The sequence below is a fragment of the Flavobacterium sp. GCM10023249 genome, assembly GCF_042653365.1.
In the GTDB taxonomy this organism is placed as follows: domain Bacteria; phylum Bacteroidota; class Bacteroidia; order Flavobacteriales; family Flavobacteriaceae; genus Flavobacterium.
On the sequence record NZ_JBHSHZ010000009.1, the window covers coordinates 461,373 to 517,529 of the forward strand.

The following is a 56,157-nucleotide window of genomic DNA, read 5'->3' on the forward strand; positions in this document are numbered from 1 at the left end:
CCATCGGTATTCAAGAATTCATCAAAAAGCTAAAACCCAAATGCATTGCCTTAATTGATCTATTGTTTTTCAAAGGATATACGCAGCAAGAAGCTTCAGAAGCATTGGAGATACCACTAGGTACTGTCAAAACGCAAAACAGAAATTGCATAAATGATTTAAGAATCTTTTTAAAAGTATAAATGGATAGTAAAGAATATATCGAATCAGGAATTTTAGAACTTTATGTTTATGGGCTTTTGGATGAAAACCAGAATAAGGAAATTCATGAATTGTCCCAAAAAAACGAAGAGATCAAAAACGAAATAGAGGCAATAGAAAAATCTATTCTTTCTTTGTCAACTAGTTTTTCGCCATTCCTTTCCGTTCAGCATTTTGAAAAAATAAAAGCGGAACTAGAAATAAAGCATAGTAACGTAATCCCATTAAAACCAAAGGGAATCCCGAATTACATTGGTTGGGCTGCGGCTGCCGTTTTATTGGTATTTGTCGGATACCAATACAATCAACAATCTGAAATTAAGAATGAGGTTGTAATATTGGAAAACACCAACAAACAGCTGAATGAAGCAGTAGTTACTACCGAAAATGAAAACCAAAAGACCAAAGAAGCCTTAACTATTATCAGGGATTCTAAAAACACAGTGGTTTCACTTGCAGGTCAGGCTGTTTCACCTTCTTCATTTGCGAAAGTATACTGGAATAAGCAGTCAAAAACTGTTTATATTGATGCTACGGGATTACCGGAACCTCCAGAAGGAAAAGAGTATCAGATATGGTCGTTAAAACTAAAACCAGCATTAACACCTACAAGTATAGGATTACTATCTGATTTTACAAAAAACAGCGCTCGATTCTTCAAGGTTGATGGCACTTCCGATGCAGAAGCTTTTGGAATTACTTTGGAACCAAAAGGAGGAAGCAAAACACCTACAATGGAACAGTTGTATACGCTAGGTGCGGTATAAACACAAGTATAATAAATAAAAAAATCCAGCAAATGCTGGATTTTTTTTTATTGTCTTTTCTCTTTATTGAATTTTACCCAGGCTAAAATGTATAGCACCAATGCTACCATATAAAAACCAATGGATACATATATGTTTTTTACGGTTTGCGCCAACAACAATGAAGAAGTGGCGAACAAAAACAAATGAAAGGCTTTAAAATCTTGCATATTATTTAAAAAATGAATCTACGAATTCGTATTTATTAAACACTTGAAGATCATTAATACCTTCACCTACTCCAATATATTTTACCGGAATCTGAAACTGATCTGATATACCGATAACTACACCACCTTTAGCAGTACCATCTAATTTTGTAACTGCTAAACAGGTAACATCAGTGGCTGCAGTAAATTCTTTGGCTTGTTCGAAAGCATTTTGCCCTGTTGAACCATCCAAAACCAACATTACATCGTGTGGAGCATCACCAACCACTTTCTGCATTACACGTTTCACTTTCGTTAGTTCGTTCATCAATCCGACTTTATTATGCAAACGTCCAGCAGTATCAATAATTACAACATCGGCATTTTGAGAAACAGCACTTTGCAAAGTATCAAAAGCAACCGAAGCTGGATCACTACCCATTTGCTGTTTCACGATTGGAACACCTACTCTATCTGCCCAAATTTGCAACTGATCTATAGCTGCGGCGCGAAAAGTATCAGCAGCTCCTAAAACCACTTTATACCCCGCACTTTTGAATTGGTTGGCCAATTTACCTATGGTAGTCGTTTTTCCAACACCATTCACACCCACCACCATAATCACGTATGGTTTTTTATCTGAAGGAATTGTAAATTCGGTTTCTTCACCAGAATTGGTTTCAGAAAGTAGACCAGCGATTTCTTCGCGTAATATTTGGTTCAACTCTTCAGTTCCTAAATATTTATCACGAGAAACACGTTCTTCAATGCGTTCGATAATTTTTAATGTGGTATTCACACCTACATCGGAAGTTACCAAGACTTCTTCAAGGCTGTCCAAAACTTCATCGTCTACTTTGGATTTACCGGCTACGGCTTTCGTCAATTTCGACAAGAATGAAGTACTTGACTTTTCAAGACCTTTGTCTAATGTTTCTTTTTTTTCGGAAGAAAATAATCTTTTGAAAAAGCTCATTCTAAATTATAAATTATGATCCGGACCGTAGGTAAACGGAACACGGAGTTAGTTATATGTTTCTTAATGATTCAAAACCTTAACAGTTTCATGCATTCCTGAAAAATCAAGCTTCAAATCACGCACAAATATAAAATAAAAAAGCTACTTCCCAATGAAAGTAGCTTTGTTATATTGAATAGATAAAATTATTTCTTTTTTAGAAATTCATCTACTTCCTCTGGAGACATGATAGCCTCAACGAAAGTATAAGCACCAGTTTTTGGCGATTTTACCATTTTAATAGCTTTCGATAATCTTTTTGAAGCTGTTTGTAAGGTTGCAACGGTTTTCTTTGCCATGACTTATATTGTTTTATGAAATTTTATAAATTGAAAATCTCTAATGTTTCCATTTGAGATTTATTTCAAAATCTCTAATTATTTAATTTCTTTGTGTACAGTCACTCTTTTCAAAACAGGATTGAATTTTTTAATTTCCAATCTATCTGGAGTGTTCTTTTTGTTCTTAGTCGTGATGTAACGAGATGTTCCAGCTACGCCAGAAGCTTTGTGCTCAGTACATTCTAAAATTACTTGGATTCTATTACCTTTCTTTGCCATTTTGCTATAAATTTATTAGGAACAGATTATTTAATAAATCCGTCTGCTTGTGCTTTTTTCAAAACTGCAGAAATTCCGTTCTTGTTAATCGTCTTAATTGTAGAAGCAGCTACTCTTAGAGTAATCCATCTGTCTTCTTCAGGAAGGTAAAAACGTTTTTTAACCAAGTTAACAGAGAATTTTCTCTTAGTCTTGTTCATAGCGTGAGAAACGTTATTTCCTACCATCGCTCTTTTTCCTGTAAGGTCACAAACTCTTGACATTATGCTTATCTTTTATCGTTATTCAAAATCAGGGTGCAAAGTAACAAAAAAGAAATGTTAGTAACAAATAATTTTTAGTAGTTTTTTAAAATTTCTTTATAAATCATCTCCAAGCCTTTATTAACGGCTCTATCAATCACTTTTTCACGAGGTTGTCCAAAGTTAAATTCTTCAGAGAAGACTCCTTTCGGCGTTGCAATTCCGACAAAAACCGTTCCCAAATCTGCATTAACATCTCCTCTTGACGGACCTGCATTTCCTGTAGTCGCAATTGCAAAATCAGTTTGTAACAATTGTTGAACGTTTCTAGCCATTAATTCAGCCACTGCTGCACTAACAACAGAATTCTTTTCTATGAATCCAGAAGGAATTTGAAGCAAATGTTCTTTTACTTCATTAGCATAACTTACCACACTACCTTTAAAATAACTGGATGATCCAGCAATCGAAGTTAATGTAGTCGCAATTTTTCCGCCTGTACAACTTTCAGCTGTAGCAATAGAAAACCCTTTATTCGTGAGTAATCTTCCCAAAACCACCTCAATCGTATCCTCTTCTTCAAAACCTACCAAACAGTCTTCAATTTGCGGTTTCAATCTATCGATTTGTTCTGTTAAGGCTCGCTGTAAAACTTCTTCATCAACTCCACGTGCCGACAATCGCAATCTTACGCGCCCCGGACTTGGCAAATACGCCAACTTAATGAATTCAGGCAAGCTATCTTCCCATTTTTCAATTCTTTCCGCAAGCAGACTTTCACCCAAACCATAGGTCAACAATGTTTTATGAATAATATATGGCCTTTGGTATTTTGTAATCAAACGAGGAATCACCTCATTTTCTATCAGATATTTCATCTCAAAAGGCACACCCGGTAAAGAAATAAAAACCGTATTGTTTTTTTCCATCCACATACCAGGAGCGGTTCCTACTTTATTGAAAAGTACTTCCGCCTTAGAAGGCACCAAAGCCTGATCTTTATTGAGTTGTGTAATAAGCCTATTGAAATACTGCTCTATTAATTGAGTCACATGCTCCAACACACCTTCATCCACGACCAACACATCGTCAAAATACTCGCTTAATGTCTTTTTTGTAATATCATCTTTTGTAGGACCAAGCCCACCTGTAAGAACAACAACATCAACCGTATTCTGAAGTTTTGATAGTGTATTTAGTATATGTTGTTTATCATCCGAAATGGATAGCATTTCCCAAACTCCAATACCGATTTTATCAAAGGCTTTCGCGATAAAACCCGAATTGGTATCGACGATTTGACCAATTAAAATTTCATCACCGATAGTAACAATGGCTGCTTTCATTTTTGAATTAAAATTGAGGGATGTAGTAAGACTTTAAGCCCTAAAGCTTAAATATTAAAATCATTCTTTACTTCTTCCAAAGCCTGATCAACTCTGTTTTTGAGACTTTTGTAAACTTCCTTGATTTCTTTTTTCTTTCCTTTGTCTTTGGTCCATTGCTCGATTTGCAGAATTTCTTCTTTAGCTGCATCCATACCAAGCAAGTCCAATGTAGGCTTAGTTTTATGTGCAAAACTATACGCTCGGGCATAATCTTTATCTTTTATACCCGCTTTCATTTCCTTAATGTCGTTTGGAACTTCATCCACAAACAAATTAACAATTTGCAAGACAAAGTCTTTATCATCATCTGAAATTGCGTAAACTTTTGCTAAATTATAATGTATCGCCATTATTTTACTTGAATCTTAAATAATTGTTCACCTTCTAAAAAACCTTCCAGAACATCTTCCGGATTTACTTTTGCAACTCCTGCAGGAGTTCCAGTAAAAATAACATCACCTGTTTTTAAAGTAAAAAACTGTGAAACATAAGCGACCAACTCATCTATTTTCCACAGCATCAAATTTGTGTTGCCTTGCTGAACAACTTGTGCGTTATTTCTTAACTCAAAGTTAAGATTTTCTAATGAACTAAATTTTTTTTTCGATAAAAAGTCACCTATTACCGCTGAACCGTCAAAAGCTTTCGCTTTTTCCCATGGGAGCCCTTTTTCTTTCAACTGACTTTGGAGATCACGTGCAGTAAAATCGATTCCTAATCCAATTTCATCATAGTATTTGTGTGCAAATTTGGCATCGATATACTTCCCTACCTTGTTTATTTTCACCAAAACCTCCACTTCATGATGCACATCATTACTAAATTCAGGGATCACAAATGGAAATTGTTTCGGCAATATTGCTGTGTCCGGTTTCATAAAGACAACCGGATCACTTGGGCGCTCATTGTTTAATTCCGAAATATGGTCCGCATAATTGCGACCTATACAGATTATTTTCATTTCAATTCTTATTAGTCGCTTGTTCCTTCTATAACTAACCCTCTCTAATTCTTTCTATTTCCCCAAACAACTAGAGAGATGCTCTTTAAACAAAAAAACTATTGTTTAGTATTTAATTTTCTAAGTTTAATTCCGGTCAATACTTTTTTGGTATACAAAGGAAAGTCCGCATTTTGAATCCATCCGAAATATCCTGGCTCTTTCTCCAAGACATCATCTACCAAAGCTCCTTTATGCTTTCCAAAAGTAAAAACTTCCTGTCCGTTTTCATTCACGGCAATAAAACCGGCAAAATCAACTGATTTTTTACGGGTTGTGAATTCCGATAGCATTTTCATATCATTTTCCAATTCCGGATAACGATCCAATTGTGCTTTTAAAATTTCATATGTTGCTTCTGTGTCTGCAGCAGCACTATGTGCATTTTCCAAACTTTGTCCACAGTAAAACTTGTAAGCTGCACTCAATGTTCTTTCTTCCATTTTATGGAAAATGGTCTGAACATCTACAGAAACCCTGTTTTTCATATCAAAATCGACTTCGGCACGCAACAATTCTTCCGCCAATAAAGGAATATCGAATCGATCCGAATTGAAACCCGCCAAATCAGAATCTTTAATCATGTTATGTATTTGCGAGGCCAATGCTGCAAAAGTAGGTTCGTTGGCTACTTTTTCATTAGAAATCCCATGAACCGCAGTAGCATGAGGTGGAATTGGAATGGTTGGATTTACCAGCCATGTTTTACTTTCTTTATTCCCGTTAGGATAAATTTTTACAATTGCAATTTCAACAATTCGGTCACGAGCCACATCAATTCCTGTGGTTTCCAAGTCGAAAAAGCAAATAGGTCTGTTTAATTTTAGTTCCATTTGTTTTATTTGATAGACAAATATAAGTAGTAAATTTTTCTATTTTTGACTAAAGATAAATTCAACATGCTAATTCTACTATTTATACCACTTACTCTTATCCCAATACTAACCTATATATTGGATGGTGTGATAGAAAAGCAAGTAAAAAAATCTATAATCCATATTTTGATATTCGTTTTTCTTCTGCTAATAACACTATTGCTTTTGAAGGTATTTGGAATTTATTTTGCCATTTCCATACCTTTATTGCTATTTGTTTATGTAGCCATAGCAAAACGAAAAAAATAAACCCGACTGTTTTTTTTCAGTCGGGTAGAATATAATTGCTTTACTTTAGATATCTCTGTTGATATCCCAAGCTTCTAAGTAATCTGCAACGCGTTTCACAAAGCTTCCTCCCAACGCACCATCAACTACTCTGTGATCATAAGAGTGTGATAAGAACATTTTTTGACGGATTCCTATAAAATCTCCTTCCGGAGTTTCAATTACCGCCGGCACTTTTCGGATTGCTCCTAATGCTAAAATACCTACTTGTGGTTGATTGATAATTGGCGTTCCAAAAACCGATCCAAAAGTTCCCACATTAGTTACTGTATAGGTACCACCTTGCGTATCGTCTGGTTTTAATTTTCCAGCTTTTGCACGGTTTCCTAAATCGTTAACCGCTTTTGCCATACCAACTAAATTCAATTGATCTGCATTTTTGATTACCGGCACGATTAAGTTACCATTCGGTAAAGCCGCAGCCATACCTAAGTTAATATTTCTCTTTTTAACGATATATTCCCCTTCTACCGAAATATTCATTCCAGGGAAATCTCTCAATGCTTTTGCAACCGCTTCCATAAAGATTGGTGTAAAGGTCAACTTCTCGCCCTCTCTCTTTTCGAAAGCATTTTTCACTTTATCTCTCCATTTTACGATGTTTGTTACATCTACTTCAATAAAAGACTGAACGTGAGCAGAGGTTTGTACCGATTCCACCATGTATTTAGATATCAACTTACGCATTCTATCCATTTCCACGATTTCATCGCCACCATTTACAGAAACCGGAACGGCCTGAGCTGATGGTTGTACGGGAGCCGATGCAGTTTTTTGTGCAACTGCGACTGGAGCTTCCGCTGGTTTATTACCTCTATTTTTGATATAGTTTAATAAATCTTCTTTATTTACACGGCCATCTTTACCTGAACCTTGAATTGACTCTAATTCAGCCAAAGACACACCTTCCTCTTTAGCAATATTTTTCACCAATGGAGAGAAAAATTTATCTGATCCCGAAAAATCAGCAGGAGCAACTGCTTCTTTAGCTGCTTCAACAGTTTTAGCGATTTCTGCAACTGGAGCTGCTACTGCTTCCGCTTTTGGAGCTTCAACAACAGCACCACCTTCTGTTTCAATAATAGCAATTGTTTGTCCAACCTGCACTACATCATCGGTATTGAAAAGAATTTCAACTAATGTACCTGCAACTTCTGAAGGAACTTCACTATCCACTTTATCTGTAGCGATTTCAAGTACCGCTTCATCCATTTCAATTTTATCTCCAACCTTTTTTAACCAGTTGGTTACTGTTGCTTCCGCAACACTTTCTCCCATTTTGGGCAGTTTCAATTCGAACTTTGCCATATTCTTAAACTAAAGTTGTGTTTTCTAATTTGGTTTGCAAAATTACTAATTATTTTGATTTATAATTTTACAAAATGTATTTTTTACTTGATTTGAATGATTTCACCTCGATCATTACTACTATTACTTCCTATACAATAGGAGGTGTTTTCCGGGATGATTTTGAAAGTGAAGCCTCTATTTTTGTTTTTCTCCATAAAAGCAATGATTTCTTTAAATGAAAAACTATGATTGTCCAATAGAATTTCTATTTGCTTATTGGGTGAATTTCGATGCGAAAATAACGCATTTTCATCAATATTAGCATTACGAATCACCTTTTTTTGCAATTGTATTTCTATTTTATTTCTCAGCTCTTCATCAGTTGAAAACAGCAGATATTCGTCAATATCCAACACAATTTGTTCGGCTTGATTTTTCTTTATCAATGCAAAGAAAAAAGAACCTAACTGCATTAGAATATCAAAAACAATGGAACCGCCAAAATGTTTCTTATAAAAAAACTGCATTGCTTCTCTGAAACGTTTCACATAAGTAGTATCGCGAACCGTACTCTCTCCTTTATAATGAATAGCAGAAATTTCGTGAAAATAATAGTTCTGTTTTCCTCTTTTTTTTACCGAATAACTTAAATCAATATCATCCGAATACATAAAACAGTTTTCATCAAAACCTCCCACTTCAAGATACAACTCTTTTTTCAACACCATAAAAGCACCAACAAGTATATCAATTTCTCCCGATTGATTTTCGGATAAATGCTGCGCGTAATACTGATTGAAGAATTTACTATTCGGAAAGATTTTATACAGACTAAAGATTTTAGTCAAAGCCACCCAGGGCGTAGGAACTCCTCTTTTTGATTCCGGCAGAAAATTACCAGTACCATCTATAAGTTTACAACCCACAATTCCCAAATCAGGTTTTGAATCGACAAATTCCAATAGTCGCACAAAAGTATCTTCTGCCACAACAGTATCCGGATTCAAAATACAAATATATTTCCCGTTAGCAGCAGCAACTCCAACATTATTTCCTTTCGGAAAACCTAGATTCGAAGTGTTTTCAATGAGTTTCACCATAGGAAAACACGCTTTCATCATAGCACAACTATCATCTTTAGAATCATTATCCACCACAATAATTTCTCCATCAATAGTAGCAAGTGCTTTTTGAACACTTAAAACGCATTGCTTCAGAAAATAGCTGACATTATAATTAAGGATGATAACAGATAAATGCATAATGCGAAAATAGGTATTAATAAGAAATTTCAGAAATTAACATTCGATTAAATCTTCTTTCTACATATTATTGATAAATTCGGCAAAAAAAACACAACCATGAAATTCATCGCCCAATTTTTACTGCTTTTATTCACATTGAGTAGTTTTTCCCAAAACCAGATTGAAAAAGAATACGATAAAAAAGAAGTCTATATCCCGATGCGTGACGGTATAAAATTATTTACCAGCATTTATATACCTAAGGACATTTCAAAAACGAATAAATATCCATTTTTAATGGAACGTACATGCTACAGTGTCGAACCTTACGGTGAGAAAAAATACAGCGAAGTACTAGCTCTCAACAAGTTTTTAGAACAAGACAAATACATTTTTGTTTTTCAAGACGTCCGAGGAAGATATATGAGCGAAGGAACTTTTACCAACATGACTCCCCAAGTGGATCATAAAACAAAAAAAGATGTAGATGAAAGCACTGACACGTATGACACGGTGGATTGGCTGATTAAAAACATCGCCAACAACAATGGAAAAGTAGGACAATACGGAATTTCTTACCCGGGATTTTATTCTGCCGTAGGCACATTAGCAAATCATCCAGCTTTAGTTGCTTCTTCTCCACAAGCTCCTGTTTCCGATTTCTTTTTTGATGATTTTCATCATAATGGTGCTTTTGTAATGGGCTATTTCAGAACATTCCCTGTTTTTGGTGTTCAAAAAAACGAACTTACAGACAAGCATTGGTATCAAAATCAAATGTTTAAATCCCCATCTAAAGACGGTTCCGTATTGTATAACAATTTAGGCACTTTAAAAGAAGCTGCTGACAAATACTACAAGGACAATTTCTTTATGCAAGAAAATATCAATCATCCCAACTATGATTCATTTTGGCAAAAAAGAAGCCTTTTACCACACTTAAAAAATATCAATCACGCCGTTCTAACCGTTGGAGGATGGTTTGACGCCGAGGATTTATCAGGCCCACTAAACATTTACAAAACCATTGAAAGAAACAACCCAAAAGCTAAAAACACAATTGTCATGGGACCATTTTCTCATGGAGCTTGGGCTGTTGAAAAAGGCAAACACTATCATAATGACATTTATTTCGGAGATAGTATTTCAACATTTTTTCAAAAAAACATTGAACGGAAATTCTTCTACCATTATCTGAAAGGAAATTCGAAAGAAGCTGCTGCATTACCAGAAGCGTATATGTTTGACACTGGAAAAAAACATTGGAATGAATTTTCAAGTTGGCCTCCAAAAAATGCTGTGAAGCTTCAATTTTATTTAGCGCACAATGGAAATCTAACCAATTCAAAACCGGAAACGAGAAACAGTATTGACTATTTTAGTGATCCTAACAAACCGGTACCCAGTAGTATCAATTACGTAGAATACAACGGATTTACTCCAAGAAATTACATGAGCGAAGACCAACGTTTTGCGACTAGCCGACCGGATGTTATCACATTTACTACCGATTATTTAACCGAAGACATTACACTAGGTGGAGAAATCATGGCAAAACTAACTATTTCAACTACCGGAACTGACGCAGATTTTATTGTTAAGTTAATTGACGTGTATCCGTTAGACGAACCACAAAATGCAGACAAACCCAATATTTTATACGCCAATTATCATCAAATGGTGAGAAGTGAAATTATGCCAGCCCGATTCAGAAACAGTTTTGAAAAACCAGAAGCACTAACTCCCAATCAAATAACTGAGGTCACTTTCAGACTGCAAGATGTACTACACACATTTAAAAAAGGACATAAAATTCAGATTCAAATCCAAAGTACTTGGTATCCATTAATGGCTATTAATCCACAAAAATTCTTGGAAAACCCTTACTTAGCTGAAAAAGAAGATTACACCAAAACCTTCATTAAAGTATTTAACGATAGTCATATCGAAGTTGATGTGATTAAATAACTCCAAAGCTGTCTTTCTAGGCAGCTTTTTTATTTCCTTTCGATTAACTCAATACAAAAGATTACTTTTGCAAAAAAAATAACCACTGTGAATTACTTATCCGTCGAAAATATATCGAAGTCATTTGGTGAACGCACCTTGTTTGAAAACATTTCATTTGGAATCAACAAGGACCAAAAAATCGCCTTTATTGCCAAAAACGGTTCTGGAAAAACCTGCATCATGAAAATCCTTAATGGTGAAGACGAGCCTGATACCGGACAAGTTGTAGTCCGCAAGGATATCAAAATGGCTTTTCTTTCTCAAGATCATAATTTACAAGACGAATTAACCATTGAGCAAAGCATTTTCGCATCGGACAATGAGACGTTGAAGGTTATTGAACGCTATGAAAAAGCATTGGAAAATCCGGAAGATGAAGAAGCGTACCAAAAAGCGTTTGATGACATGGACCGCCACAATGCCTGGGATTTTGAAACGCAATTCAAACAGATTTTATTCAAACTGAAATTGGAAGATTTCAAATTGAAAGTCAAAAACCTTTCCGGAGGTCAAAAGAAGCGTTTATCCTTAGCAATTATCTTGATCAATCGTCCCGATTTATTGATTTTGGACGAGCCAACCAACCATTTGGATTTAGAAATGATTGAATGGCTGGAAAGTTACTTCGCAAAAGAAAACATTACCTTATTTATGGTGACACACGACCGTTTCTTTTTGGAACGTGTATGTAATGAAATCATCGAATTAGAAAATGGTAAACTATACCAATACAAAGGCAATTACTCCTATTATTTAGAAAAAAAGGAAGAACGGATTGCTTCAGAAAATGCGAGTATTGACAAAGCTAAAAACCTATTTGTAAAAGAATTGGAATGGATGCGTCGTCAGCCAAAAGCTCGAACTACCAAATCCAAATCGCGTCAGGATGACTTTTACATCATCAAAGAAAAAGCGCAAAGCCGTCGTAAAGAAAATGTAGTCGAATTAGAGATTAACATGGAGCGCATGGGAACCAAAATCATCGAACTTCATAAAATTTCGAAAAAATTTGGCGACAAAATTATTTTACACGATTTCAGCTTCGATTTCCAACGTGGTGAACGCGTAGGAATCATAGGTAAAAACGGAACCGGAAAATCCACATTCTTAAATTTACTAACAGGAACAATTCCTCTAGATGGTGGAAAAGTTATCAAAGGAGATACCATCAAAATAGGATACTATACCCAAAGCGGTATCAATCCAAAACCAGGCCAACGTGTAATTGACATCATTAAAGAATATGGTGAATATATTCCGTTAGCCAAAGGAAGAATTATCTCAGCATCTCAATTATTGGAACGTTTCCTTTTCGATTCCAAAAAACAATACGATTATGTTGAAAAACTAAGTGGTGGTGAGTTAAAACGCTTGTATTTATGTACTGTTCTAATTCAGAATCCGAACTTTTTAATTCTGGATGAGCCTACCAACGATTTGGACATTGTAACATTAAATGTACTGGAAAGTTTCTTATTGGATTATCCAGGATGTTTATTGGTAGTTTCTCACGACCGTTATTTCATGGATAAAATTGTAGACAATTTATTTGTATTCCGAGGCAATGGTGAAGTTGAAAATTTCCCAGGAAACTATTCCGATTTCAGAGCTTATGAAGACAGTATCGAACCGGTAAAAGAAGAAGCTAAAGAAAAAGTCAATTGGAAACAAAACAATGCTACCACTACTGGTTTGTCTTTTAACGAGCAGAAAGAGTTTCAAAAAATAGAAAGAGAAATAAAAGATTTGGAATTCAAGAAAAAAGAAATTGAACAATTGTTTTCCGACGGCAAAATTGCTGATGCCGATATCGAAAAGAAAGCCAACGAATTGCAAAACATCATCAAAAAGATGGAAGATAAAGAAGAACGTTGGTTTGAATTATCTGCAAAAATGGAGGGATAAGTGAACTATAAACAATATTTCAAAAAGTGCTAACGTTATTATTTAAAAATCATGTTTTTAATAAGAATTTTTATCTTGTCCATCCTTTTTTTCAATGTTAATCAATCTTTTGCGACAGCTCAAAGACCTGATTATTTAATAATTGAAAATGATACTTTAAAATTACATTGCAATCCGTTAGAAAGTTATTTTGAAAGTAAACCTTTCCCCAAGGAACTGATGAAATTTAACTCAAGTTTATGGAGAAGTTACATTGCATATTTTAAGTTTGAAAACAATAAACTGATTGTAGAGGGTTTATATCAACCTGAATATTTTGAAGATCAAAACGGTAACACAAAAGAAAAATTAGTATCGATTTATGAAAAAATTTTTGGCAATAAAAACAACTTTGAATGCAATTTTTATAACGGAGTCTTAATCTGTCCATTAGGCGAAATGAAAGAATATGTCCACATGAGCTATAGCTCTATTTATGAAAACTATAAATTATTTGAAATAAAAAACGGCGTATATCAAAAAGAAAAAAAACTTACTGACAAAGAATTTATTGAGCTGAAAATAAAACATTTCCAAAAATTTAAAGAAACAGATGAGTATAAAACTAAATTCGAAGAATTGTTAAATGCTTCAAAAGAATCTGAAGAAGAATTAAACAAAATGCTTGGTGGAATTTCTGACGAAGAGAAAAAGAGAAAAAAACAAAACAAATACTTATATCAAAAGGAAAAAGAATTAGAAAAGATTAAAATGACAGAACATTTTTTATTCTTATTTACTTCTGACAACATTAAAACAATTGACATTATTAACTAGAATTATGAAAACAATAAGAAGCTTATTTTTAATATCACTATTTGCATTTATTACTTCATCATTTATCCTAAAAACTGAAAATGACAAAAAATTAGTAGGGATTTGGAAAGGTTTTGAAAAAAAGAAACAATTAGAAGGTATTGAAAAACATTGGATAGTTCAAAGATTTAGCAATGGTAAATATGTGATTATGTTTACAGCTAAGCAAGGATGTGAAATCGAAACTTTTACAGAAAAAGGAAAATGGTGGACAAAAGGTGATGTTTTTTACGAACAACAAGAAGGAAACGAATCTATTGAATCTTATCAATATTCCATTAAAGAAAATCTGGTTGTGCATTTTAAAAGTTTAACAAATACCTATGAGTTTGAGGATTATAGATTAGAGGATTAAAAATGATTTTAAAATCGTATTTCAAATTTCTTTGGAACTCCAAAAACCAACACGGTGTGCACTCGCCTTTTGTATTTGATTTAGTTACCCGATGTTTTTATAACAGAACAAGTTATCCAGACTACACAACGTTGAAAAACTATCGAAATTCGTTACTTCTAAACAAAAACACGATTGAAGTAACCGATTTCGGTGCAGGTTCACGTGTTTTCAAATCGAATACCCGCCAGATATCCAAAATTGCAAAAACTGCTGGTATTTCTCGTAAAAGAGCCAAATTATTATATCGCATTACTGATTATTTTCAACCCAAAAATATTTTGGAGATTGGAACCTCATTAGGATTAGCCACTGCTGCCCTATCGTTAGGAAATAAAAAATCAAGTGTTACAACTCTCGAAGGCTGCCCACAAACATTGGGAGTTGCCCAGAAACAATTCGAACAATACGGACTTAACAATATCAAATCGGAAGTAACCGAATTTTCTTCTTTTTTAAGAAATTCTCCAATTTCCAATTCCCAATTCCAATGTATTTATTTCGATGGCAATCATTCCAAACAAGCTACACTGGAGTATTTCGAACTTTTATTACCCACAATTACCAATGAAACCGTTTGGATTTTCGACGACATTCATTGGTCGCTCGATATGGAAGAAGCTTGGAAAATAATTCAGCAACATCCCAAAGTAAAAGTAACGATTGACACCTTTCAATGGGGATTGGTATTTTTTCGCTACGAACAGGAAAAGGAGCATTTTGTAATTCGAACATAAAAAAAGACAGTTATTAAAAACTGTCTTTTTTTTATCAAAGCTTGATTTTATTCTTTGGCTTTTTCCATTTCAGCAGATTTTGCGAGTATTCTATTCAATCTGTACATTGGAGCAAACTTTAATTTTAAAGCTGCAATTTTACGATTATCTTCACTCGAAAGACCTTCCTTTTCTACGGTATTTTTACGACTATCCAATGCCTCATACATCATCTTGATTTCATCCCAATCTTCACGCGAATAACTATCCTTATTGCTTTCTACTGTTCGAACAAACTGCTCGTACACACTAAGAATATTATCTTTATTCACCCAATTGAACTTCATATCATCGCCTATTTTTCCCTTACCGAAAAGAGCGTTTCGCATTTTTTGCTTTGGACTTACTGATGTCATTGCCAATTCTTCTTTTATTTCCATCCGATCTTTCATACTCTCGTATTTCGCTTTAGCTCGAATAATTTTAGCTTCAAACTGACTCTTATCTTCTAGCTCATCTAAAACAATTTCGACATCGGAGACTTTTACGAGATATTCTGCTTCAATTTCAACCCAATTCGCTTCAGGATCTTCAACAGATACCTTTTCAACTGAATCTACATAAGTAATATACGATTCTACAACTTTTTTGGCCCTTAATTCCTTTTCATCATTACACGACGAAAAACCGAAAACAATTATCATCGCCAAACCTAAAAACAAATTTCTATTTTTCATGATATACGATTTTAAAGTTAAATGATAAAAATAGTACTTCAATGCTGCAACCATTTTACATGATTGTCATGAATTGTTACACAATTCTTTATTTTGCTGTAACAATATTGGTTATTTTCATACTAATTTTAGAATCATAAAAATTTCAGGAAATGGCTAATCCATTAATCAAAATCACCAATATCAAAAGAGACTTTCAGTTGGGAAGCGAAACCATCAATGTTCTTAAAGGAATCAATCTTGAAATTAATAAAGGTGAATATGTAGCATTAATGGGACCTTCGGGATCAGGAAAATCAACTTTAATGAATCTTTTAGGATGTTTGGACACCCCAACATCTGGAACCTATATACTTAATGGTAAAGATGTAAGTAAAATGATTGATGATGATTTGGCAGAAATCCGCAACAAAGAAATTGGGTTCGTTTTTCAAACCTTCAACTTATTACCTAGGACTACTGCACTAGATAATGTTGCTTTACCTATGATTTATGCCGGTTACTCCAAAGCCGAAAGAAAAATAAGGGCTACGGAGGTTTTGAGCCAAGTTGGTCTCAATGACCGTATGGATCACCAACCGAACCAACTCTCTGGAGGACAACGTCAGCGTGTAGCAGTTGCAAGAGCTTTAGTCAATCATCCATCGATTATTTTAGCGGATGAACCTACTGGAAATTTGGATAGTAAAACTTCGGAAGAAATCATGCGATTATTCGGAGAAATACATGCCAATGGTAATACAGTAATTTTAGTTACGCACGAGGAAGACATTGCTTCTCATGCACACCGAATCATTCGACTTCGAGATGGTTTGATAGAAACTGATTCAAAGAACAAATAATTTCAAAAACGAGTTGTAGGCTTTTATCTTTAATGTTTGCATAGTACTCCAAAAACTTAGTACCTTAGCGACTTAGATACTTAGTAACTCAAAAACAACAATGAAAGTCTACACAAAAACCGGTGACAAAGGAACCACAGCACTTTTTGGAGGTACCCGTGTCCCTAAACACCATATCCGTATCGAAAGTTACGGCACTGTTGATGAACTTAATTCTTATATAGGTTTAATTCGTGACCAACAAATCAATACCCACTATCAAGACGTATTAATTGAAATTCAAGATCGATTATTTACATTAGGTGCTGTTTTGGCAACTCCACCTGAAAAGGAAATTCTGAAAAACGGACAACCCCGCCTTCAGAACTTAGGAATCACAGAATCTGACATTGCTTATTTGGAGAACGAAATCGACACTATGGAAGAAAGTCTTCCACCTATGACACATTTTGTATTACCTGGAGGACACACCACCGTGTCATATTGTCATATAGCGCGCTGTGTATGCCGTCGTGCCGAGCGTTTGGCGACACATCTACATGAATCAGAACCTACAGACGAGCTTGTTTTGAAGTACCTGAACCGACTTTCTGACTATCTTTTTGTCTTGGCACGGAAGTTGTCATTTGACTTGCACGCTAATGAGGTGCCTTGGATACCTCGCAAGTAAAGTTTCAATTTTTAAAATACAAATAACAACATCCGAATTTGTTTTTTTTGCTTTTGGAATTTGAAGAAAAAACGTTCTTAAAAATTAACTGAAAATAAATCAAAAAAAACTTGATTTTTTAAGTAGAAAAATTATTTTTGCATAAATTAAAAATTTTACAAAGATGTATTGGACATTAGAATTAGCATCGTATTTAAGTGATGCTCCTTGGCCTGCTACAAAAGACGAATTGATCGACTATGCCATTAGAACTGGTGCTCCACTAGAAGTAGTAGAAAACCTGCAATCTATTGAAGATGAAGGTGAAATCTATGAGTCTATGGAAGAGATTTGGCCTGATTATCCAACAGACGAAGATTATCTTTGGAATGAGGATGAATATTAATCATAAAACCTACTAAAAAAGTCTCATTTGAGACTTTTTTTTTGGTTATTTTTACACACATTTAAACAAAACCGTTATGAGTTTCGTAAACAGTATATTAAAAGTTTTCCTAGGCGACAAATCGCAAAACGATGTCAAAGCTATTCAGCCTATTATCAATAAAATAAGATCATTTGAGGGTACTCTTCAATCATTATCTAACGACCATTTACGTTTAAAAACTGTAGAGTTCAAAGAAAAAATCAAACAGGCACGTGCCGAAAAAGATTTAAAAATTGCTTCTCTAAAAGCGGAAGTAGAAAACATCAGTGATGTTGATGCTCGTGAAGATATCTATAACGAAATTGATAAGCTGGAAAAAGAAGCTTACGAAATCTCCGAAAAAACATTAAACGAAATCCTTCCTGAAGCATTTGCTGTGGTTAAAGAAACGGCACGTCGTTTCAAAGAAAACGCTCAAGTAATAGTAACTGCTACAGCAAAAGACAGAGAATTGTCTGCAACCAAAGCGTATGTTACTCTTGATGGAGATCAGGCAGTTTGGGCCAACTCATGGGATGCAGCCGGAAAAGCCATCACTTGGGATATGATCCACTACGATGTACAGATGATTGGTGGTGTGGTTTTACATCAAGGTAAAATTGCAGAAATGCAAACAGGTGAAGGTAAAACTTTAGTTGCAACTCTTCCTTTGTATTTGAATGCATTAACTGGAAACGGGGTTCACTTGGTAACCGTGAATGACTACCTTGCAAAACGTGATAGTACATGGAAAGCTCCTTTATTCGAATTCCATGGCTTAACCATTGATTGTATCGACAATCACCAACCGAATACAGATGCGCGTCGTAAAGCGTATGAAGCGGATATTACTTACGGAACAAATAACGAATTTGGTTTTGACTATTTGCGTGATAACATGGCACATTCGCCTAGTGAATTAGTGCAACGCAAACATAACTTTGCAATTGTCGATGAGGTCGATTCAGTATTGATTGATGATGCCCGTACACCGTTGATTATTTCAGGACAAGTTACTGATGGTGACCGCCACGAATTCAACGAATTGAAACCAAAAATTGAAGACTTAGTAGCCATTCAACGTCAATTGGCTAATGGATTCTTAGCAGAAGCAAAACGTTTGATCAAAGAAGGCAACACAAAAGAAGGTGGTTTCCAATTATTGAGAGCACACCGTGCTTTACCTAAAAACAAAGCCTTAATTAAATTCCTTTCTGAAGAAGGTGTAAAACAAATTCTTCAAAAAACAGAAAACGAATACATGTCGGATAACAACCGTAAAATGCCGCAAGTTGATGAGGCATTGTACTTTGTTATCGAAGAGAAAAACAACCAAGTGGAGTTGACTGAAGGTGGTATCAAAGAACTTTCTAAGAACACCGATGATAAATTCTTCGTACTTCCGGATATCGGAACTGAAATCGCTCGTATCGAAAAAATGGAGCTTTCAAAAGAAGAAGAAGCAGAACAAAAAGAAGCTTTATTTGCTGATTTCTCTGTAAAAAGCGAGCGTATCCACACCTTAACCCAATTATTAAAAGCGTATACCTTATTTGAAAAAGATACTGAATACGTTATTATGGAAAATGAGGTTTTAATTGTTGATGAGCAAACAGGACGTATCATGGATGGTCGTCGTTACTCTGACGGATTACACCAAGCAATCGAAGCCAAAGAAAATGTAAAAATCAAAGATGCCACACAAACGTATGCGACTATTACTTTACAGAACTATTTCCGTATGTATAGTAAATTAGGAGGTATGACAGGTACTGCAGTAACTGAAGCGGGTGAGTTCTTTGAAATCTATAAATTAGACGTTGTTGAAATCCCTACCAACAGAGGTATTTCACGTAAAGACAAAGAAGATTTGATCTACCGTTCGGTGCGTGAGAAATTCAACGCAGTAGCGGAAGATGTACAACAATTAGTTGCTGAAGGTCGCCCGGTATTGATTGGAACAACTTCGGTAGAAATTTCGGAAGTATTAAGCCGTATGTTGAAAATGCGTGGTATTCAGCACAATGTATTGAATGCTAAAATGCACAAACAAGAAGCGCAAATTGTTGCCGAAGCAGGAAAACCAGGCGTAGTAACCATTGCTACGAACATGGCAGGTCGTGGTACCGATATTAAATTGACTGACGAAGTAAAAGCGGCAGGTGGTTTAGCGATTATTGGTACAGAACGTCACGATTCACGTCGTGTAGACCGTCAGTTACGTGGTCGTGCAGGTCGTCAAGGAGATCCTGGAAGTTCACAATTTTATGTGTCTTTAGAAGATAACCTAATGCGTTTGTTCGGTTCTGACCGTGTGGCAAAAATCATGGACAGAATGGGCTTGAAAGAAGGTGAAGTAATTCAACATTCGATGATGACAAAATCTATCGAAAGAGCGCAGAAAAAAGTAGAAGAAAACAACTTTGGTGTTCGTAAACGTTTATTGGAATACGATGATGTGATGAACTCACAACGTGAAGTAGTATACAAACGTCGTCGTCATGCTTTGAACGGAGAGCGTTTGAAACTGGATATTGCCAACATGATTTATGATGTTTGTGAAAACATTGCAGAGAAAAACAAGTTGAGCAAGGATTTCAAGAATTTCGAGTTTGAATTGATTCGTTATTTATCGATCACTTCTCCTGTTTCTGAAGTAGAATTCAACAAATTGTCTGAAATCGAAGTAGCAGGAAAAGCGTACAAAGCAGCGATGGAATACTACCAAGCGAAGAATGAAAGAGATGCAAGAGAAGCTTTCCCGATTATCAGAAACGTTTATGAAAATCCAGGAAATCAATTCGAAAGAATCATTGTTCCTTTCACTGACGGTATCAAAACATTGAATGTAGTTACTGATCTTAAGAAAGCATACGAAACACAAGGTGCTCAATTGGTGGCTGATTTCGAAAAGAACATCACTTTGGCTATTGTGGATGAAGCTTGGAAGAAACACTTACGCAAAATGGACGAATTGAAACAATCGGTTCAATTGGCAGTTCACGAGCAAAAAGATCCATTATTGATTTACAAATTTGAAGCGTTTAACTTGTTCAAAAACATGTTGGATGGTATCAATAAAGAAGTAATCTCTTTCTTATTCAAAGGGGATTTACCACAACAAAACTCAATCCAGGAAGCACACGAAGAAGTTCGTCGTGAGCAATACAACGAAATCAAAGACGAAGTATTGAACATGGAAGAGCAAGCAGAACGTGCACGTGAAGCGGGTCAAACCCAACAACAACACCACCACGTTACAGAAACGATAGTTCGCGACCAACCGAAAATCAATCGTAATGATAATGTTACCATCAAACATGTATTGAGTGGTAAAACGGAAACAATGAAATTCAAAAAAGCGGAAAGCTTATTGGCTTCTGGCGAATGGGTTCTAGTTCACGAATAAAAAGAGTCAAATCCTTATAAACAAAATCCCCGATTATCATATAATTGGGGATTTTTTATTGCAATGAATTTCATACAATCGGTTCATTTTCCGATGCTGTTAATTACCAAAAAATTAACTTTGGAAAAGTAAAAACCAAAGTTTATTTTGAAATAAAATTAGTACATTTGGTGCATCAAAAGTTTGATTATGAGTAGTTTTTTCGACATATTCAGAAGAAATAAAAAAGAAGAACATCCTAAAACAGCGGAAGTCAGAAGTGCGTTGGTTCACATTGTAAGCAATCTGGACACTACTGACGGAAAAAGCAGAGTCGTAAAAGTTGGTGAAAAGTATTTTAGAGTTAGAGAACTTGGATAAAATATGAACATCGCATTTACCTCGATACTCCTATTCATATTATTAGCGCCCGGATTTTTATTTAGAATCTCCTATAATTCCTCCAAATTAAGCGTTAGAGATCCCAACCGAAATTTAATCAACGATTTAACCTGGTCGATTATACCGTCGTTATTGTTTCATACGGTTGCTATATTTTGTGTCGAATTGCTTTCTACCTATGCGATCGACTTCAAACAATTAGGCAATTTATTATTAGGTGTAACCTCAGCCAATAAAGCAGAAGACAGCTTTATTCAATTGCGATCGTACTTCTACCCTATCTTTTTTTACAACATTATAGTTTTTTTATTATCAATACTATTGGGGTATTTGGCAAGAAAAGCGGTTCGGTATTTTAAATTCGATCGAAGATTTCGGTTTTTACGTTTTTCCAACAAGTGGCATTATATCTTTTCGGGGGAATGTTTAGACTTTCCCGATGTACCGGATGATTTCAAAGAGATTACCGAAAAATACATCAATGTATTGTGCAAAGTCAATGGCAAGAGTGTGTTGTATTCCGGTGAATTTTTCAATTACTATATTGACAACAAAGGTGATTTGGAAGCGATTCATTTGATTTTCCCAGAGAGACGCTATTTGGAAGACGACAAAGACACCAACAAGAGCTTTTATAAGATCCCTTCAAAATACTTTGTGATACCCAACAGTGACATTATTAATATCAACTTCAAGTACATGTCGAGTGTTGAGATATCGAAATCGGAATTGACACCAGAAGAATTGGAGGAATTGAAAGAACAAGCTGAATCGTAGCTATCAACTCCTTTTCAATGCAACACAGCTATTTTTTTCTTGTCTTACTATTTCTTTTCCAAAGCTGTGAGAAGAAAGAGACTGATTTGCAATTTGAGCAAAACGTTTTAGATCAAGTTTTTGTTGACATTGTCCATCAAACGTACAAAGACAAACGTGTTTACACTTTCAATTGTAAAGAAGGCAAACCTATCTTTGAAAAAGGAAACCCTATCGGCTGGGATCATCCCGAATGCGAGAAACACTTCATTGCTATACAAAAAGACACACTAGGATTGGTAGTAGCCATTAGCGATTCGGTACAACCCATCGATTCGGATGACAAAGAATTCATTCCTTCTTCTTTTAAAATTATAGATACGAAGAAATATCGTATACCATTAGCTGATTATAATAGTCAAAAATTCCAATTCAAGTATCTTTCTGAACTACGCCCAGATGATGAATTTGAAAACTGGAGTAGAAAATATCCGAAGTTCATTGGAAATCTCAAGATATCAAAGATCTATTTTGATCCCAAAAGAGAAAATGGGGTTGTGACAGTGTATTACTTCTGTGGCTCTAACTGTGGTTTGGGCTATGTTGTTTACTTACAAAAAGACCAAGAGCAATGGAAAGTCAAAAAGACTGAAAACACTTGGATCTATTAAAAAATAGATCACTACTACCACTTCATTATCCATTACAATAGGCTATCAAATCGACAAAACCACTCGCATTGAAAAGAAAACCAGTCGCCCAAAAGGAAAACACATGCGAGGTAAAAACAAAACCATTCGCAACGCAAAAAAAACCATGCGAGGTAAGAAAAAAACCAGTCGCCCAAAAGGAAAACCCATGCGAGGTAAAAACAAAACCACTCGTAACGCAAAAAAAGCCATGCCAGGCAAGAAAAAAACCAGTTGCCCAAAAGAAAAACCCATGCGAGGTAAAAATAAAACCACTCCCCAAGCAAATAAAGTACACCGTTTCCAAAAGAAGTCCTCTTTTTGTACATTTGATTTAACAACAAATGATACACAGAAAGCATGACACCTATTATCAGCGCCAGCGAATTATTGCAACTTTATCCATTAGATGAATTGGTTCTTATTGATGTCAGCAACGGAAAAGAGGCCCGATCCAATTATGACGCAAAACATTTGGATGGTGCTTTATTTGTAGATTTGAATAGCCAGTTGGCCGACATTAAAGACAATGTTGCTGAGGGTGGAAGACATCCGTTACCGTCAGTTACTGCATTTGCCAAAACCTTATCAGAGTTGGGTATTACACCAAAGAGTCATGTTGTGGTATACGATGATAAAAACGGTTCCAATGCAGCTGCGCGTTTCTGGTGGATGCTGAAAGCCGTTGGCCATGAGAAAGTACAAGTCTTAGATGGTGGATTTCAAGCCGCAGAAAAAGTCCATTTTCCTATCAATGCTTTACTTCCTGCCGTTACCCCTTCGGCACTTTATCCAATAAGCGATTGGCAATTGCCTCGAGCTACAATGGACGAAGTAGAACGCGCTGCTCATGACACAACACATCTCGTAGTTGATGTTCGGGATGCGGCAAGATACCGTGGTGAAACGGAACCTATAGACACAGTAGCCGGGCATATTCCGGGAGCCATAAATATACCTTTTACTGAAAATTTGGATGCTAATGGATTGTTTTTACCTTCGGAAGTACTGAAAGAGAACTACCAGAAGGCCTTTGGCACTACCCCATCTGAAAACATCATCTTCCATTGTGGATCCGGAGTAACAGCTTGTCATTCCCTTTTAGCGATAGCACAAGCCGGAATGAAAATCCCAAAACTCTATGTGGGTTCTTGGAGTGAATGGAGCAGAAATAACAAAGCCATCGCAACGAAATAAGTACAACCATGCCTTTTACCTTTTCCCATCCCGCTTTAGTGTTACCACTAGCCTATTTTCCGAAGCGTTGGTTTTCGATGACCGGTTTGATTATTGGCAGTATGACTCCCGATTTTGAGTATTTCTTACGCATGAAAATCCAGAGTCTTTACAGCCACAGTCTTGACGGATTATTATGGTTTGATTTGCCTTTGGGCATTGTTATCGCCTTTGTGTTCCATTTACTGGTACGTGACACTTTGTTTGTCCATTTGCCAAAAAGTATTCAATGCCGACTCACTGTATACATAGGTTTTGATTGGGCCAACTATTTCAAGCGGAAATGGCTAATCGTATGTACTTCATTACTCATTGGAGCCGCTTCCCATATACTTTGGGATGGTTTTACCCATGAGCATGGTTATTTCGCAACGACTATCCCACAACTAACTCAATCCATCTCTTTGTTAGGCAAAGACCTATTACTATTTAAAATTTTACAACATGGCAGTACATTGATTGGAGCCATTGTTATCCTGTATGCCTTTTTACAACTTCCCCTACAACCAAATGCAAAGAAAGGCAACAACTCTACTTATTGGGGTATTGTTTCGATTGTAGCGGTATTGATTATTACACTTCGTTTGGCCTTTGGTCTTCCATTCAGGCAGTACGGGCATTTAATTGCTACAGGAATTGCCGGATTGATGATGGGTTTGGTATTGGCGTCTTTCATTACCCGAAAAATCCATAATTCGAACTACTAAAAAAAACACACCTTATTTAGAGTACGTCTATTACCTTTTCCCAGATCGAACAATCAATCCGTTAAAATAACAATCCTTAATTACAGCAATGTCATTGGGGATTTTTTATCTTTGGATATGAAAAACACAGTCCTATTACTCCTTGTCTTTATTTTGAATTTTTCAGGAACTACCCTTTCTCTTCGAGAAAAACCAATCAAAGAGAAAGATATTACATTATTTGACAAAAAAAGAAACAGAGAAATTCCGGTAACGCTATATTTACCAAAACAGATTAAAAACGCCCCTTTGGTAATTATCAGTCACGGTTACAGTCAGAACCAATTGGGAGCAAACAAAGGCTATTCATTTATTGGTAAAGCGTTGGCTTTGAAAGGCTATTTTGTGGTCAGTATTCAACACGAATTACCCACAGACGAATTAATGCCTACAACAGGAGAAATCAAGGTAGTCAGAAAACCATTTTGGGAAAGAGGTTCAGACAATATCCTTTATGTAATCAATGATTTTAAAAAGCGTTACCCGGAAGTTAATTTCAATAAAAACATTCTGATTGGTCATTCCATGGGTGGTGATATTTCGGTGACTTTTGCCGTACAACATCCTGAATTAGTTGATAAATTAATTACCCTTGATCAGAGAAGAGTTGCTTTTCCGAGAGTACAACAACCCAAAATCTATTCTTTACGTTCCAGTGACCAACCGGCTGATGAAGGTGTGCTTCCAACAATTGAAGAACAGAAAACATTCGGAATTAAAATCATACCTTTAGCCAATACCATTCACAATGTGATGTGTGACAATGGTTCAAAGGAACAAAAGAAAGAAATGTTAGATTGGATTTTACAATTTATTGCAGATTAAAATGAGTTTACCCTGTCCACTATGTCATCACGCCAGTACATCGTTTTGTAAATTCAAAACGAGAATGTACTATGAATGCACCAATTGCAAGGCGATTTTCTTAAATCCGAGTCAGTACATGGATTTTGAAAGTGAGGAGAAGCATTATCGTTTTCATAACAATGATGTGGAAGACATTGGCTATCAAAACTTCGTTTCCCCAATTACCCGGAGTATTTTAAATGATTTTACGCCACAGCATTCCGGATTGGATTTTGGAGCTGGAACTGGATCGGCTATTGCCAAGGTTTTAACCGATAATAATTATCAGATTGTCCAATACGATCCTTATTTTCACGATTATCCCGAACTACTAAAAAAACAATACGATTATATCGCATGTTGCGAAGTAGTGGAACATTTCCATCATCCGGCAAAAGAGTTTGAAATGCTTCGAAAGTTATTGCTTTCGGGAGGCAAATTATACATCATGACCCATTTGTACACACCAGTTTTGGATTTTGCTTCCTGGTATTACAAAAACGATCATACGCATGTATTCCTATACCAGAAAGAAACCATGGAATGGATTGCCAAAACCTTTGGATTTTCGGATGTGTTGATTGATAACCGATTGATTGTCTTTACGAATTAGTTTCTGTCCGGAAGGATTTTGCCTGGATTCATGATGTTATTCGGGTCGAAAATGTATTTGATTTGCTCCATGATTTCCAGATGACTTTTTGAGAAGGCGATATCCATAAAGTTTTTCTGAACGTAGCCGATACCGTGTTCACCGGAAAGTGTTCCTTTCAAAGCAACCGTCAAGTCAAAAATTTCACGAATACCTTTAGGCACTTCCGTTTTCCAGTTTTCATCCGACATATTGCCTTTGATGATGTTCACGTGTAAGTTTCCGTCACCGGCATGACCGTAGCAAACCGATTGGAAACCGTATTTATTTCCGATAGTTTTGATCCCTTTCAACAAAGTAGGCAATTCGTAACGAGGAACAACAGTATCTTCTTCTTTATATATTGAGTTTGATTTTACAGCTTCTGCAATACCGCGGCGCATTTTCCATAGCGCATTTTTCTGATCTTCGGTGTCGGCAAACAATACCTCATCGATTTCGAATTGTTCCACTACCGTCATAATCTTTTCCGCTTCCAGCATTAAGATATCTGGGTAATTACCATCGACTTCGATTAAAAGATGTGCTTGGTGCTCCGGTTTAATCTCGACACTCATACCTTCGATGTGTTGTACTGCCCAATCAATAGCATCGCGTTCCATAAACTCTAAAGCACTTGGAACAATTCCCGCTCTGAAAATCGCTGAAACCGCTTCGCAAGCTTGTTCTGCCTTATAAAACGGCACCAACATTAGAACATTATGTGCATTTTTAGGCCATAATTTCAAGACTGCTTTCGTTACGACTCCCAAAGTTCCTTCGCTACCCACCATTAATTGTGTCAAATTGTATCCGGTAGAGTTTTTGAGTGTATTGGCGCCCGTCCAGATGATTTCCCCGTTAGGCAAAACCACTTCCAGATTCAACACATAATCTTTGGTTACACCGTATTTCACGGCACGAGCTCCACCGGCATTTTCGGCGATATTACCACCGATAAAACAACTTCCCATACTACTAGGATCGACAGGATAGAATAATCCTTTTTCGGCCACTGCATCGCGAAGTACTTGAGTGATTACACCCGGTTCAGTGATTACTTGACCGTTTTTCTCGTCGATTTCGATGATTGTATTCAGTCTTTCCGTTGACAAACCGATACCCTTCAAAATACACAAAGCGCCACCACTCAAACCCGTTCTTCCGCCAATGGGAACAACAGCCGTGTAATGTTCGTTGGCCAACTTCATAATAGCAGCCACTTCTTGAGCACTGCCCGGTTTTACCACCACATTCGGAGGAAAAACGTAATCTTCAGTTTCATCATGGCCGTAATGGTTGCGGGTTTCTTCATCGGTGAATACATAAGCTTCACCTACGATATTTTGTAGTTTATGAATTATTTCGGGAGTAATTGTCATTGTAATTTCAGTGATTGATTTCTAAACAAATTTATAAACTTAAGCTCCGGATTGCAAGGCTTTTGGCTAAAATTTACCAGGCCATAGCCCTGATGGAAACGGCATCCTTTTTTTGCTTTAACAAATGGCAAAAAAAGATATAGTGTACAGCAGGAAAAGCTCCACTTAAACCCACTTCAAAATAGAATACCAGAAAAGGAGCGTTAGAAACGATAGCGGGATTCCGAAACCGATCATCATGGAGCTCAGTTTCGGTTTGAGTCCGTAAGTAGTTGCTACAATGGTACCGGTAATCATGGGTGCCATAGCCGCTTCAAAAATAGACACTTGCACTTCCAACCCTTTTCCGTTGAGTAGCAGAACGTATAAAAGATAAAAGAAGGCCGGAGTGAGAAACAATTTAAACAGCAAACCCAGTGAGAGGAACTTCCAATGTTTGCTTTTGCTATCGAATTCCAATTGCATCCCCACCGATACGAGAGCAATAGGTGTTACTGTGCTTCCTAAGCGCTGAAAAACAGATTGCAAGATGGCAGGAAAATCGAGTTGAATTATATTAAGTACTAAAGCCATTGAAAAAGCGATGAAAGGCGGAAAGAAAAGTATCTTTTTGATAATTTCACTAGAATTTGTAGTACCTCTGGAGAACAGTGTAGCCACCAAAATTGCCAATGTAGACACCACAACGAATGATCCCGGTTGATCGACGATAACCGCTGTTTCCAATCCTTCTTTGCCATAGACTGCTTCGACTAAAGGAAATCCGACAAAAGACGTATTTCCTAATCCAGCTGTAATAATGAGGCATCCCGTTAGTTTTTTAGACCAGTTGAATAATTTCGCAAAAGCACTAAAAAAAACAAAGGACAAGGCAAATCCCACCCATGCAATTCCGAGAGGGAAGAGTAATTTAGAGCTAATTTCCAGTTTTGGGATGTAATACAATGCAATCGCCGGAAGCGAGATATAGATTACAAACTGATTGAGCGTTTTGTGACTAGCATCGGGAAAAGCCTTCGTTCGTTTGAGAAGAAAGCCAAGAATCATGCAAACAAAAACCAGAAGAATGTTATCCATAAGAAGGTATTACAAATCAAAATTACTACTATTTTCAATCTATTTGCAATGTATTTACTATTTTTACCGAAAGCTTTTATTTTGAATACTTCACCTAAGAAATCGGCATTGACAGAAAACGACGGAATAGAACCGCCAGAGATCATTAGTGCTAATTCTGTCAAGCAAATTCAACAATTCAGGCGAGCTCAACCTTCGGCTGAAGAGTTGATTTCCGAAATCCTTAAAGGCAATAAAACCGCTTTAAGTCGGGCCATTACTTTAGTAGAAAGCACCAGTTCCACCCATTTAGAAAAGGCAAATGCAGTAATTCAAGGCTGTTTGCCTTATGCCAACCGATCAGTACGAATAGGCATCACAGGTGTTCCCGGCGTTGGAAAAAGTACATTTATCGAGGCTTTTGGAAAGTATTTGACCTCATTGGGTAAAAAAGTCGCTGTTTTGGCAGTAGATCCGAGTAGTTCCATTTCGCATGGGAGTATTTTGGGAGATAAAACGCGAATGGAAGAATTGGTTAAAGACGAAAATGCTTATATCCGACCGAGTGCCTCTGGAGAAAGTTTAGGAGGAGTTGCTCGAAAAACCAGAGAGAGCATTATGTTGTGCGAGGCCTGTGGATTTGATACTATTTTGATCGAAACTGTTGGAGTTGGTCAAAGCGAAACGGCAGTGCACAGTATGGTTGATTTCTTTTTACTGTTGAATTTAGCAGGTGCCGGTGACGAATTACAAGGCATTAAGCGCGGTATAATGGAAATGGCCGATTTGATTGTCATTAACAAAGCGGATGGCGACAATGTTAATCGTGCTAGATTAGCTAAAACCGAATTCAATAGAGCATTGCATTTGTTTCCAATGAAAAGTTCAGGCTGGTCACCGAAAGTAATAACCTGTAGCGCTATTCAAAAAGAAGGCATTGATGATGTATGGAACACCATTACTTCTTATTTCGATTTAACCACGGAGAATCATTATTTTGAGCAAAAGAGAAAAGAGCAAAATCAATACTGGTTATTAGAAACTATCAACGATCAGTTGAAAAATAATTTCTACAACAATCCCGAAATCATTCAGCTATTGGAAGAAAACAAAAAAGCAGTGCAAAATAGCGAAATATCGCCCTTTGCAGCTGCTCAATTGTTGTTGCAAAACTATTTCAAATAGTGTCACAACTCCCCTAATTCTTTTAGTGGATATATAGTAATTCTTTCTTGATTGAAATAAAATTCAATGTACCATCTAACATTCCAGGAACTACCAAATGATCTCTGAATACTGTAAAATCAGCCGGACCACTGATTGGCTCAGGCAATCTTAGTACCGTTACTTTATTGTTATTCAATACTTCAATTGCAACCACAATACCTTTTTTCTCAAAAGCCACCCAGTTTGTAAAGTAAAGAACATCTTCATAAGCATAAACACCATCATAATATCCTTCTAGCGGAGTAATTGTAGTAAATTTATTGTCTTTCAAATTCACATACCCGATACCACTTCCGAAACCATTAACATACAAACGGGATTGCACTTTGTCATAAAACAAACCGTTCATTCCAACAATAACTTTATCAACAGCAAGCTCTGAGAAAGTCTTATCTGTTAAGTTTACTTTAAAGATTTTGTTTTTATCGGTTGCAGAAACATACAAAGTATTCTTATCAAAAACAGTGATATCATTTAAAAAAGAAGTCACACTGCTAAAATCGATTTCATATAATTTTTTAGCTGTTTTCAAATCAAAAGCCAAAAGTTTATCAATGTCATTCACGAAAAGAATTCCACCCTCAAGCGCTAATCCTTTCGGTGCACTTAACGTTTCTTTGATGTAGGCAGCGTCAATAATTTTACCGTCTTTATCTACTTTTAAGATTTTTCCATCGCCATCTTTTTCGCCAGGTTTCATAGCGCTACCAATATCAGCAACATATAAAAAAGTTCCGTCAGAAACTACACTTTCGGGGTGACTAAAACCACCTACCGTTTTAATGTCTTGTGCATTTGCGGTTGTAACACCTAAAACTACACTCAGAATAGCATAAATTTTTCTCATTTTACTCATTACATTTATTTTATTAATTTTTATTCGAGGTTATTCTGCTGGTTAATTTTAAATCCTCTACTCTCTTTTCAAAAGGAACCATTTCGGTTAAAGGATTTACAATTTCATTGAAAAAACTTTTCAACTCATCAGAATGAATTGTACTTCGGTTAATTTTAAGATCATAATGCACTAGTTTAGTCCACAAAATGGCTTTCAGAGACGTTTTTTGCTCATCCCACATTAAGGCTTCAACGACCAAACTTTTATCATCAAAACTCAACAGTTTCGACTCAATGGTAACTGTTTCCATTAACATGGCTGGAAGTAAGTAGGCAATTTGATTTTGTGCTACCACCCAACTGATCCCTTTTTCTTTTGCCAATTGGTACAAGTCAAAATCATAGGCTTCCAACAATTGGTCTTCTCTTGCATTAATGATATAATCGATATATCTTGAGTTATTTAGATGATTGAACGGATCACAATCCGGGAATCGCACTCTAACCTTACTTTCTATTATTTTATTAAAATTTTTCATAATAGTTCATAAAAAATACCAAATGGTATATTATTTCTTAAATTTTTTTTACTTTTTCAAAGAAAGTATGTAACGCTCCAAATAATCCATTGATGAATTTAATGAAGTCATTTTTCTGGTCACTTTTGCTTGTAAAATACCACCTTGCATGATAGAGATGAACACTGAAATAAATTCATTGATATCTGTATCGGATTTAATTTCACCATTATTTATTCCATTATTCAAATGGTTTTCCAGAGTACTTCTCCAAAAATTATAGGCACTTTCCGCTTTTGCTCTCAACAAAGGATGGGTATCATCAGCTTCCGTAGAAGTATTGGTTACGGGACAACCCGAACTCAAGATAGGGTTTTTCAAATAGTTACGGTATGTTTCAGGATAAACCAACAACTTTTCAATCGCCGAATGTTTCGTATCCATTTTACCCCTGATGTAGGCTACCAATCTTTCAAAGTTATAATCAAAAGCGGCTAAAGCTACCTGATCTTTATTTTCGAAATTGCCATAAATACTGCCTTTAGTTAACCCTGTAGCAGCTATCAAATCATTAATAGAAGTACCTGCATATCCTTTGGTATTGAATATACAAGCTGTTTTTTCTATAATATATTGCTTGGTGCGATCTGCTTTTGACATTTTAACTAACTCATTATGATGCAAATATATAAAAAATACCAATTGGTATTAAAATTTAATCAAAAAATATTAATCATCGTTTTCCCAAAGCAAAATCCTCAAAAAAACTGGGTGTTTTTCCCTTTCGAATTATAGGACAAATATTTTACTTTTGTAGGTAAATTAATATAAACAAACTATGAAAACAATTCGATTTTTTACACTTGCAGGAACCTTGTTATTGCAAATGCTAACCTCATGCGAATCGCAAAGAGAAACTGAAGTCAAAACACCACACAACATCATCCCGGTCCAAAAAGGAATCATAATGAAAGAGTCGTATCAAAACGACATTCAAAGAATTATCGAAAGAAACAGAGAACAAGGCACATATCAAGCCACTGAATTTGCTTGGATTAATTTGGATTCACTGAAAAACTATATTGCATTATTGGATAAGGTATCGAAATTAAACAATCAGAAAGTTTCTGGAGTTCGAATCTATTTTTCACAATATCCTGTAGAAGGGAATTACACTGCTGAAGAAAGAGAGCGATTAATCCCGGGGAGAGAAACGCTTTTCTTTGCACCAACTACAACAATTGCACCAACGGCAACTACCAAAAGATATCCAATCTTGGAAAATGTACCCTTTGCAATTGAAAGAACAGGAACTAATCCATATGTAGGAAATTTTAAAGTAATCTCGAGATTATTAGGCAGGAATGAAAGGGAAATAAACAGAGACACGACTCCAACGCGCCAATCGTTCGTTGAAGAAAGCCAAACCAGCATTTTACTAAACGAGTTGGCCATGTATCCTCCTCCAAAAAGCAACTAAAACCTTATATGCAATTAAAAAATATTACAACAGAAGACATCAGGTATTTCATGATGTTTTTACAGTTTATAACAGCTATCGTTGGTACTGTATATTATAATAAATACAAACACTCTGTACTAAAGTATTTCTTGTTCTTACTATGGTATACCTGTTTGAATGACTTAATCGGTTATTTTTACCAAGATATCACTCATGCAGACAACAACTATTGCATTTATAATTTCTATCAGATTTTACGATTTAGTACTATCCTTTTCATCTACAAATCCTTTGTAGAAAGTATAGTCTATAAAAAGGTAATTGTAGTCTTCATTGCTACTTATTGTCTTACTGTTGTAATTAATTTTTTTGTCGAAGATTTCTTCGAAAATTACTTTGTAAACACTTTCATTATTGGTGCAACATTTATTGCCACCTCTGTTCTATTTTATCTATTTGAAGTTCTAAAGTCAGATAAAGTATTGTATGTAACCGAATCTTTGATTTTTTGGATCAGTTTCGCTCACTTGGTTTATTTCGTTCCAAACGTGCCCTTTTATATTGTCAGAAAGTACTATTCCAATTCCAGTTCGATTCCGTACATCTTTATGATCAATTATTTCTTACTTTTAGTGTATTATTTAATTCTTATCCTTGGTTTTATATGGAGCAAACCGGAATTGAAGGAGTAATTTTTGCCATACTAGGACTTACGGGACTATCATTTGTAATTATTCTTCTGATTATTATTTTTCAAAAGAAAAAAAACAAATTGATAATTAAGCAAGTAGAAGCGCAAAAACATTTTGAAAAAGAAATCATCGAATCGCAAATTGAAATCAAAGAGCAAACATTGCGTAATATCAGTTGGGAATTACACGACAATATTGGCCAATTGCTAACGTTAGCTAAAATTCAACTTCAAAAAATTAACGATCAGGATACCAAGGAAATCAACGACAATTTAACCAATATCTTAAATGAAGTGAGAGCATTGTCTAAAGTAACCAATCCGGACTATGTTAGTAAAATAAGTTTGGAGGAAGCTTTGAAACTTGAGATCAATCGTTTCAACCGATTGAACTATATTGAATCGTCTTTAATCAGTGAAGGCAATTCCTTCACTATAAATCCGAAATCTGAAATTATTATTTTCAGAATTTTACAAGAGTTCTTTTCCAACACCATTAAACATTCCAAAGCTTCTAAACTAGATGTATGGATTAATTTTGAAGAAGTCAATAACAAACTAACCATTATTGCAAAAGACAACGGCAAAGGATTCGACTTGTCAATACCCAATATTGGAGGCATTGGTTTAACCAACATGAAAAAAAGAGGACATCTGATCGATGCCGAAGTACACATCAAATCTGAATTAAATACAGGAACCAGCTTAACCATCATTTACCACCAAAAATAAACATGGAAAAATATACCGTTGCCATCATCGAAGATCACACACTACTATCCGAAGCCATAGCAGGAGTAGTCGAAAACTTTCAGCAGTTTGAAGTTGCTTTTCAATGCAAGAATGGCGCTGATTTAATTGAAAAATTAAAAACCAAACCGCTTCCGAAAATCATACTCATGGATGTGAATATGCCTATCATGAACGGTATTGAAACTACTGCATGGCTAAGCGAAAACCATCCGGATGTTTCTGTATTGGCGTTAACCGTTGAAGAAGATGAAAGTACTATACTAAAAATGATTCGAGCCGGCGCCAAAGGCTATTTACTGAAAGATGTCGATAAAAAAACATTGGAATTGGCCCTTTTAAAAACTATCGAAACTGGTTTTTACCATTCGAGCGTAGTAATGGATGTTTTGTTAAATTCGGTAACAGGTAAAGGCAATAATCAAGAAATATTGAAAGATACCGAAATAGAATTTCTGAAATTACTGTGTACAGAAATGACGTATAAGGAAATTGCTAATAAAATGAATCTCAGTCCAAAAACTATCGATGGCTATCGAGACAACTTATTTGTAAAACTCAATGTCAAAAACAGAATTGGACTGGTCATTTATGCTATAAAGAACAAAATTTTCACTTGTTAGTGATTATTCTTCATAACGTTCCATTTCGCGATCGTAGAATTCGCCGGCGATAGTAATCAAATGTTCCATTTCCGATTCCAATTCCTGTTCGTCTTCTTCGTCCAATTCCTCAAGAAATTCAACAGAGTCATCCTTTAGGTTGATTAAAAATCTTGGATATTCTAAATGAATGATGAAAATATCATCTGGAAAGTCAGAGTTATCGGCCAATACAAATTTTGGTAATTCCATAGTACAATTATTAATGATGAGTTATCAATTTTTTTGTTAGATTATTAAAGCGAAGATACAAAAACAAGGCGGCGGCAGTTAATCCTGATAATAAACCGATCCATACACCAATAGCTTTTAATTCGGTGAACAGCCCTAAATAGATTGAGATTGGAAACCCAATTACCCAATAGGCAACAAAAGTAATATACATTGGTACTTTTACGTCTTGCAATCCACGAAGTGCTCCTAAAACCACTACCTGAATCCCATCAGACAATTGAAAAACAGCCGCAATTAAAATCAGTCCCGATGCTATTGAAATCACTTCTGCACTATCACTCATGGTTTTTAGATTGTCTGAATTCACAAAAAATTCAGGTAAAACCGTATGAAACAGTACAAACAATAGTGCGAAAGTTCCTTGAACGATAATCGCCAAAAGGAAAATCGAACGTGCTACGATTTGTAACTTTCTAAAATCCTTAATTCCTTTCTGATTTCCCACTCGAACCATTCCCGCTACACTCAATCCCGAAACGAACATAAAAGTGAATGTTGCCAAAGTCAACGCAATCTGATTGGCTGCCTGACTTGTAGTTCCTATTCTTCCACACAGCCATATTGCTCCGGTAAACAAAGCAACTTCAAAAAACATTTGCATTGCAGAAGGCAATCCCAAACTTACAATTCGATTTGTCATTGTTTTTCCTATGGCTTTAAAACTAAAACCTTCAAAATACGGTTGAAATTTCTTTTTCGACTTCAAAGCAAAATGCATGTAGATTACCATCACAATTCGAGAAATTACAGTACCATAAGCGGCTCCTAACATCCCTAACTTAGGAAAAATCCAAACACCATAAATCAAAACTATATTTAAAAACAGGTGTACCACATTACAGAGTAAATTGGCCCACATTCCGTACTTTGTTTCACTCTTTCCATCAGCAAACTGCTTGTAACCTTGAAAAATCACTAATGGAATCAATGAAAAAGCAACCAAATCCAAGAAGGGTTTCGCCAATTCCACTACTTCCTCCCGTTGTCCCATCAAAACAATTAAAGGTTTAGCCAGATAAATCAGCCCAAAAAGTGTCAATCCCAGAATAGTACACAAAACCAATCCGTGATGAAAAACACTACGTCCTTTCACCAAACTATTTTCACCATCCGCTTCTGCAATTAAAGGCGTTATTGCCGTAGAAAAACCAATGCCCAATGATATTCCAATAAACACAAAACTATTGGCCAAAGAAACTGCTGCCAACTCTGTTGCACCCAATTTTCCTACCATCACATTGTCTACGATACTCACCAATGTATGTCCCAACATTCCTAAGATTACAGGATAGGCCAATTTGATATTTTCGGGGAATTCTTTGGTATATACAGACCACTTCATGGCATTTTTTTTGGCAAAAATACAATAATAAATAGCGAATACGAGTTTACTTAACAACCAATCTACAATAAATCATCATGAATTCTTTAAAAAACAATCTCTTTTTATTTGTCTTTCTACTCTGTTCAACAACCTTTTTTGCCCAAAAAAAAGCAGGTGACATGCGTTTGGGATATGGTTTCAGCGGTGGAATACCTTTTAATGATTACGGTGGAGCCGTTGGTGTCGATGGTAGATTTCAATACGACATCACTTTAAAAACTTCTCTATTAGGAACGGCAGGATACACACACTTTTTTAGCAATGAAATTCCGGATTTGGCCTACGCTCCGGTAAAAGTCGGTTTCAAATCACATATTGGCGATCAAGTGTATGTTTTGGGAGAAATCGGAGCGGCTTTCAGCACAACAGGCATGGGGATTTCCCCAGTCTGGAATCCTGGTATCGGTATTGCAACCAAACACATTGACATCAGTTTGCGTTACGAAAACCTCAATAAATTTGATACGGGACAATTTGCTTTACGCTTGGCTTATGGCTACAAGTTATGATACACTTTTTTCATTTCTGAAATAATCTAAAATCATAAAAGACATAATTACGGGTGGTAGTATGTGTAAATCCAAATGGATTAGACGAAGCATTCTCAAAAGTCCAATTCCAAAAACACACACCACCCAAGCCAATTTAAGATATTCCAATCGGTTTTTAATTGGTTTGTTCGTGAAGTATTTCACATAGAACAACAAAATCGCCAAAGAACTTAATATAAGTATTTCGTTAGCGTACACAAAATGGGTTATTTTAAAAACAACACCTATCGGATAAGCTAGTATAAAAAGTAAGGCTATTTTGAAATAGATGGTTTTGATGAAATTACCGTTTTGCAGAAAAAACAAAGCACCCGTAAAATTGAGTATCGACAAAATAGTTTCTAACATGATCTTACTCTAATTGTTTTTTGTATTCCGCAAAGTTGAGCTTTACTTTTTCATCCAAAGCAGGTTCTTTGATATCTGTGTATTTTTGCATCTCTTCCCAAATTATTCGTCCCACCATATAACGCGCCATTTCCTTGTCATCGGCTGGAATCACATACCACGGCGCATGAGGTTTAGAAGTTTTATTAATGGCTTCTTCGTAGTATTTCATATAATCGTCCCAACGCTCTCTTTCTTTCAGATCGCCTGGTGAAAATTTCCAATGGTGTTCTTCTTCTTCTAATCTTCGCAACAAACGTTTGCGTTGTTCTTCTTTACTCATATAAAAAAAGAACTTTAGCACTATCGTCCCATTTTGCGTAATATGTTTTTCAAAATTATTGATCTGTTCAAATCGGTTCTCCCAAAATTCGGGTGTAATATCTTCTACTTTTTCAATACCTGGCAAATTTTCATTTAGAATATATTCCGGATGCACACGTGTGACCAAAACATTCTCATAATGGGTTCGATTGAACACTGCAAACTTTCCTTTTTCGGGTAAAGCCAAATAATGACGCCATAAATAATCGTGCTCCAATTCGGTCGAATTCGGAGTTTTAAAACTATGCACTACAACTCCTCGCGGATTAAATTCTTTAAAAACCTCTCTAATCAGACTATCCTTTCCTGAAGTATCCATTCCCTGAAGGCAAATTAATACTCCATACCGATTGTGTGCATACATTACATCTTGCAATTCACTCAAAGGTTGCTGCACCTCATCCAGCATTTTCTCTTTTTCCTTGTCTTTTAAAGTCGTTTCGATTTCCGTTGGAAAATCTTGCAACTTGATTGCTTTAGTTATTTTAAAGTCTTCCGATTTGAATACTGCCATAAATTTTGAATTATATTTGTTCTTATTTGGAGCTATTTCCCGCTCTTCGCTATATCTTTTTGCTACACACCGCATTCGCTTTGTGTAGCAGAAAGGATACCGCTGCTATCGGGGCTAGGCCTATATTGTAAATTTATGGAAAAAATTCAACTTCTCGCATTTTTGACTATTCAAGGCATTGGTGCCGCATCAGGAATAGTATTTCACAACAATTCATTATTTATCGTCAGCGACAACTCAGGCTATTTATTCGAGCAAAGACTAGATGCTTCACCGCTTATCAAGCATACGTTAATTCATGACGCAACTGTCAATATCGAAAAAAAACGCAAACCCGACTTTGAAGCCATCACATTAAAAGACAATGAGCTTCATATTTTCGGATCGGGATCAACTTCCCAAAGAAATAGAATGCTAACATTTGATTTGAAAAATAATAAAGCAAAGGAAAATGATTTTTCGGTAACCTATAAAAAACTGAAAGAACAAGCAAATATTTCTGATGATGATCTGAACATTGAAGGAGCATTATACTTCAATGACTCTCTTCTTTTGTTTCAAAGAGGCAACGGTAGCAATGCACAAAATGGAATTTTCACAATTGATGCCGACCAAAACACAAAGTACCATCCTATCCCCTTACCTAAAATCAAACATGTAGAAACCAGTTTTACCGATGCCATTCTGTTTGAAAATAAAATTTATTTCCTAGCAGCAGCTGAAGATACATTATCAACCTATGAAGATGGTGAAGTTTTAGGTACTATCATGGGCATCATGAATCCTGAAACAATGGATATAGAGAAAACCATCCAATTGTCACCAACACACAAACTGGAGGGATTAACTGTATTGGAAAAACACGACGATCAAATAACGTTTCTACTTTGTGAAGACAACGATACCGAAGATTTGAATGCCACCATCTACAAATTGAAAATAAAATTGTAAAAAAAGTGATTGCTTCCCAACCTTTTGATAAAAACTGTTCTCTTTAGTAATAAAGACATTGATTGTGATAGACGAAAAATTAATACAAGCCTGTAAAAAAATGCATCGGGACGCCCAGCGTCAGGTGTATGAAATCTTGGCGCCTAAATTGTACCGGACTTGCAAACGGTACTTAAAAAAGGAAGAAGAAATTGAAGAAGTTTTGGCAGATGCCTTTTATACCATTTTTACAAAAATGGATCAATTAAAAGAAAATGGTGCCTTTGAAGCTTGGGCAAGAAAAATTACCGTAAACCATTGTTTGTACCAGTTGCGTAAAAACGTGAACTTTAATTTGTACCTGGAAGATACCAAGTTGCAAATTCAACCACAAACTGCTGCTGATAGTAAAATGGAAGAGGAAGATTTGTTAAAGCTACTCAATTTCATTCCCGAAGGCTGCAAAACAGTATTCAACTTGTTTGTAATTGAAGGTTACGGACATAAAGAAATTGCTGAAATGCTGAATATTTCTGAAGGAACATCAAAATCACAATTGAATGCAGCAAAAACCAAATTGAAAGATTTAATCAACAATTTGTATTATCAACAAGCGAAGTAAGTAATGGAAAATCAAGACAATAATTTATTCGACCAATTTAAAAAAGCAGCTGATAATTCAGAGTCGACGGACTTTCCCGGATTGGAAAAAGTCTGGTCCCGAGTGGATGCAAAATTGGACACTCAAATATATCAGCAGCAAAAAAATATCAATTCGGGATGGAAAAAATTTGCAGTTGCAGCATCAATAGTAGTCGGAACGGTTTTCGCCTATCAAGTGATTAAAAAAGAAAAAACAGCTCCTGCATTCGAAGACAATACAACACGACTGGAAACGCCTAAAAATAATACTTCCAAATCCGAGGTTGTCATTACTGAAGACTCAAATTTAATAGTGGAAAAAAAAGAAGCGGAAAAAATAATCGAAAAACAAATCCGATTAAGAACACAGGTTGCTACTAGCACCCACTCAGCAAATTGGTCGACGAATGACACCTTAATCTTAAGAGAACCGGCAAAAATAGTTTCCAATGAATCGGATAAAACCGAAAGAGAAAACGCCACAATGATGCGAGGAGAAGTCTATGATGCCATTGGAGTAAAACATATAAGAACGGAAGAAATCCCTGAAAAAAAACAGGAGCCAGAAAGCAAAAAAGTTACCCTTAAAAAAGCACCGCCATTAATCCTAATCGATGGAAAAGTTTCTAACAACGCAAGAGATATCCGTGAAGCCGAAACAGTAACGGAACTGGAAGAACCATTATACATCGTGAATGGGATTGAATACAGTGAGAAAGAAATGTTTGGTCCTAATCCAACCTCTCCCTACTACCCGCTCAACAAACAAAACATCGAATCAATCGTTGTTTATGAAGGTAAAGAAGCTATCGAAAAATTCGGCCTTAAAGGTTCAAAAGGAGTTGTGGTTGTGAAAACCAAAGATGGGAAGCCTGCAGTTCTGAAGAAATAAAATCCTCCCAACAACCTATTAAAAAATAAGCATGAAAAGTATCATTACTATTTCATCAGCCCTACCTATGCTTTACAACAACCTAAAAATTGAAACACCATGAAAACAGTAAAATCTATTATAGCAAGTTACGTATTACTTATTAGTTCGTTTGTATTCGCTCAAGAAAAAACCATTACAGGAATTGTATCGGATGCAACGGGGCCAATCCCAGGAGCTAATGTTGTGGTAAAAGGAACCAATCGTGGCACATCAACCTACTTTGATGGTAGTTATTCAATCAAAGCTAAAGAAGGGGAAAAACTAGTATTTAGTTTTATGGGAATGCAGGATGTGACAAAAACAGTAGGAGCATCAAACATTATCAATGCGGTATTACAAGATGACACTCAGCAGTTAAAAGAAGTCGTAGTTACTGTTGCTTCAGGAATTAAAAGAAGCCCACAAAGGCAATTGGCAGTCCCAAAGTCGGCAAACTATCACAATGCTTTAAACAATAAAGAACTCAATTTTATCGACCTATTGATTAAAAAACAAAAAGAAGCGTTAACAATCAGTGATGAACCTTTAATGTATCTGAATGGTAAAAAAACCAATCGTAGTACTATTGCCAATTTAGACACTAAATCCATAGCTGAAATTGAGATTGTTAACAATGATGATGCCATTCGATTTTTTGGAAAAAAAGGAAACAAAGGTATATTATTAGTTACCACTAAAGATCTTACTGAACCTGAATACCTATCCTCCGAAAAACTTCATGAAAAATTGGATGACAAGGAGGTAGACTATGACAGTATTGATTATTCATCGATTCTGGAAGACTATTCACCCTTTTCGGAAAATGAATTCGAAAGTCCGAAACAATCGCCACTTTCAACTTTTTCGATTGATGTAGACAATGCTTCTTATACCAATGTGAGACGCTTTCTAAACAATGGCATGCAAGTTCCGAAAGATGCAGTGCGTATAGAGGAAATGATGAACTTTTTCAAGTATCAATATCCAAAACCAACAGACAAACATCCGTTTTCAATCGATACTGAATACAGTGATTGTCCTTGGAATCCTGGAAATAAATTAGTTCGCATCGGTTTACAAGGCAGGAACATTCCTGTGGGTAATTTACCACATTCTAATTTCGTGTTCTTAATTGATGTCTCGGGTTCAATGAATCAAGACAACAAATTACCTTTATTGATTGCCTCTTTGAAAATACTTGTAAAAGAATTGCGTCCAAAAGACAAAGTGTCTATTGTAGTGTATGCGGGTGCTGCCGGATTGGTTTTGCCTCCTACAAATGGCGATCAAAAACAAACCATCATCGAGGCTTTAGACAAGTTACATGCAGGCGGAAGTACAGCTGGTGGTGCAGGAATACAATTGGCCTACAAAATAGCTCAAGAAAACTTTATCGAAAATGGCAATAATCGAGTAATTCTTGCTACTGACGGCGACTTCAACGTGGGTGCTTCCTCAGATAATGACATGGAACGATTAATTGAAGAAAAAAGGGAATCGGGGGTATTTTTAACTTGTTTAGGCTATGGGATGAACAATTACAAAGACAGTAAAATGGAGATTCTAGCAGATAAAGGCAATGGTAACTATGCTTACATAGATACTATTCAGGAGGCCAATCGATTTTTGGGTAAAGAATTCAAAGGTTCGATGTTTGCTATAGCCAAAGACGTGAAGATACAGATTGAATTCAATCCGAAGCATGTACAATCCTACCGTTTAATTGGATATGAAAACAGAAAACTACGTCCTGAAGATTTTACCAACGATGCCATTGATGCTGGAGAACTAGGGAGCGGACATACCGTTACGGCTTTGTACGAGATTATTCCATCAGGCGTAAAAAGTGATTTTTTCAATGAACCTGCCGACTTAAAATACACCAAAACCAAAATACAAGAAAGCAATGCTGACGAATTAGCCACTATTAAATTTCGATATAAAAAACCAGATGGGAACAAAAGCATCGAAATGATGCATACCATCGAAAATAAAACAGAAACTGTGCAAAACGCATCGGAAGATTTCAAATTTGCTACAGCAGTAGCTTGGTTTGGGTTAAAACTGAGAGATTCAAAACTAATCCAAAACAAATCTCTTGAAGACATACAACAATTAGCAAAACAAGGCTTAACATACGATCCGGAAGGATATAAAGCCGAATTCATACGTTTAACTGAAAATACGTTAGTACAATAAAGTTCGTAATGTAGTTTATTTTGTTTGGTTGCGAAACCCTGAGTAGTACTCGGGGTTTCCTTTTTAAAACAACACCTTAACTTTAGTTCCTTTACCTGGCGCACTTTCAAAATCAATCGAACAATCAATCATATTCGCAAAGCGTTTCACCAATTGCAATCCCATGCCGATTCCTTTTTCATTTTCGGTACCATTAGTCGACACATAAGTATTGCTTTTGATACTGTTTATCTTTTCCGCAGACATTCCTATACCGGAATCTTGCACAATCAAAACGTTGTCCTGATGATAAAACGAAATCGTTCCGTATTCCGGGGTAAACTTAATGGCATTCGAAAGTAAATTTCGAAGGATTACCGTCATGATTTCCTTATCACAATCTTTGGTATGAAAATGATCCAATTTGACTTCAACCCTAATGTTCTTATTCTGAATCATGCTACTGTAAAATTCAATGATTCCTTTGGTTAGGATTGAATAGTCTATCGCAATAGGCTGCACTGCAACCGTATTGAAATTCAATTTCGTCCAATTTAAAATTGTTTCAATCATTTCGAGAAGCAGTGTAGATTCCTGATAGATCATCTTCACCATTTCCTTAAACTCCTCGTTGCTAATTTCGTTTTCCGCCGCTAAAGAGGAAATCGAAGATAAATTAGCAATTGGATTTCTCAAATCATGACCTAAAATGGACAACATTCGTTCATTGTTCCGATTGATTTGTGCTAATTTGTCTTGTAAAACAACCTCGTTATTAATATCTACAAAAGCAAGAACGAAAAAATTATCAAAAAAGAAGGTTTTAATTTCGTACCATTTTTCTTCTTTATTTTTAGGTTTCAGTCGGGCTTTGATTTTAATTACCTTTTCGTTTTTAAGAGAAGCCTCCTGAAGTTTTTCATTCCATGCCAGTCTGATTTCATTTCTGTATTTTTCTTCCGGGTACAAGAGTTCGTACCAGGTATCTACATCGGGTATCTCCTGAACAGTATAACCAAATTCCTGAATCAAGTTCTCATTAAAAAACAAACTTTCGAAACTCGTATCGTGAGTTTCAATTTCTGTAATGATAAACGGATAAGGTAATAAATTGGCGACTTTAATTACATCTTCTTTTGAATTAAAAAGAGACTCCATAACTATTTTTCATTAACTCCATTTTAAAATTAGTGATAATTCCTATAAAAGAAAAAGAATCAAGTCACGATACCCAACTTCAACGACCAAAAGCAATTTCATAGGCTTATCCCTACAAAATCAGCTCATAAAAAAAGGGATAGAATGTACATCCTATCCCTAATCATTTGTATTCCGTTTGTTATTATTTTTCAATTTCTTTCAAACTCTCCATTTTCTTGTGTGCCAAGAAACCTTTAATATCTTCAAAATGTTCTCTTACTCGTTTGTGTCCGAACTCGAAAACTTTTTCGGCCAAACCATCCAAGAAGTCACGGTCGTGAGAAACCAAAATCAAAGTTCCGTCAAAATCTTTCAGGGCATCCTTAATGATATCTTTGGTTTTCATGTCCAAGTGATTCGTTGGCTCATCGAGAATCAAAACATTCACCGGCTCCAATAATAATTTGATCATAGCCAGACGGGTTTTTTCACCACCGGAAAGTACTTTTACTTTCTTTTGAATATCATCACCTTTAAACATGAAAGCACCTAAAATATTTTTTATTTGCGTACGGATGTCACCTTCGGCAATGCGATCGATGGTTTCGAAAATCGTGGCTTCACCATCTAACAAAGCGGCTTGATTTTGGGCAAAGTAACCAATTTGAGAGTTATGACCTATTTCCAACTTACCACTATCAAAACCGATTTCTTTCATGATCGCTTTGATCATGGTTGATTTACCTTCACCGTTTTTTCCAACGAAAGCTACTTTTTGTCCACGTTCGATTACCAAATTCGCTTTTTGAAATACTACATGGTCGCCGTATGATTTTGATAGTTCTTCCACTACAACAGGATATTGACCTGAGCGCGGAGATGGAGGGAATTTCAGTTTCAAAGCAGAAGTATCAATCTCATCCACTTCGATAGGTACAATTTTTTCCAACATACGCACACGGGACTGAACTTGTTCCGTTTTAGAGAACGTTCCTCTGAAACGCTCAATAAATGCTTGGTTATCAGCTATAAATTTCTGTTGTTCGTCGTAGGCTTTCTGTTGGTGTATTCTTCTGTCTTTACGCAATTCCAAATAATCCGAATATTTAGCTTTGTAATCGTATATACGTCCCATTGTCACTTCAATAGTACGATTGGTAATATTATCAACGAAAGCACGGTCGTGGGAGATTACCATAACCGCTTTGGCTTGCGTTACCAAAAACTCTTCCAGCCATTGAATACTTTCCATATCCAAGTGGTTGGTAGGCTCATCCAACAAGATCAAATCTGGTTTTTTCAATAAGATTTTAGCCAATTCGATTCGCATTCTCCAACCTCCGGAAAATTCAGAAGTTTTACGATTAAAATCTTCTCTTTCGAAACCCAATCCTTTGAGTACTTTTTCAACTTCGGCTTCGTAATTTACTTCTTCAATCGAATAGAATTTCTCAGAAAGTTCAGAAACGCGTTCAATTAATTTCATGTACGCATCACTTTCGTAATCGGTACGGATGGTTAATTGTTCGTTGATTTCATCGATTTCTGCTTTCATTCCCAGAACAGCGGCAAAGGCTTTAGAGGCCTCTTCCATTACCGTCGAATCATCATTTAACAGCAAATGCTGTGGCAAATAGGCGATTACAGCATCACTAGGCGCAGAAATTCCACCACGAGAAGGTTTATTTTCACCTGCAACAATTTTCAACAAAGTCGATTTTCCGGCTCCGTTTTTACCCATAAGGGCGATTTTATCATTTTCATTAATGGCGAAAGTGACCTCACTAAAAAGTGTTGTTCCGCCAAACTCAACGGCGATATCATTTACTGTAATCATTATTCAAGACTGTTAGATGGTTAGCTTATCAGATTATTGAATGATCTGACAAGCTAAATTTTGAAGGTGCAAAGATAAATTTATTTAGTAAATAGTGCTAGTCCTTAGTCCTTAGTTTTTCAGTACTTACTGATTAGTGGTTAGCACTAGTTTTTTTAGTTCTTCCTGATAGGTTGAATTGTCGTTCATGCCGAGGTGTCCTTGGTTTTCGAGTAAAAAGAGCTGATCCGATTTCTTCAAATACCGTTTTAACTTTTCGGAATCAGAAGCCGGAATCATTTGATCATCAATACCATGAAAGATGGTGATTTGCGATTTCGTGTTACGGATATACTGATCAGTGGCAAAATCGAACTTTTTAAGAAAATCAGGAAAGAAAGGGACTTTTCCTCGGGTTAATTCCAGAAAATTATAATACGGTGCCAGTAAAATCAATTGGTTTGGTTGGTATTTTGAAGCCAGATAAGCGGCAGGACCAGTCCCGATAGAATACCCAATCACCATCACGTTATCATACCCTTTACTTAACTTTTCATACACTTTACTGACATCGTTAACAACCTGATTACTGTTTTCGACGGCCCCATCACTTTTTCCGAAACCGCGATAATCCATGATAAAGAAATCATATCCCAGATTTGTATACTGATTTGCGATATTGCCCCAGGTATTTAAAGCACCGGCATTACCGTGCAGATAAAAAACCAATCCCTTTGGAGCATTTGCTTTGAACAACAAGCCATGGATATTCGTATTTGTCTCAACAAGTGTATTGATTTCCGAATAATTGCCATCAAAGTCAAAAGCATAGTCCTTTTCGAGTTTATAAAACTTAAAAACCATTTCTTCCTGATTGCAATAGATATAGGAAACATACAACAAATACAATCCACCGAACAAAACGGTCAAAGACACAAGAATAAAACGAATTAATTTCATTAGTAATTTTTAAAATATAAGAATAGTATTAGCTGTACAATAAGTACTATTGACTCCACAATAAAATATATTGACTCCACAATAGACAGCTGAGGCTTCACAAGCAGCAGTATTGACTCCACAAGCAGCAATATTGACTCCACAAGCGACAACTGAGGCTTCACAAGCAGCAATGTTGACTCTACAAGCAACAACAGAGGCTCCACAAGCAGCAATGTTGACTCCACAAGCGACAATAGAGGCTCCACAAGCAGCAATCTTAATTTCAACCCAATTTAATAAAAAAAGCTACCTTAAAGTAGCTTCTGAGAATTGAATTTATTTTATTATAAATTGAAAAGTCGTTACCGTTTAGCAGATTCTCAGGTTTAAATCACTTGCAATTTCTTTCGCTGTGCTGGCATCGGATGATGCAACATAGACATCGACGGTTTGATTAAAGATTCCAAAACCGGCAGAAATGGCAGACTGCACATTGTTTTTAGTCCAGCTTGCTATTCCTACATCCTGAAGTTTAACTTGTAAAGCCTGAGCCAAAATTTCGCTACCCGAATAAATTTTAATAGAGTCCATTTTATTCTTCGTCTTCTTCGTAATCCTCTACTCCGAAAAGGAAGGGATCCAACATGATCTTATCTGCTAGCACTTCTACTCTTTCTGTTAATTCATTAGAAAAGAAAAGGCGTTGGGTTTTTTCAACACTCATGGACAACCGTTGAATTGTTGGTTCGTGACGTAGTTTAAAAATTTCATTGGCATCGTCAACCACAAAAATCTTTACTGTATTCATATTAAAACCAGCTGAAGAAAACATTGCATTGATTTTGATTGGAGTTCCAATTAGCACATCCATTCCGGCTGAAATGATATTCTTTTCTTCATCGATATCGGTTTTATCGTTTACACCGATCACTCTCAGGTTGGTATATTTGCCGAATTTTTCGAATAGTTCCACCATTTCCAACACGGCTTCTTTGTCTTTCACTATTACCAGTCCACGTGTGGATTCACCTTGCGCTTTTTCCAGCTTTTGAATCACCGTATAAGCAATAGTTGTTGATTTGCCTTCGCCTTCCGGCATAATAACAACAGCATCGGCTCCACTTTTCAGTGTGCTCCAGCAATCGGCTTGTACTTCAGTTGGTTCAGTTATACCATATTCTACAAGCGCCTGTTGTAAATTGGTGTTTATTTTTTTCAATTGCATAATATCATTTATTTCGAAGCAAACAACTTCACATCATTTTCAGAAATTTCATTACCACCAAGAATAATCAAACGTTCCACCACGTTTCTTAGCTCGCGAATATTTCCTGTCCAATCGTATTCCTGCAATAATTTAATCGCTGTTTTCGCAAATGTTTTTTTGGCACTTCCTTGTTCATCTGCAATTTTAGCTGCGAAATGTTCTATCAAAGCAGGAATATCTTCTCTCCTATCGTTTAGAGCAGGAACTTTAACCAGAATTACAGCTAAACGATGGTACAAATCCTCGCGGAAGCGTCCTTCTTCGATTTCCTTTTTTAGATCTTTATTGGTAGCTGCCACTACACGAACATTCACTTTTATATCTTTATCAGCACCCACGCGTTGGATTAGATTTTCTTGTAAAGCTCTTAGCACTTTAGCCTGAGCGGGAAGACTCATGTCGCCAATTTCATCCAAGAAAATAGTTCCTCCGTCGGCTGCTTCAAATTTTCCGGCGCGGTCTTTCACTGCAGAAGTAAAAGCACCTTTCATATGTCCGAACAATTCACTTTCGATCAATTCAGAAGGAATGGCGGCACAGTTTACTTCAATGATTGGCGCATTGCATCGTTGACTTTTCTGATGGATTTGATGCGCAACCAATTCTTTACCCGTACCATTCGGCCCTGTAATTAATACCCTTGCTTCCGTTGGTGCTACTTTATCAATCATATCTTTAATGTGATTGATTGCGTCACTTTCACCGATCATTTCATAGTTTTTCGAAACCTTCTTTTTCAGAATTTTATTTTCGACAACTAACTTTTTACGATCTAAAGCATTTCGAACCGTATTCAATAAACGATTCAAATCGGGTGGTTTAGAGATATAATCGAAAGCGCCCAAACGCATGGTATTCACTGCTGTTTCCAAATCACCATGACCGGAAATCATAACCATTGGTATTTCAGGTTTGATTTTCTTTATGGCCTCCAACACCTCAACGCCATCCATTTTAGGCATTTTGATATCACAAAGCACCAGATCGTAGTCTTCATTTTTGACTTTTTCAAGTCCTTGCACACCATCTTCAGCTTCCTCTACTTTATAAGTATCGTTTTCCTCTGAAAGGATTTTTACCAAAACCCTACGGATGGCCGCTTCATCTTCAATGATTAGTATTTTCGACATTGTTTTTCTTTTTTACTGCAATTCCACTATAAGTTATAGCACTGTATTTTTCTAAAGGTTCTTTATCAAACAAAAATCCGGAATCCCTAATCACGTAATTTTTCTTTATTCCGATGATTGCATCACAGCATTTACTTTTGGACAATGCTTTCAATTTATTGATGACATCCAGATCATTATGATAGTCACTACCCTGTACTTCAATCAATCCAATTTTTTCGTATTCAAAATTAATGGGTTCAGATTCGAAATACAAACTAACCTCCATATCGGTCTTTTCACAGTTTTCAACAGTATTTTGAGAAGCTCCTGCGGGATTATTTCTCAAATCTGTAAATATATCTCTGGAAGACAATCCAACACAAGAGGTTAAACTAATTACTAACGACAATGCTGCAACTTTTTTAATCATAATTTTAATTTACTGTATTTTTTCGTTTTACTGCGATTCCGGTAAAGGTACTTACGGTATAGTCATATCTGTCTTTAGACTCAGGAATAAACAACAATCCGGCATTAGTTGTGGTTTTCCCTTTTCTAATACCAATTATTGCATCGCAACATTTACTTTTTGCTGTCAATTTCAATTCTTTCAGTACATCCTCATCAGTTGAAGAAGTTCCTCCTTCGGCTTCAATCAAACCAATTCGTTCATATTCAAAATTTATGGGTTCGCCATCGAACAACAAAGTCACTTCCGTTTCTGATTTCAAACAGTTTTCTTCTTCCAATTTAGTCATTTGCACTTTTTTATCGCTCAAATCTGTAAAAGTAGCAGATGACCAATAACCCACACATGAAGTTAAACAAAATACCAGAGAAAGTGGAACTATTTTTTTAATCATAAATTCATTTTTTTTCGGCTATAAAGATAAAAAGACAAAAGGACTTAAAGACAAAAATCTTTAAATCCTTTACGCCTTACTATACTATAGATATCCTTAATATTTTAACCATTTGTAGAGTTCTTTCCAAGTTGGTTTTTTTCCATACATCAAAATTCCAACTCGGTAAATTTTAGATGCGAACCACACTACAGCAAAAAATGTACCAAAAAGCAACACAATTGACAAAATCAATTGCCAAACTGGGACTCCAAAAGGAACACGCATCAGCATTACAATTGGTGAAGTCAACGGAATCATTGAAAAAACCGTAGCCACCGTTCCGTGTGGATCATTAATTACAGTAAAGAAACCAACATAAACCCCAAGCATCAAAGGCATAATGATAGGCAATAAAAATTGTTGGGAATCTGTTTCAGAATCGACAGCAGCTCCAATAGCTGCATACAATGAACTGTATAGAAAATACCCTCCTGTGAAATAAATCAGAAAGAAAATTACCGTACTTAAAACAGGTATTTCATTATAATACAATTTTGCATTGGCTATAAAATTGGCTATAAAATTCTCATTGCCTTGCATTTTACTCATAACTTCAGCAGTTGCATGCGTATTGACGTCTGGTCCGAAAAAGGCAGATGCCCCAAAGAACAAAACCAAAGCCAATACCACCCAAATCATAAACTGTAGAATTCCAGCTAACGAATTTCCAATGATTTTTCCCATCATCAGATGAAATGGTTTCACTGAAGAGATAATTACCTCGATAATTCTGGATGTTTTTTCTTCTATCACACTTCGCATTACAAAATTACCATAGATAATAATAAACATCATGATAAGATAACCAAAGGCACCTCCGAAAATTACCTTAGTAATATTAAGGTATTTCAATCCTTCTTCCCCGGAAAACTTAGTAATATGCAAATCCGAATCCACTTTCGCATCTTCAATTTTTTTAGCATCAAAACCAAGTGATTTCAAATTGTTTTTCGTTAGTTGATTATCAATTATCTTTTCAATACCGGCAACAAACTCCAAGCTTGGACTGTCATCAGAAATGTATTCAACTTTTGTTTTCAGTTCATTGGTATCGCTAACTTTAGGTACATAAATAAGTCCTTCATAACCTTTTTCAGCAGTATCTTTCGCCAATTTCAATGGCATTTTCGATAAGTCTACATATTTGATTTCTTTGGTATTTTTAAAATCGGTTTTCAAAATACCTGCCTCATCATGAATGGCAACTTTAGTCACTTCATCTTTACTCATCTTGGCCAAATAACCTATAAAGAAAGACAAGCCAACCATTAACAACGGACTTAAAAAAGTCATAACAATAAATGATTTATTACGCACTTTGGCAATAAATTCCCTTTTGATAATTAATGCTAAAACTCCCATTATTTTTGACTTACGGTTTGAATAAAAATATCGTTTACACTTGGTATATTTTCTGTAAAATGCGTTACTTGACCATTTTTCATCAGTACTTCCAACAATTCATTTTGAGTTCGTGTACCCAAATCGATTTCTAATTTCAAATCCTCATTCAAAGATTTAAAAGTAGTTTGACCGACAGTGAATTTCTGAGTCAAATCGTACATCAAGCCTTCCACATTCGCAGAAACAATGCCCACTTGGAATTTATTAGTACGGTATTGTTTTTTAACATCACTCAGCTTTCCTTCGATCAATTTATTGGATTTGTGAATCAGAGCAATATAATCACACATTTCTTCTACACTTTCCATACGGTGCGTGGAAAAAATAATTGATGTTCCTTTTTTATTCAATTCGATGATTTCGTCTTTGATCAAATTCGCGTTAACCGGGTCAAAACCTGAAAAAGGCTCATCTAGAATTAACAATTTTGGTTGATGTAAAATAGTTACAATAAATTGAATCTTTTGCGCCATTCCTTTAGAAAGCTCTTGAATTTTCTTGTTCCACCATCCTTCAATTTCAAATTTCTCAAACCAATACTTTAATTGTTTTTTAGCTAGATCGTATGGCATCCCTTTCAATTGCGCCAAATATAGTGCCTGTTCCCCTACCTTCATGGTTTTGTACAACCCTCTTTCTTCCGGCATATAACCGATATATTGCACATGGTTAGGCGCCAATTTTTCACCATCCAAATAAACTTCGCCTGAATCTGGCATCGTAATTTGATTAATGATACGTATTAATGATGTCTTTCCAGCTCCGTTTGGACCTAACAACCCATAAATACTACCTTGTGGCACTTGTAATGAAATTGAATTCAATGCGGTATAATCGCCGTATTGCTTCACTACGTTTTTTACTTCAAGAATATTACTCATTGTAAAAGTTTGATTTTATTTGGTCGGTTGGGCAATAGCCCTTATTTGTAAATGTACTGAATTAGATGCGCTAGTAGTCTTTTTGTTACAAAAAATCCCAACATTTTATAGTTGGGATTGCATTTATTACTGTATTGTAATCATTTATGAAAACATATCTTTTACTTTTTCAAAAAAAGACTTTTCTGATTTTTCTGGTTTCGGCGCAAAATTGGCATCCTCTAGATTACTCTCAAAAAATTTCTTTTGCTCTTTAGAAAGGTTTTTCGGTGTCCATACATTAATATGTACTAACAAATCTCCACTTCCATAACTGTTCAGACTTGGAATTCCTTTCCCTTTCAGGCGAAGAATTTTTCCGGATTGAATTCCTTCTTCCAATTTAATTCTCACTTTACCATTAATTGCGTCGATATCTTTTGAAACACCTAAAACTGCTTCAGGATAACTGATGTACAAATCATAGTGAAGATTTTCACCTTCGCGCTTCAGGAATTCATGTTCAACTTCTTCAATAGCCACAATCAAATCACCTGCAATTCCGTTGCCTGGTGCATCATTTCCTTTACCGGAAACTTTCAACTGCATCCCATCTACAACTCCAGCTGGAATTTTGATTGAAACCGTTTCGTCTTCCATAATCATTCCTTGCGCATCTGCATTATTCGGTTTCGAATCTATAGTTTGACCCGAACCTCCACACACATGACAAGGTGAAGCCGTTTGCATTCTTCCTAAAATGGTATTCGTAACACGAACCACTTGTCCAGAACCATTACAAGTACCACACGTTTTATAAGAAACACCCGGAGCTTGTATTTTACGTTTCACTTTAACTTTTTTCTCTACACCATTTGCAATTTCATCCAAAGTTAATTTCACTTTGATACGCAAATTACTTCCTTTGGCACGACGTTGGCCTCCGCCTCCACCGAAACCTCCGAAACCTCCTCCAAAAGCACTTCCGAAGATATCACCGAACTGACTAAATATATCATCCATGTTCATATGATGACCACCGCCAAATCCTCCAGCACCGTCAAATGCAGCATGACCGTACTGATCATATCGAGCACGTTTATTAGCGTCACTTAATATTTCATAGGCTTCAGCAGCTTCTTTGAATTTTTCTTCTGCAGCTTTATCACCTGGGTTTTTATCAGGATGGAATTCAATAGCTTTTTTACGATAGCCTTTTTTAATTTCAGCTTCCGAAGCTCCTTTACTAACACCTAATATTTCGTAATAATCTTTCTTGCTCATAATTTCTTAAATTCCAAAATCCAATTTCAAAATTCCAAATCCTTGTTTTACCTATTTGGAATTCAGCCTTTGGCATTTGTTATTCTTAGTTTCCTATAACTACTTTAGGGAAACGGATGATTTTATCTCCTAACTTATATCCTTTTTCCACCACGTCAACGATTTTTCCTTTCAAATCGTCTCCGGCTGGAATTTGCGTAATAGCCTCTGCAAAATCGGCATTAAACACGTCACCAGTTGCAATTTCAACTTGCTCCAAACCTTTAGAAATCAATGTTGACTTTAATTTCTCCTGAATTAACTCGACTCCTTTTACCAAAGCTTCATCTTCTGATTTTGAAATCTGAGCCCAAGCTCTGTCAAAATCATCTAAAACTGGCAACATAGCCTGCAAAACCTCTTGACCAGCAGTCTTGAATAACTCTATTCGTTCTTTAGAAGTTCGTTTTTTATAATTTTCAAATTCGGCAAACAAACGCAAAAATTTATCTTTTTCAGCAGCCAATTCTTCTTGCAACTTTTCTTCAGCCGTCATTTCCGGATCTGTAATCCCTTGATTTTCTGAAACATTTTCATTTTCTAATGCATCTTTTTCGATGTTTTCAGTTCCCTCTTGGTTCATATCTATGTTTATTTTTTATACAATTATTTCTGTTTCATTTGATTGCAAAAGTACTGCCAAAGCTTATAAAATGCCAAATTGTCATTACTATTTTTATCAAATTCTTGTGAAGACCAAATTTCTTAACTAATTTAGTAACAATAAAACATACGGTTTTACACTCTAAACTTCTAAAAAACATGACTATGAAAAAAATTGTTTTAAGCCTGATTTTAACCACGGTATTTGCTTTGGTTTCCTGTAAAAAAGAAAAAACCGAAGAAAGTACCCCGCTTCAAAATGAAACTGCAGTAGATGGAACTAAATATACTGTTGATGTAAAACAATCCATTGTGAACTGGGCTGGTTCAAAACCAACAGGAAAACACATGGGTGTAATACAATTCAAAGAAGGATTTGTAAACATAAAAGACAGTGCAATTGTAGATGGTAGATTTTTCATAAACATGAACACTATAACAGTAACCGACTTAAAACCCGGAGATGGAAAAGAAGACTTGGAAAATCATTTGAAAGGAACGGCAGAAAAAGATAAAAAAGATCATTTTTTTAATGTCAATAAATATCCGACCTCCGATTTAAAGATTGTCAAAATTGAAGAAAAATATGGTAAAACAATCATTTATGGAAACCTTTCCATCAAAGGGGTTACCAAAGCAGTGAACTTTCCGGCCGAAGTAAACATTACTGACAAAGAAGTAACTATAAAAAGCGACACATTGGCTTTGAACAGAACGTATTTTAATGTAAACTATGCTTCAAAATCATTATTTGCCGATTTAAAAGACAAATTCATTGACGATGAAATCAGAATACAAGTTAACGTAAAAGCAACTAAATAAAAGAAGCGCCTTAGGGCGCTTTATTTTTGCAATAAATTTTTAACTGCGACATCTATATTTTCAAACTGAAAATCATAACCTGCCTCTTGGATTTTCTGACAACTGACGTTTTGACTTTCGATTAATAATGTATGCATTTCTCCTAAAATCAAACGCAAAATAAATTTTGGTACATTAGGAAGGAAAATGGGCACATCCAAAACTTGTGATATACTTTTAATTAATTGCGCATTGGAAACCGGATTGGGAGCTACTGCATTGTAAACCCCTGTCAAATTATTCTCTAAAGCAAACAAAAAGATTTCCGCCAAATCTTTACTATGAATCCATGACTGCCACTGCTTACCAGAACCAAAGGCAGCACCAAATCCCATTCGAACCGGTTTAGCCATTTTCGGCAAAGCTCCACCATCTGAAGACAAAACCAAGCCAATTCTTAACTTACACACTTCAATCCCCAAACGTTCCATTTGAGTAGCTGCTTCTTCCCATTTCACTACAACATTGGACAAGAACGAATTGTTAAAATTCGTAAAATCTTCTGTGTAAACAGTTTTTTCATCACTTGGATAAACCCCAATTGCTGATGCAGTTATAAAATTTCGTACTTGATTTGGATTATTTTTAAGTGCGCTATATAATAGATTAATAGCGTTGGTTCGACTTTCGACAATATCTTCTTTATATTTCGATGTCCAACGTTCTGAAATACTCGAACCAGCCAAATTGATTATGGATTCAACATCAATAAAACAACTTTCATCAATGATTCCTTCCGCCGGATTCCAGTAAAACCCTTGGTAATTCGGTTGATGTTGAATTTTATTTTGAGAAGTGGTCAAATAGTTCACCTTCATGCCATTTTTCAATAGCAATTCGGTAATTTCTTTACCTAATAATCCCGTCGCTCCTGTAATTAAAACCCGCATGTATGAATTTTATTTCAAAATTACGACAGGAAATTCTTAAGTAAATATTAATTGTAAGGAATTTAACTTTTCCTACAAACAATTATCGTTTCACACGGATAG

66 protein-coding genes (2 of these 66 running past the window's edge) are annotated in these 56,157 nt (G+C 35.8%); 31 read left to right on the top strand and 35 right to left on the bottom strand.

What is annotated here, in order from left to right:
• Together ACFO7M_RS08740 and ACFO7M_RS08745 are read left to right on the top strand one after the other, a co-directional pair.
• On the top strand, positions 1-182 hold the final stretch of the coding sequence (locus ACFO7M_RS08740) for an RNA polymerase sigma factor (RefSeq protein ID WP_379735518.1). Its footprint begins 349 nt before the window's first position; 182 of the gene's 531 nt are visible here — the last part of the coding sequence; the start codon falls outside the window, past its left edge; its stop codon occupies positions 180-182.
• On the top strand, positions 183-968 hold the full coding sequence (locus tag ACFO7M_RS08745) for an anti-sigma factor (protein ID WP_379714208.1): 786 nt from the start codon (positions 183-185) through the stop codon (positions 966-968).
• 47 nt (positions 969-1,015) lie between these two features.
• On the opposite strand, the gene ACFO7M_RS08750 is transcribed toward ACFO7M_RS08745, so the two are convergent.
• From ACFO7M_RS08750 to ACFO7M_RS08800, 11 genes are all read right to left on the bottom strand, one after another.
• Positions 1,016-1,177, bottom strand: a complete 162-nt coding sequence (locus ACFO7M_RS08750) for a hypothetical protein (RefSeq protein WP_379714210.1) — start codon at positions 1,175-1,177, stop codon at positions 1,016-1,018.
• Position 1,178: 1 nt separating this feature from the next.
• A complete protein-coding gene (ftsY, locus tag ACFO7M_RS08755) occupies positions 1,179-2,132 on the bottom strand; it encodes a signal recognition particle-docking protein FtsY (RefSeq protein ID WP_379714213.1) in 954 nt (317 codons plus the stop codon).
• A gap of 188 nt (positions 2,133-2,320) precedes the next feature.
• The gene (locus ACFO7M_RS08760) at positions 2,321-2,473 is read right to left on the bottom strand and encodes a DUF4295 domain-containing protein (RefSeq protein ID WP_014166478.1); all 153 of its coding nucleotides are present in this window, start codon (positions 2,471-2,473) and stop codon (positions 2,321-2,323) included.
• A 78-nt stretch (positions 2,474-2,551) separates the two neighbouring features.
• Entirely contained in the window at positions 2,552-2,734 is a 183-nt protein-coding gene (gene rpmG, locus ACFO7M_RS08765; RefSeq protein ID WP_011963553.1) for a 50S ribosomal protein L33, read from the bottom strand.
• Between the two features lie 26 nt (positions 2,735-2,760).
• The gene (gene rpmB / locus ACFO7M_RS08770; RefSeq protein WP_073309425.1) at positions 2,761-2,997 is read right to left on the bottom strand and encodes a 50S ribosomal protein L28; all 237 of its coding nucleotides are present in this window, start codon (positions 2,995-2,997) and stop codon (positions 2,761-2,763) included.
• A gap of 74 nt (positions 2,998-3,071) precedes the next feature.
• A complete protein-coding gene (locus ACFO7M_RS08775) occupies positions 3,072-4,322 on the bottom strand; it encodes a CinA family nicotinamide mononucleotide deamidase-related protein (protein ID WP_379735174.1) in 1,251 nt (416 codons plus the stop codon).
• Positions 4,323-4,369: 47 nt separating this feature from the next.
• Positions 4,370-4,714, bottom strand: coding sequence for an Hpt domain-containing protein (locus ACFO7M_RS08780; RefSeq protein ID WP_379714223.1), 345 nt, complete (start codon positions 4,712-4,714; stop codon positions 4,370-4,372).
• Positions 4,714-5,325, bottom strand: a complete 612-nt coding sequence (locus ACFO7M_RS08785; RefSeq protein WP_379714225.1) for a fumarylacetoacetate hydrolase family protein — start codon at positions 5,323-5,325, stop codon at positions 4,714-4,716. The genes ACFO7M_RS08780 and ACFO7M_RS08785 overlap by 1 nt, the downstream gene beginning before the upstream one ends.
• Before the next feature lie 98 nt (positions 5,326-5,423).
• Positions 5,424-6,197: an exonuclease domain-containing protein gene (locus ACFO7M_RS08790; protein WP_379735176.1), complete on the bottom strand. Its 774-nt coding sequence runs from the start codon at positions 6,195-6,197 to the stop codon at positions 5,424-5,426.
• 336 nt (positions 6,198-6,533) lie between these two features.
• Positions 6,534-7,835: a dihydrolipoamide acetyltransferase family protein gene (locus ACFO7M_RS08795; protein WP_379714231.1), complete on the bottom strand. Its 1,302-nt coding sequence runs from the start codon at positions 7,833-7,835 to the stop codon at positions 6,534-6,536.
• Positions 7,836-7,918: 83 nt separating this feature from the next.
• Positions 7,919-9,079, bottom strand: coding sequence for a glycosyltransferase family 2 protein (locus ACFO7M_RS08800; RefSeq protein ID WP_379735178.1), 1,161 nt, complete (start codon positions 9,077-9,079; stop codon positions 7,919-7,921).
• Between the two features lie 99 nt (positions 9,080-9,178).
• On the opposite strand from ACFO7M_RS08800, the gene ACFO7M_RS08805 reads away from it, so the two are divergent.
• From ACFO7M_RS08805 to ACFO7M_RS08825, 5 genes are all read left to right on the top strand, one after another.
• Complete coding sequence (locus ACFO7M_RS08805; protein ID WP_379735180.1) at positions 9,179-11,029, top strand: CocE/NonD family hydrolase; 1,851 nt, start codon at positions 9,179-9,181, stop codon at positions 11,027-11,029.
• Between the two features lie 87 nt (positions 11,030-11,116).
• Entirely contained in the window at positions 11,117-12,976 is a 1,860-nt protein-coding gene (locus tag ACFO7M_RS08810) for an ABC-F family ATP-binding cassette domain-containing protein (protein WP_379735182.1), read from the top strand.
• Positions 12,977-13,027: 51 nt separating this feature from the next.
• Positions 13,028-13,792, top strand: a complete 765-nt coding sequence (locus ACFO7M_RS08815) for a hypothetical protein (RefSeq protein ID WP_379714242.1) — start codon at positions 13,028-13,030, stop codon at positions 13,790-13,792.
• A gap of 4 nt (positions 13,793-13,796) precedes the next feature.
• Positions 13,797-14,186: a hypothetical protein gene (locus ACFO7M_RS08820; RefSeq protein ID WP_379735184.1), complete on the top strand. Its 390-nt coding sequence runs from the start codon at positions 13,797-13,799 to the stop codon at positions 14,184-14,186.
• Between the two features lie 2 nt (positions 14,187-14,188).
• Positions 14,189-14,962 carry an O-methyltransferase gene (locus ACFO7M_RS08825; protein WP_379735185.1) on the top strand — a complete coding sequence of 258 codons (774 nt, stop codon included), beginning with the start codon at positions 14,189-14,191 and terminating at the stop codon, positions 14,960-14,962.
• A gap of 47 nt (positions 14,963-15,009) precedes the next feature.
• Here the strand turns inward: ACFO7M_RS08825 and ACFO7M_RS08830 are convergent, their stop codons facing one another.
• A complete protein-coding gene (locus ACFO7M_RS08830; RefSeq protein ID WP_379735187.1) occupies positions 15,010-15,678 on the bottom strand; it encodes a DUF6565 domain-containing protein in 669 nt (222 codons plus the stop codon).
• A gap of 152 nt (positions 15,679-15,830) precedes the next feature.
• On the opposite strand from ACFO7M_RS08830, the gene ACFO7M_RS08835 reads away from it, so the two are divergent.
• From ACFO7M_RS08835 to ACFO7M_RS08890, 12 genes are all read left to right on the top strand, one after another.
• Positions 15,831-16,520: an ABC transporter ATP-binding protein gene (locus ACFO7M_RS08835; protein ID WP_379735188.1), complete on the top strand. Its 690-nt coding sequence runs from the start codon at positions 15,831-15,833 to the stop codon at positions 16,518-16,520.
• Between the two features lie 100 nt (positions 16,521-16,620).
• Entirely contained in the window at positions 16,621-17,190 is a 570-nt protein-coding gene (locus ACFO7M_RS08840) for a cob(I)yrinic acid a,c-diamide adenosyltransferase (protein WP_379714256.1), read from the top strand.
• Between the two features lie 163 nt (positions 17,191-17,353).
• The gene (locus ACFO7M_RS08845) at positions 17,354-17,575 is read left to right on the top strand and encodes a DUF2795 domain-containing protein (protein WP_002986941.1); all 222 of its coding nucleotides are present in this window, start codon (positions 17,354-17,356) and stop codon (positions 17,573-17,575) included.
• Between the two features lie 76 nt (positions 17,576-17,651).
• Positions 17,652-21,005, top strand: a complete 3,354-nt coding sequence (gene secA / locus ACFO7M_RS08850) for a preprotein translocase subunit SecA (protein ID WP_379735190.1) — start codon at positions 17,652-17,654, stop codon at positions 21,003-21,005.
• 189 nt (positions 21,006-21,194) lie between these two features.
• Positions 21,195-21,365: a hypothetical protein gene (locus tag ACFO7M_RS08855; protein ID WP_379714262.1), complete on the top strand. Its 171-nt coding sequence runs from the start codon at positions 21,195-21,197 to the stop codon at positions 21,363-21,365.
• A gap of 3 nt (positions 21,366-21,368) precedes the next feature.
• Positions 21,369-22,163: a hypothetical protein gene (locus tag ACFO7M_RS08860; RefSeq protein WP_379735192.1), complete on the top strand. Its 795-nt coding sequence runs from the start codon at positions 21,369-21,371 to the stop codon at positions 22,161-22,163.
• A 17-nt stretch (positions 22,164-22,180) separates the two neighbouring features.
• Complete coding sequence (locus ACFO7M_RS08865) at positions 22,181-22,813, top strand: hypothetical protein (protein ID WP_379735194.1); 633 nt, start codon at positions 22,181-22,183, stop codon at positions 22,811-22,813.
• Positions 22,814-22,916: 103 nt separating this feature from the next.
• The gene (locus ACFO7M_RS08870) at positions 22,917-23,195 is read left to right on the top strand and encodes a hypothetical protein (protein WP_379735196.1); all 279 of its coding nucleotides are present in this window, start codon (positions 22,917-22,919) and stop codon (positions 23,193-23,195) included.
• Complete coding sequence (locus ACFO7M_RS08875) at positions 23,192-24,028, top strand: sulfurtransferase (RefSeq protein WP_379735198.1); 837 nt, start codon at positions 23,192-23,194, stop codon at positions 24,026-24,028. Before ACFO7M_RS08870 ends, ACFO7M_RS08875 begins: the two co-directional genes overlap by 4 nt.
• 8 nt (positions 24,029-24,036) lie before the next feature.
• A complete protein-coding gene (locus ACFO7M_RS08880) occupies positions 24,037-24,774 on the top strand; it encodes a DUF4184 family protein (protein ID WP_379735200.1) in 738 nt (245 codons plus the stop codon).
• Between the two features lie 117 nt (positions 24,775-24,891).
• Entirely contained in the window at positions 24,892-25,638 is a 747-nt protein-coding gene (locus ACFO7M_RS08885) for an alpha/beta fold hydrolase (protein WP_379735202.1), read from the top strand.
• 64 nt (positions 25,639-25,702) lie between these two features.
• The gene (locus tag ACFO7M_RS08890; RefSeq protein ID WP_379735204.1) at positions 25,703-26,272 is read left to right on the top strand and encodes a class I SAM-dependent methyltransferase; all 570 of its coding nucleotides are present in this window, start codon (positions 25,703-25,705) and stop codon (positions 26,270-26,272) included.
• On the opposite strand, the gene ACFO7M_RS08895 is transcribed toward ACFO7M_RS08890, so the two are convergent.
• Both ACFO7M_RS08895 and ACFO7M_RS08900 read right to left on the bottom strand, forming a co-directional pair.
• Entirely contained in the window at positions 26,269-27,672 is a 1,404-nt protein-coding gene (locus tag ACFO7M_RS08895; protein ID WP_379735206.1) for an FAD-binding oxidoreductase, read from the bottom strand. The two genes, ACFO7M_RS08890 and ACFO7M_RS08895, sit on opposite strands and share 4 nt — an antisense overlap.
• Positions 27,673-27,837: 165 nt before the next feature.
• Complete coding sequence (locus tag ACFO7M_RS08900; protein WP_379714286.1) at positions 27,838-28,749, bottom strand: AEC family transporter; 912 nt, start codon at positions 28,747-28,749, stop codon at positions 27,838-27,840.
• A 48-nt stretch (positions 28,750-28,797) separates the two neighbouring features.
• On the opposite strand from ACFO7M_RS08900, the gene meaB reads away from it, so the two are divergent.
• On the top strand, positions 28,798-29,913 hold the full coding sequence (gene meaB / locus ACFO7M_RS08905; RefSeq protein ID WP_379714289.1) for a methylmalonyl Co-A mutase-associated GTPase MeaB: 1,116 nt from the start codon (positions 28,798-28,800) through the stop codon (positions 29,911-29,913).
• Between the two features lie 22 nt (positions 29,914-29,935).
• Here meaB and ACFO7M_RS08910 read toward each other — a convergent pair whose 3' ends face one another.
• The 3 genes from ACFO7M_RS08910 to ACFO7M_RS08920 are packed head-to-tail and all read right to left on the bottom strand — an operon-like array spanning position 29,936 to position 31,970.
• Positions 29,936-30,811 (bottom strand): hypothetical protein, encoded by an 876-nt coding sequence (locus ACFO7M_RS08910; protein WP_379735208.1) that lies wholly within the window; start codon positions 30,809-30,811, stop codon positions 29,936-29,938.
• A gap of 13 nt (positions 30,812-30,824) precedes the next feature.
• Positions 30,825-31,331, bottom strand: a complete 507-nt coding sequence (locus ACFO7M_RS08915; protein WP_379714295.1) for an acyl-CoA thioesterase — start codon at positions 31,329-31,331, stop codon at positions 30,825-30,827.
• 48 nt (positions 31,332-31,379) lie between these two features.
• Positions 31,380-31,970, bottom strand: a complete 591-nt coding sequence (locus tag ACFO7M_RS08920; RefSeq protein WP_379714298.1) for a TetR/AcrR family transcriptional regulator — start codon at positions 31,968-31,970, stop codon at positions 31,380-31,382.
• Between the two features lie 178 nt (positions 31,971-32,148).
• Between ACFO7M_RS08920 and ACFO7M_RS08925 the strand changes: the two genes are divergently transcribed.
• From ACFO7M_RS08925 to ACFO7M_RS08940, 4 genes are read left to right on the top strand one after another with little or no spacing between them, the layout of a single operon-like run.
• Complete coding sequence (locus tag ACFO7M_RS08925; RefSeq protein WP_379714300.1) at positions 32,149-32,790, top strand: hypothetical protein; 642 nt, start codon at positions 32,149-32,151, stop codon at positions 32,788-32,790.
• 8 nt (positions 32,791-32,798) lie between these two features.
• Entirely contained in the window at positions 32,799-33,464 is a 666-nt protein-coding gene (locus tag ACFO7M_RS08930) for a hypothetical protein (RefSeq protein ID WP_379735210.1), read from the top strand.
• Complete coding sequence (locus tag ACFO7M_RS08935) at positions 33,437-34,195, top strand: sensor histidine kinase (RefSeq protein WP_379735212.1); 759 nt, start codon at positions 33,437-33,439, stop codon at positions 34,193-34,195. The genes ACFO7M_RS08930 and ACFO7M_RS08935 overlap by 28 nt, the downstream gene beginning before the upstream one ends.
• 2 nt (positions 34,196-34,197) lie before the next feature.
• Complete coding sequence (locus ACFO7M_RS08940) at positions 34,198-34,836, top strand: response regulator transcription factor (protein WP_379714308.1); 639 nt, start codon at positions 34,198-34,200, stop codon at positions 34,834-34,836.
• Between the two features lie 3 nt (positions 34,837-34,839).
• Here ACFO7M_RS08940 and ACFO7M_RS08945 read toward each other — a convergent pair whose 3' ends face one another.
• Positions 34,840-35,067, bottom strand: a complete 228-nt coding sequence (locus ACFO7M_RS08945) for a hypothetical protein (RefSeq protein WP_379714311.1) — start codon at positions 35,065-35,067, stop codon at positions 34,840-34,842.
• A 10-nt stretch (positions 35,068-35,077) separates the two neighbouring features.
• On the bottom strand, positions 35,078-36,451 hold the full coding sequence (locus ACFO7M_RS08950; RefSeq protein WP_379714314.1) for an MATE family efflux transporter: 1,374 nt from the start codon (positions 36,449-36,451) through the stop codon (positions 35,078-35,080).
• Between the two features lie 77 nt (positions 36,452-36,528).
• Between ACFO7M_RS08950 and ACFO7M_RS08955 the strand changes: the two genes are divergently transcribed.
• Positions 36,529-37,002, top strand: a complete 474-nt coding sequence (locus tag ACFO7M_RS08955; protein WP_379714317.1) for a hypothetical protein — start codon at positions 36,529-36,531, stop codon at positions 37,000-37,002.
• Here the strand turns inward: ACFO7M_RS08955 and ACFO7M_RS08960 are convergent.
• A complete protein-coding gene (locus ACFO7M_RS08960; protein ID WP_379714320.1) occupies positions 36,997-37,392 on the bottom strand; it encodes a hypothetical protein in 396 nt (131 codons plus the stop codon). The genes ACFO7M_RS08955 and ACFO7M_RS08960 overlap by 6 nt on opposite strands.
• A 4-nt stretch (positions 37,393-37,396) precedes the next feature.
• Entirely contained in the window at positions 37,397-38,269 is an 873-nt protein-coding gene (locus tag ACFO7M_RS08965) for a PPK2 family polyphosphate kinase (RefSeq protein ID WP_379714323.1), read from the bottom strand.
• 135 nt (positions 38,270-38,404) lie between these two features.
• Here ACFO7M_RS08965 and ACFO7M_RS08970 point away from each other — a divergent pair, with 135 nt between their 5' ends.
• The 4 genes from ACFO7M_RS08970 (at position 38,405) to ACFO7M_RS08985 (ending at position 42,953) form a co-directional block, all read left to right on the top strand.
• Complete coding sequence (locus ACFO7M_RS08970) at positions 38,405-39,220, top strand: DUF6929 family protein (protein WP_379735213.1); 816 nt, start codon at positions 38,405-38,407, stop codon at positions 39,218-39,220.
• 100 nt (positions 39,221-39,320) lie between these two features.
• The gene (locus ACFO7M_RS08975) at positions 39,321-39,821 is read left to right on the top strand and encodes an RNA polymerase sigma factor (protein ID WP_379714328.1); all 501 of its coding nucleotides are present in this window, start codon (positions 39,321-39,323) and stop codon (positions 39,819-39,821) included.
• 3 nt (positions 39,822-39,824) lie between these two features.
• Positions 39,825-40,733, top strand: a complete 909-nt coding sequence (locus ACFO7M_RS08980) for a hypothetical protein (protein ID WP_379735215.1) — start codon at positions 39,825-39,827, stop codon at positions 40,731-40,733.
• 99 nt (positions 40,734-40,832) lie between these two features.
• Positions 40,833-42,953: a vWA domain-containing protein gene (locus tag ACFO7M_RS08985; protein WP_379735217.1), complete on the top strand. Its 2,121-nt coding sequence runs from the start codon at positions 40,833-40,835 to the stop codon at positions 42,951-42,953.
• 63 nt (positions 42,954-43,016) lie between these two features.
• Here ACFO7M_RS08985 and ACFO7M_RS08990 read toward each other — a convergent pair whose 3' ends face one another.
• From ACFO7M_RS08990 to ACFO7M_RS09000, 3 genes are all read right to left on the bottom strand, one after another.
• Positions 43,017-44,090, bottom strand: coding sequence for a PAS domain-containing sensor histidine kinase (locus tag ACFO7M_RS08990; RefSeq protein ID WP_379735219.1), 1,074 nt, complete (start codon positions 44,088-44,090; stop codon positions 43,017-43,019).
• A 184-nt stretch (positions 44,091-44,274) separates the two neighbouring features.
• Positions 44,275-45,909, bottom strand: coding sequence for an ABC-F family ATP-binding cassette domain-containing protein (locus ACFO7M_RS08995; protein ID WP_379714339.1), 1,635 nt, complete (start codon positions 45,907-45,909; stop codon positions 44,275-44,277).
• A 126-nt stretch (positions 45,910-46,035) separates the two neighbouring features.
• Positions 46,036-46,848 carry an alpha/beta hydrolase gene (locus ACFO7M_RS09000; protein ID WP_379735221.1) on the bottom strand — a complete coding sequence of 271 codons (813 nt, stop codon included), beginning with the start codon at positions 46,846-46,848 and terminating at the stop codon, positions 46,036-46,038.
• Positions 46,849-46,960: 112 nt separating this feature from the next.
• Between ACFO7M_RS09000 and ACFO7M_RS09005 the strand changes: the two genes are divergently transcribed.
• Complete coding sequence (locus ACFO7M_RS09005) at positions 46,961-47,164, top strand: hypothetical protein (protein ID WP_379735222.1); 204 nt, start codon at positions 46,961-46,963, stop codon at positions 47,162-47,164.
• Positions 47,165-47,199: 35 nt separating this feature from the next.
• On the opposite strand, the gene ACFO7M_RS09010 is transcribed toward ACFO7M_RS09005, so the two are convergent.
• The 9 genes from ACFO7M_RS09010 to ACFO7M_RS09050 all read right to left on the bottom strand — a co-directional run bounded on the left by ACFO7M_RS09010 (position 47,200) and on the right by ACFO7M_RS09050 (position 54,284).
• Complete coding sequence (locus tag ACFO7M_RS09010; protein WP_379735224.1) at positions 47,200-47,421, bottom strand: putative signal transducing protein; 222 nt, start codon at positions 47,419-47,421, stop codon at positions 47,200-47,202.
• A gap of 1 nt (position 47,422) precedes the next feature.
• Entirely contained in the window at positions 47,423-48,055 is a 633-nt protein-coding gene (locus tag ACFO7M_RS09015; RefSeq protein WP_379714351.1) for a DEAD/DEAH box helicase, read from the bottom strand.
• Positions 48,056-48,063: 8 nt separating this feature from the next.
• A complete protein-coding gene (locus tag ACFO7M_RS09020) occupies positions 48,064-49,227 on the bottom strand; it encodes a sigma-54-dependent transcriptional regulator (protein WP_379735225.1) in 1,164 nt (387 codons plus the stop codon).
• A complete protein-coding gene (locus ACFO7M_RS09025; RefSeq protein WP_379735227.1) occupies positions 49,205-49,639 on the bottom strand; it encodes a hypothetical protein in 435 nt (144 codons plus the stop codon). The genes ACFO7M_RS09020 and ACFO7M_RS09025 overlap by 23 nt, the downstream gene beginning before the upstream one ends.
• Before the next feature lie 4 nt (positions 49,640-49,643).
• Positions 49,644-50,072 carry a hypothetical protein gene (locus ACFO7M_RS09030; RefSeq protein WP_379735229.1) on the bottom strand — a complete coding sequence of 143 codons (429 nt, stop codon included), beginning with the start codon at positions 50,070-50,072 and terminating at the stop codon, positions 49,644-49,646.
• A 96-nt stretch (positions 50,073-50,168) separates the two neighbouring features.
• A complete protein-coding gene (locus tag ACFO7M_RS09035) occupies positions 50,169-51,476 on the bottom strand; it encodes an ABC transporter permease (protein WP_379714362.1) in 1,308 nt (435 codons plus the stop codon).
• The gene (locus tag ACFO7M_RS09040) at positions 51,476-52,399 is read right to left on the bottom strand and encodes an ABC transporter ATP-binding protein (RefSeq protein ID WP_379714366.1); all 924 of its coding nucleotides are present in this window, start codon (positions 52,397-52,399) and stop codon (positions 51,476-51,478) included. Before ACFO7M_RS09040 ends, ACFO7M_RS09035 begins: the two co-directional genes overlap by 1 nt.
• A gap of 144 nt (positions 52,400-52,543) precedes the next feature.
• Positions 52,544-53,662: a molecular chaperone DnaJ gene (gene dnaJ, locus ACFO7M_RS09045; RefSeq protein ID WP_379714369.1), complete on the bottom strand. Its 1,119-nt coding sequence runs from the start codon at positions 53,660-53,662 to the stop codon at positions 52,544-52,546.
• Positions 53,663-53,747: 85 nt separating this feature from the next.
• Complete coding sequence (locus tag ACFO7M_RS09050) at positions 53,748-54,284, bottom strand: nucleotide exchange factor GrpE (RefSeq protein WP_379714372.1); 537 nt, start codon at positions 54,282-54,284, stop codon at positions 53,748-53,750.
• Positions 54,285-54,469: 185 nt separating this feature from the next.
• Here ACFO7M_RS09050 and ACFO7M_RS09055 point away from each other — a divergent pair, with 185 nt between their 5' ends.
• Complete coding sequence (locus ACFO7M_RS09055; RefSeq protein WP_379735231.1) at positions 54,470-55,126, top strand: YceI family protein; 657 nt, start codon at positions 54,470-54,472, stop codon at positions 55,124-55,126.
• Between the two features lie 20 nt (positions 55,127-55,146).
• Here the strand turns inward: ACFO7M_RS09055 and ACFO7M_RS09060 are convergent, their stop codons facing one another.
• Both ACFO7M_RS09060 and ACFO7M_RS09065 read right to left on the bottom strand, forming a co-directional pair.
• A complete protein-coding gene (locus ACFO7M_RS09060; RefSeq protein WP_379735233.1) occupies positions 55,147-56,055 on the bottom strand; it encodes a TIGR01777 family oxidoreductase in 909 nt (302 codons plus the stop codon).
• Positions 56,056-56,137: 82 nt separating this feature from the next.
• On the bottom strand, positions 56,138-56,157 hold the 3' portion of the coding sequence (locus ACFO7M_RS09065) for a DUF4442 domain-containing protein (RefSeq protein WP_379714380.1). 436 nt of this gene lie beyond the right edge of the window; 20 of the gene's 456 nt are visible here — the last part of the coding sequence; its start codon lies off the right edge, out of view; the stop codon is at positions 56,138-56,140.

Excerpts from the sequence above, each read along its gene's own strand:
- ACFO7M_RS08875 (WP_379735198.1), top strand. The coding sequence starts at position 23,192 with ATGACACCTATTATCAGCGCCAGCGAATTATTGCAACTTTATCCATTA.
- ACFO7M_RS08830 (WP_379735187.1), bottom strand. The coding sequence starts at position 15,678 with ATGAAAAATAGAAATTTGTTTTTAGGTTTGGCGATGATAATTGTTTTC.
- ACFO7M_RS09010 (WP_379735224.1), bottom strand. The coding sequence starts at position 47,421 with ATGGACTCTATTAAAATTTATTCGGGTAGCGAAATTTTGGCTCAGGCT.
- ACFO7M_RS08865 (WP_379735194.1), top strand. The coding sequence starts at position 22,181 with ATGCAACACAGCTATTTTTTTCTTGTCTTACTATTTCTTTTCCAAAGC.
- ACFO7M_RS08915 (WP_379714295.1), bottom strand. The coding sequence starts at position 31,331 with ATGAAAAATTTTAATAAAATAATAGAAAGTAAGGTTAGAGTGCGATTC.
- ACFO7M_RS09020 (WP_379735225.1), bottom strand. The coding sequence starts at position 49,227 with ATGTCGAAAATACTAATCATTGAAGATGAAGCGGCCATCCGTAGGGTT.
- rpmG (WP_011963553.1), bottom strand. The coding sequence starts at position 2,734 with ATGGCAAAGAAAGGTAATAGAATCCAAGTAATTTTAGAATGTACTGAG.
- ACFO7M_RS08845 (WP_002986941.1), top strand. The coding sequence starts at position 17,354 with ATGTATTGGACATTAGAATTAGCATCGTATTTAAGTGATGCTCCTTGG.
- ACFO7M_RS08880 (WP_379735200.1), top strand. The coding sequence starts at position 24,037 with ATGCCTTTTACCTTTTCCCATCCCGCTTTAGTGTTACCACTAGCCTAT.
- ACFO7M_RS08825 (WP_379735185.1), top strand. The coding sequence starts at position 14,189 with ATGATTTTAAAATCGTATTTCAAATTTCTTTGGAACTCCAAAAACCAA.
- ACFO7M_RS08870 (WP_379735196.1), top strand. The coding sequence starts at position 22,917 with ATGCGAGGTAAAAACAAAACCATTCGCAACGCAAAAAAAACCATGCGA.
- ACFO7M_RS08900 (WP_379714286.1), bottom strand. The coding sequence starts at position 28,749 with ATGGATAACATTCTTCTGGTTTTTGTTTGCATGATTCTTGGCTTTCTT.
- ACFO7M_RS08745 (WP_379714208.1), top strand. The coding sequence starts at position 183 with ATGGATAGTAAAGAATATATCGAATCAGGAATTTTAGAACTTTATGTT.
- ACFO7M_RS08955 (WP_379714317.1), top strand. The coding sequence starts at position 36,529 with ATGAATTCTTTAAAAAACAATCTCTTTTTATTTGTCTTTCTACTCTGT.
- ACFO7M_RS08750 (WP_379714210.1), bottom strand. The coding sequence starts at position 1,177 with ATGCAAGATTTTAAAGCCTTTCATTTGTTTTTGTTCGCCACTTCTTCA.
- ACFO7M_RS08785 (WP_379714225.1), bottom strand. The coding sequence starts at position 5,325 with ATGAAAATAATCTGTATAGGTCGCAATTATGCGGACCATATTTCGGAA.
- secA (WP_379735190.1), top strand. The coding sequence starts at position 17,652 with ATGAGTTTCGTAAACAGTATATTAAAAGTTTTCCTAGGCGACAAATCG.
- ACFO7M_RS08940 (WP_379714308.1), top strand. The coding sequence starts at position 34,198 with ATGGAAAAATATACCGTTGCCATCATCGAAGATCACACACTACTATCC.
- ACFO7M_RS08790 (WP_379735176.1), bottom strand. The coding sequence starts at position 6,197 with ATGGAACTAAAATTAAACAGACCTATTTGCTTTTTCGACTTGGAAACC.
- meaB (WP_379714289.1), top strand. The coding sequence starts at position 28,798 with ATGTATTTACTATTTTTACCGAAAGCTTTTATTTTGAATACTTCACCT.
- ACFO7M_RS08840 (WP_379714256.1), top strand. The coding sequence starts at position 16,621 with ATGAAAGTCTACACAAAAACCGGTGACAAAGGAACCACAGCACTTTTT.
- ACFO7M_RS08800 (WP_379735178.1), bottom strand. The coding sequence starts at position 9,079 with ATGCATTTATCTGTTATCATCCTTAATTATAATGTCAGCTATTTTCTG.
- ACFO7M_RS08980 (WP_379735215.1), top strand. The coding sequence starts at position 39,825 with ATGGAAAATCAAGACAATAATTTATTCGACCAATTTAAAAAAGCAGCT.
- ACFO7M_RS08925 (WP_379714300.1), top strand. The coding sequence starts at position 32,149 with ATGAAAACAATTCGATTTTTTACACTTGCAGGAACCTTGTTATTGCAA.
- ACFO7M_RS08975 (WP_379714328.1), top strand. The coding sequence starts at position 39,321 with ATGCATCGGGACGCCCAGCGTCAGGTGTATGAAATCTTGGCGCCTAAA.
- ACFO7M_RS08935 (WP_379735212.1), top strand. The coding sequence starts at position 33,437 with ATGGAGCAAACCGGAATTGAAGGAGTAATTTTTGCCATACTAGGACTT.
- ACFO7M_RS09040 (WP_379714366.1), bottom strand. The coding sequence starts at position 52,399 with ATGAGTAATATTCTTGAAGTAAAAAACGTAGTGAAGCAATACGGCGAT.
- ACFO7M_RS08855 (WP_379714262.1), top strand. The coding sequence starts at position 21,195 with ATGAGTAGTTTTTTCGACATATTCAGAAGAAATAAAAAAGAAGAACAT.
- ACFO7M_RS08985 (WP_379735217.1), top strand. The coding sequence starts at position 40,833 with ATGAAAACAGTAAAATCTATTATAGCAAGTTACGTATTACTTATTAGT.
- rpmB (WP_073309425.1), bottom strand. The coding sequence starts at position 2,997 with ATGTCAAGAGTTTGTGACCTTACAGGAAAAAGAGCGATGGTAGGAAAT.
- ACFO7M_RS09000 (WP_379735221.1), bottom strand. The coding sequence starts at position 46,848 with ATGAAATTAATTCGTTTTATTCTTGTGTCTTTGACCGTTTTGTTCGGT.
- ACFO7M_RS08885 (WP_379735202.1), top strand. The coding sequence starts at position 24,892 with ATGAAAAACACAGTCCTATTACTCCTTGTCTTTATTTTGAATTTTTCA.
- ACFO7M_RS08895 (WP_379735206.1), bottom strand. The coding sequence starts at position 27,672 with ATGACAATTACTCCCGAAATAATTCATAAACTACAAAATATCGTAGGT.
- ACFO7M_RS08775 (WP_379735174.1), bottom strand. The coding sequence starts at position 4,322 with ATGAAAGCAGCCATTGTTACTATCGGTGATGAAATTTTAATTGGTCAA.
- dnaJ (WP_379714369.1), bottom strand. The coding sequence starts at position 53,662 with ATGAGCAAGAAAGATTATTACGAAATATTAGGTGTTAGTAAAGGAGCT.
- ACFO7M_RS08820 (WP_379735184.1), top strand. The coding sequence starts at position 13,797 with ATGAAAACAATAAGAAGCTTATTTTTAATATCACTATTTGCATTTATT.
- ACFO7M_RS08995 (WP_379714339.1), bottom strand. The coding sequence starts at position 45,909 with ATGATTACAGTAAATGATATCGCCGTTGAGTTTGGCGGAACAACACTT.
- ACFO7M_RS08930 (WP_379735210.1), top strand. The coding sequence starts at position 32,799 with ATGCAATTAAAAAATATTACAACAGAAGACATCAGGTATTTCATGATG.
- ACFO7M_RS08910 (WP_379735208.1), bottom strand. The coding sequence starts at position 30,811 with ATGAGTAAAATGAGAAAAATTTATGCTATTCTGAGTGTAGTTTTAGGT.
- ftsY (WP_379714213.1), bottom strand. The coding sequence starts at position 2,132 with ATGAGCTTTTTCAAAAGATTATTTTCTTCCGAAAAAAAAGAAACATTA.
- ACFO7M_RS08965 (WP_379714323.1), bottom strand. The coding sequence starts at position 38,269 with ATGGCAGTATTCAAATCGGAAGACTTTAAAATAACTAAAGCAATCAAG.
- ACFO7M_RS08780 (WP_379714223.1), bottom strand. The coding sequence starts at position 4,714 with ATGGCGATACATTATAATTTAGCAAAAGTTTACGCAATTTCAGATGAT.
- ACFO7M_RS09060 (WP_379735233.1), bottom strand. The coding sequence starts at position 56,055 with ATGCGGGTTTTAATTACAGGAGCGACGGGATTATTAGGTAAAGAAATT.
- ACFO7M_RS09055 (WP_379735231.1), top strand. The coding sequence starts at position 54,470 with ATGAAAAAAATTGTTTTAAGCCTGATTTTAACCACGGTATTTGCTTTG.
- ACFO7M_RS09025 (WP_379735227.1), bottom strand. The coding sequence starts at position 49,639 with ATGATTAAAAAAGTTGCAGCATTGTCGTTAGTAATTAGTTTAACCTCT.
- ACFO7M_RS09015 (WP_379714351.1), bottom strand. The coding sequence starts at position 48,055 with ATGCAATTGAAAAAAATAAACACCAATTTACAACAGGCGCTTGTAGAA.
- ACFO7M_RS08950 (WP_379714314.1), bottom strand. The coding sequence starts at position 36,451 with ATGAAGTGGTCTGTATATACCAAAGAATTCCCCGAAAATATCAAATTG.
- ACFO7M_RS08860 (WP_379735192.1), top strand. The coding sequence starts at position 21,369 with ATGAACATCGCATTTACCTCGATACTCCTATTCATATTATTAGCGCCC.
- ACFO7M_RS08795 (WP_379714231.1), bottom strand. The coding sequence starts at position 7,835 with ATGGCAAAGTTCGAATTGAAACTGCCCAAAATGGGAGAAAGTGTTGCG.
- ACFO7M_RS08760 (WP_014166478.1), bottom strand. The coding sequence starts at position 2,473 with ATGGCAAAGAAAACCGTTGCAACCTTACAAACAGCTTCAAAAAGATTA.
- ACFO7M_RS08815 (WP_379714242.1), top strand. The coding sequence starts at position 13,028 with ATGTTTTTAATAAGAATTTTTATCTTGTCCATCCTTTTTTTCAATGTT.
- ACFO7M_RS09030 (WP_379735229.1), bottom strand. The coding sequence starts at position 50,072 with ATGATTAAAAAAATAGTTCCACTTTCTCTGGTATTTTGTTTAACTTCA.
- ACFO7M_RS08945 (WP_379714311.1), bottom strand. The coding sequence starts at position 35,067 with ATGGAATTACCAAAATTTGTATTGGCCGATAACTCTGACTTTCCAGAT.
- ACFO7M_RS08835 (WP_379735188.1), top strand. The coding sequence starts at position 15,831 with ATGGCTAATCCATTAATCAAAATCACCAATATCAAAAGAGACTTTCAG.
- ACFO7M_RS08890 (WP_379735204.1), top strand. The coding sequence starts at position 25,703 with ATGTACTATGAATGCACCAATTGCAAGGCGATTTTCTTAAATCCGAGT.
- ACFO7M_RS09035 (WP_379714362.1), bottom strand. The coding sequence starts at position 51,476 with ATGGGAGTTTTAGCATTAATTATCAAAAGGGAATTTATTGCCAAAGTG.
- ACFO7M_RS08970 (WP_379735213.1), top strand. The coding sequence starts at position 38,405 with ATGGAAAAAATTCAACTTCTCGCATTTTTGACTATTCAAGGCATTGGT.
- ACFO7M_RS08990 (WP_379735219.1), bottom strand. The coding sequence starts at position 44,090 with ATGGAGTCTCTTTTTAATTCAAAAGAAGATGTAATTAAAGTCGCCAAT.
- ACFO7M_RS09050 (WP_379714372.1), bottom strand. The coding sequence starts at position 54,284 with ATGAACCAAGAGGGAACTGAAAACATCGAAAAAGATGCATTAGAAAAT.
- ACFO7M_RS08805 (WP_379735180.1), top strand. The coding sequence starts at position 9,179 with ATGAAATTCATCGCCCAATTTTTACTGCTTTTATTCACATTGAGTAGT.
- ACFO7M_RS08960 (WP_379714320.1), bottom strand. The coding sequence starts at position 37,392 with ATGTTAGAAACTATTTTGTCGATACTCAATTTTACGGGTGCTTTGTTT.
- ACFO7M_RS08920 (WP_379714298.1), bottom strand. The coding sequence starts at position 31,970 with ATGTCAAAAGCAGATCGCACCAAGCAATATATTATAGAAAAAACAGCT.